Source organism: Enterobacter cloacae complex sp. HYC003_NIDB (genome assembly GCF_056673375.1).
This window is the reverse complement of sequence record NZ_CP114220.1, coordinates 2,926,971-2,982,239: the sequence shown is the minus strand read 5'-3', so window position 1 is coordinate 2,982,239 and position 55,269 is coordinate 2,926,971. Positions and strand designations below refer to the sequence as shown.

The 55,269-nt window shown below is 55.7% G+C and carries 59 protein-coding genes and 1 pseudogene (2 of these 60 running past the window's edge); 21 read left to right on the top strand and 39 right to left on the bottom strand.

Going from position 1 to position 55,269, the window contains the following annotated elements; genetic code table 11:
* The 4 genes in view from potD to potA are tightly spaced (each overlapping or abutting the next) and all read right to left on the bottom strand, a layout consistent with a single transcriptional unit that may run on beyond the window.
* Positions 1-460: the start of a spermidine/putrescine ABC transporter substrate-binding protein PotD gene (gene potD / locus O1722_RS14265; RefSeq protein WP_015570806.1), read on the bottom strand. 575 nt of this gene lie to the left of the window's left edge; only the first 460 of its 1,035 coding nucleotides appear in the window; its start codon is at positions 458-460; the stop codon falls past the left edge of the window.
* Positions 457-1,248, bottom strand: coding sequence for a spermidine/putrescine ABC transporter permease PotC (gene potC, locus O1722_RS14260; RefSeq protein ID WP_015570805.1), 792 nt, complete (start codon positions 1,246-1,248; stop codon positions 457-459). Before potC ends, potD begins: the two co-directional genes overlap by 4 nt.
* Complete coding sequence (gene potB, locus O1722_RS14255) at positions 1,245-2,102, bottom strand: spermidine/putrescine ABC transporter permease PotB (protein ID WP_017693625.1); 858 nt, start codon at positions 2,100-2,102, stop codon at positions 1,245-1,247. The genes potC and potB overlap by 4 nt, the downstream gene beginning before the upstream one ends.
* Complete coding sequence (gene potA, locus O1722_RS14250) at positions 2,086-3,234, bottom strand: spermidine/putrescine ABC transporter ATP-binding protein PotA (RefSeq protein WP_165505914.1); 1,149 nt, start codon at positions 3,232-3,234, stop codon at positions 2,086-2,088. Before potA ends, potB begins: the two co-directional genes overlap by 17 nt.
* A gap of 237 nt (positions 3,235-3,471) precedes the next feature.
* Between potA and pepT the strand changes: the two genes are divergently transcribed.
* Positions 3,472-4,695, top strand: a complete 1,224-nt coding sequence (gene pepT, locus O1722_RS14245) for a peptidase T (RefSeq protein WP_006809220.1) — start codon at positions 3,472-3,474, stop codon at positions 4,693-4,695.
* A gap of 102 nt (positions 4,696-4,797) precedes the next feature.
* Positions 4,798-5,223: pseudogene (locus tag O1722_RS14240) on the top strand (REP-associated tyrosine transposase); the annotation flags it as partial.
* A 154-nt stretch (positions 5,224-5,377) separates the two neighbouring features.
* Here the strand turns inward: O1722_RS14240 and O1722_RS14235 are convergent.
* The 3 genes from O1722_RS14235 to phoP form a co-directional block, all read right to left on the bottom strand.
* Positions 5,378-6,499: a ribosomal protein uL16 3-hydroxylase gene (locus O1722_RS14235; protein ID WP_017384706.1), complete on the bottom strand. Its 1,122-nt coding sequence runs from the start codon at positions 6,497-6,499 to the stop codon at positions 5,378-5,380.
* A 91-nt stretch (positions 6,500-6,590) separates the two neighbouring features.
* A complete protein-coding gene (phoQ, locus tag O1722_RS14230) occupies positions 6,591-8,054 on the bottom strand; it encodes a two-component system sensor histidine kinase PhoQ (protein WP_015570801.1) in 1,464 nt (487 codons plus the stop codon).
* Positions 8,055-8,726: a two-component system response regulator PhoP gene (gene phoP, locus O1722_RS14225; RefSeq protein ID WP_026094318.1), complete on the bottom strand. Its 672-nt coding sequence runs from the start codon at positions 8,724-8,726 to the stop codon at positions 8,055-8,057.
* Between the two features lie 412 nt (positions 8,727-9,138).
* On the opposite strand from phoP, the gene O1722_RS14220 reads away from it, so the two are divergent.
* Entirely contained in the window at positions 9,139-9,594 is a 456-nt protein-coding gene (locus tag O1722_RS14220) for an anti-adapter protein IraM (RefSeq protein WP_032653230.1), read from the top strand.
* Positions 9,595-9,680: 86 nt separating this feature from the next.
* Here O1722_RS14220 and purB read toward each other — a convergent pair whose 3' ends face one another.
* The 5 genes from purB to rluE are packed head-to-tail and all read right to left on the bottom strand — an operon-like array spanning position 9,681 to position 14,016.
* Complete coding sequence (gene purB / locus O1722_RS14215) at positions 9,681-11,051, bottom strand: adenylosuccinate lyase (protein ID WP_017693620.1); 1,371 nt, start codon at positions 11,049-11,051, stop codon at positions 9,681-9,683.
* Positions 11,052-11,070: 19 nt separating this feature from the next.
* Entirely contained in the window at positions 11,071-11,700 is a 630-nt protein-coding gene (gene hflD / locus O1722_RS14210) for a high frequency lysogenization protein HflD (RefSeq protein WP_006809213.1), read from the bottom strand.
* Between the two features lie 27 nt (positions 11,701-11,727).
* Positions 11,728-12,840: a tRNA 2-thiouridine(34) synthase MnmA gene (gene mnmA, locus O1722_RS14205; protein ID WP_032667904.1), complete on the bottom strand. Its 1,113-nt coding sequence runs from the start codon at positions 12,838-12,840 to the stop codon at positions 11,728-11,730.
* Positions 12,841-12,880: 40 nt separating this feature from the next.
* Positions 12,881-13,354, bottom strand: a complete 474-nt coding sequence (locus O1722_RS14200; RefSeq protein WP_032648023.1) for an NUDIX domain-containing protein — start codon at positions 13,352-13,354, stop codon at positions 12,881-12,883.
* The gene (gene rluE / locus O1722_RS14195) at positions 13,354-14,016 is read right to left on the bottom strand and encodes a 23S rRNA pseudouridine(2457) synthase RluE (RefSeq protein WP_017693618.1); all 663 of its coding nucleotides are present in this window, start codon (positions 14,014-14,016) and stop codon (positions 13,354-13,356) included. The genes O1722_RS14200 and rluE overlap by 1 nt, the downstream gene beginning before the upstream one ends.
* Before the next feature lie 117 nt (positions 14,017-14,133).
* On the opposite strand from rluE, the gene icd reads away from it, so the two are divergent.
* Entirely contained in the window at positions 14,134-15,384 is a 1,251-nt protein-coding gene (gene icd / locus O1722_RS14190; RefSeq protein WP_033487225.1) for an NADP-dependent isocitrate dehydrogenase, read from the top strand.
* Between the two features lie 75 nt (positions 15,385-15,459).
* On the top strand, positions 15,460-15,705 hold the full coding sequence (locus tag O1722_RS14185; protein WP_015570796.1) for a YmjA family protein: 246 nt from the start codon (positions 15,460-15,462) through the stop codon (positions 15,703-15,705).
* A 4-nt stretch (positions 15,706-15,709) separates the two neighbouring features.
* Here the strand turns inward: O1722_RS14185 and O1722_RS14180 are convergent, their stop codons facing one another.
* Entirely contained in the window at positions 15,710-17,209 is a 1,500-nt protein-coding gene (locus tag O1722_RS14180) for an EAL domain-containing protein (protein ID WP_033487224.1), read from the bottom strand.
* Between the two features lie 124 nt (positions 17,210-17,333).
* On the bottom strand, positions 17,334-17,426 hold the full coding sequence (gene yncL / locus O1722_RS14175; protein ID WP_071524166.1) for a stress response membrane protein YncL: 93 nt from the start codon (positions 17,424-17,426) through the stop codon (positions 17,334-17,336).
* A 369-nt stretch (positions 17,427-17,795) separates the two neighbouring features.
* On the opposite strand from yncL, the gene O1722_RS14170 reads away from it, so the two are divergent.
* Complete coding sequence (locus O1722_RS14170) at positions 17,796-18,044, top strand: GlsB/YeaQ/YmgE family stress response membrane protein (protein ID WP_003857896.1); 249 nt, start codon at positions 17,796-17,798, stop codon at positions 18,042-18,044.
* A 53-nt stretch (positions 18,045-18,097) separates the two neighbouring features.
* Here O1722_RS14170 and yoaJ read toward each other — a convergent pair whose 3' ends face one another.
* From yoaJ to O1722_RS14155, 3 genes are read right to left on the bottom strand one after another with little or no spacing between them, the layout of a single operon-like run.
* Positions 18,098-18,172 carry a protein YoaJ gene (gene yoaJ, locus O1722_RS14165; RefSeq protein ID WP_015570794.1) on the bottom strand — a complete coding sequence of 25 codons (75 nt, stop codon included), beginning with the start codon at positions 18,170-18,172 and terminating at the stop codon, positions 18,098-18,100.
* A complete protein-coding gene (locus tag O1722_RS14160; protein ID WP_015570793.1) occupies positions 18,173-18,271 on the bottom strand; it encodes a YoaK family small membrane protein in 99 nt (32 codons plus the stop codon).
* Between the two features lie 45 nt (positions 18,272-18,316).
* Positions 18,317-19,345 (bottom strand): sensor domain-containing diguanylate cyclase, encoded by a 1,029-nt coding sequence (locus O1722_RS14155; RefSeq protein ID WP_017384698.1) that lies wholly within the window; start codon positions 19,343-19,345, stop codon positions 18,317-18,319.
* A 312-nt stretch (positions 19,346-19,657) separates the two neighbouring features.
* On the opposite strand from O1722_RS14155, the gene O1722_RS14150 reads away from it, so the two are divergent.
* Positions 19,658-19,912 carry a putative hemolysin gene (locus O1722_RS14150; RefSeq protein WP_015570791.1) on the top strand — a complete coding sequence of 85 codons (255 nt, stop codon included), beginning with the start codon at positions 19,658-19,660 and terminating at the stop codon, positions 19,910-19,912.
* 80 nt (positions 19,913-19,992) lie between these two features.
* Positions 19,993-20,298, top strand: a complete 306-nt coding sequence (locus O1722_RS14145; protein ID WP_015570790.1) for a hypothetical protein — start codon at positions 19,993-19,995, stop codon at positions 20,296-20,298.
* Here O1722_RS14145 and O1722_RS14140 read toward each other — a convergent pair whose 3' ends face one another.
* Positions 20,299-20,643 carry a DUF488 domain-containing protein gene (locus O1722_RS14140; RefSeq protein WP_015570789.1) on the bottom strand — a complete coding sequence of 115 codons (345 nt, stop codon included), beginning with the start codon at positions 20,641-20,643 and terminating at the stop codon, positions 20,299-20,301.
* A 151-nt stretch (positions 20,644-20,794) separates the two neighbouring features.
* Here O1722_RS14140 and O1722_RS14135 point away from each other — a divergent pair, with 151 nt between their 5' ends.
* The gene (locus O1722_RS14135) at positions 20,795-21,502 is read left to right on the top strand and encodes a CTP synthase C-terminal region-related (seleno)protein (RefSeq protein WP_033487222.1); all 708 of its coding nucleotides are present in this window, start codon (positions 20,795-20,797) and stop codon (positions 21,500-21,502) included.
* 31 nt (positions 21,503-21,533) lie between these two features.
* On the opposite strand, the gene O1722_RS14130 is transcribed toward O1722_RS14135, so the two are convergent.
* Positions 21,534-22,721: a CynX/NimT family MFS transporter gene (locus tag O1722_RS14130; RefSeq protein WP_033487221.1), complete on the bottom strand. Its 1,188-nt coding sequence runs from the start codon at positions 22,719-22,721 to the stop codon at positions 21,534-21,536.
* Positions 22,722-22,820: 99 nt separating this feature from the next.
* Between O1722_RS14130 and O1722_RS14125 the strand changes: the two genes are divergently transcribed.
* The gene (locus O1722_RS14125) at positions 22,821-23,612 is read left to right on the top strand and encodes an AraC family transcriptional regulator (RefSeq protein ID WP_017384695.1); all 792 of its coding nucleotides are present in this window, start codon (positions 22,821-22,823) and stop codon (positions 23,610-23,612) included.
* On the opposite strand, the gene O1722_RS14120 is transcribed toward O1722_RS14125, so the two are convergent.
* The 3 genes from O1722_RS14120 to O1722_RS14110 all read right to left on the bottom strand — a co-directional run bounded on the left by O1722_RS14120 (position 23,596) and on the right by O1722_RS14110 (position 27,532).
* Positions 23,596-24,042, bottom strand: a complete 447-nt coding sequence (locus O1722_RS14120; protein ID WP_003857881.1) for a DUF441 domain-containing protein — start codon at positions 24,040-24,042, stop codon at positions 23,596-23,598. The two genes, O1722_RS14125 and O1722_RS14120, sit on opposite strands and share 17 nt — an antisense overlap.
* Before the next feature lie 106 nt (positions 24,043-24,148).
* Positions 24,149-26,185, bottom strand: coding sequence for a glycoside hydrolase family 31 protein (locus tag O1722_RS14115; protein ID WP_032670954.1), 2,037 nt, complete (start codon positions 26,183-26,185; stop codon positions 24,149-24,151).
* A 15-nt stretch (positions 26,186-26,200) separates the two neighbouring features.
* Positions 26,201-27,532 (bottom strand): glycoside-pentoside-hexuronide (GPH):cation symporter, encoded by a 1,332-nt coding sequence (locus O1722_RS14110; RefSeq protein ID WP_050515886.1) that lies wholly within the window; start codon positions 27,530-27,532, stop codon positions 26,201-26,203.
* A gap of 286 nt (positions 27,533-27,818) precedes the next feature.
* Between O1722_RS14110 and yoaI the strand changes: the two genes are divergently transcribed.
* On the top strand, positions 27,819-27,920 hold the full coding sequence (gene yoaI / locus O1722_RS14105; RefSeq protein WP_017384693.1) for a small membrane protein YoaI: 102 nt from the start codon (positions 27,819-27,821) through the stop codon (positions 27,918-27,920).
* A gap of 20 nt (positions 27,921-27,940) precedes the next feature.
* Here the strand turns inward: yoaI and O1722_RS14100 are convergent, their stop codons facing one another.
* The 3 genes from O1722_RS14100 to yeaG all read right to left on the bottom strand — a co-directional run bounded on the left by O1722_RS14100 (position 27,941) and on the right by yeaG (position 31,848).
* Positions 27,941-28,441, bottom strand: a complete 501-nt coding sequence (locus O1722_RS14100) for a YbaK/prolyl-tRNA synthetase associated domain-containing protein (protein WP_032670101.1) — start codon at positions 28,439-28,441, stop codon at positions 27,941-27,943.
* A gap of 99 nt (positions 28,442-28,540) precedes the next feature.
* On the bottom strand, positions 28,541-29,824 hold the full coding sequence (locus tag O1722_RS14095) for a YeaH/YhbH family protein (RefSeq protein ID WP_017384692.1): 1,284 nt from the start codon (positions 29,822-29,824) through the stop codon (positions 28,541-28,543).
* Positions 29,825-29,913: 89 nt separating this feature from the next.
* A complete protein-coding gene (gene yeaG, locus O1722_RS14090; RefSeq protein ID WP_006809140.1) occupies positions 29,914-31,848 on the bottom strand; it encodes a protein kinase YeaG in 1,935 nt (644 codons plus the stop codon).
* Between the two features lie 432 nt (positions 31,849-32,280).
* On the opposite strand from yeaG, the gene O1722_RS14085 reads away from it, so the two are divergent.
* A complete protein-coding gene (locus tag O1722_RS14085) occupies positions 32,281-33,027 on the top strand; it encodes a MipA/OmpV family protein (RefSeq protein WP_017384691.1) in 747 nt (248 codons plus the stop codon).
* A 66-nt stretch (positions 33,028-33,093) separates the two neighbouring features.
* Here the strand turns inward: O1722_RS14085 and O1722_RS14080 are convergent, their stop codons facing one another.
* Positions 33,094-33,978, bottom strand: a complete 885-nt coding sequence (locus tag O1722_RS14080; protein WP_032104146.1) for a D-hexose-6-phosphate mutarotase — start codon at positions 33,976-33,978, stop codon at positions 33,094-33,096.
* Positions 33,979-34,052: 74 nt separating this feature from the next.
* On the bottom strand, positions 34,053-35,048 hold the full coding sequence (gene gapA, locus O1722_RS14075) for a glyceraldehyde-3-phosphate dehydrogenase (protein ID WP_006809136.1): 996 nt from the start codon (positions 35,046-35,048) through the stop codon (positions 34,053-34,055).
* Positions 35,049-35,389: 341 nt separating this feature from the next.
* Between gapA and msrB the strand changes: the two genes are divergently transcribed.
* Both msrB and O1722_RS14065 read left to right on the top strand, forming a co-directional pair.
* Positions 35,390-35,803: a peptide-methionine (R)-S-oxide reductase MsrB gene (gene msrB, locus O1722_RS14070; RefSeq protein ID WP_003857865.1), complete on the top strand. Its 414-nt coding sequence runs from the start codon at positions 35,390-35,392 to the stop codon at positions 35,801-35,803.
* A 41-nt stretch (positions 35,804-35,844) separates the two neighbouring features.
* Positions 35,845-36,117, top strand: a complete 273-nt coding sequence (locus tag O1722_RS14065) for a YeaC family protein (protein WP_017384688.1) — start codon at positions 35,845-35,847, stop codon at positions 36,115-36,117.
* Between the two features lie 50 nt (positions 36,118-36,167).
* Here the strand turns inward: O1722_RS14065 and chiD are convergent, their stop codons facing one another.
* The 4 genes from chiD to sppA all read right to left on the bottom strand — a co-directional run bounded on the left by chiD (position 36,168) and on the right by sppA (position 41,227).
* The gene (gene chiD / locus O1722_RS14060) at positions 36,168-37,421 is read right to left on the bottom strand and encodes a chitinase ChiD (RefSeq protein WP_017384687.1); all 1,254 of its coding nucleotides are present in this window, start codon (positions 37,419-37,421) and stop codon (positions 36,168-36,170) included.
* Between the two features lie 219 nt (positions 37,422-37,640).
* Positions 37,641-38,282 carry a bifunctional nicotinamidase/pyrazinamidase gene (gene pncA, locus O1722_RS14055; RefSeq protein ID WP_017384686.1) on the bottom strand — a complete coding sequence of 214 codons (642 nt, stop codon included), beginning with the start codon at positions 38,280-38,282 and terminating at the stop codon, positions 37,641-37,643.
* Between the two features lie 9 nt (positions 38,283-38,291).
* A complete protein-coding gene (gene ansA / locus O1722_RS14050) occupies positions 38,292-39,308 on the bottom strand; it encodes an asparaginase (protein ID WP_033487292.1) in 1,017 nt (338 codons plus the stop codon).
* 62 nt (positions 39,309-39,370) lie between these two features.
* Entirely contained in the window at positions 39,371-41,227 is a 1,857-nt protein-coding gene (sppA, locus tag O1722_RS14045) for a signal peptide peptidase SppA (RefSeq protein ID WP_032653247.1), read from the bottom strand.
* A gap of 167 nt (positions 41,228-41,394) precedes the next feature.
* Between sppA and O1722_RS14040 the strand changes: the two genes are divergently transcribed.
* From O1722_RS14040 to O1722_RS14030, 3 genes are all read left to right on the top strand, one after another.
* Complete coding sequence (locus tag O1722_RS14040; protein ID WP_032670093.1) at positions 41,395-41,946, top strand: NAD(P)H nitroreductase; 552 nt, start codon at positions 41,395-41,397, stop codon at positions 41,944-41,946.
* A 116-nt stretch (positions 41,947-42,062) separates the two neighbouring features.
* Positions 42,063-43,106 carry a selenide, water dikinase SelD gene (selD, locus tag O1722_RS14035; protein WP_058686650.1) on the top strand — a complete coding sequence of 348 codons (1,044 nt, stop codon included), beginning with the start codon at positions 42,063-42,065 and terminating at the stop codon, positions 43,104-43,106.
* Between the two features lie 4 nt (positions 43,107-43,110).
* Entirely contained in the window at positions 43,111-45,033 is a 1,923-nt protein-coding gene (locus O1722_RS14030) for a DNA topoisomerase III (RefSeq protein ID WP_017384681.1), read from the top strand.
* Positions 45,034-45,146: 113 nt separating this feature from the next.
* On the opposite strand, the gene gdhA is transcribed toward O1722_RS14030, so the two are convergent.
* Entirely contained in the window at positions 45,147-46,490 is a 1,344-nt protein-coding gene (gdhA, locus tag O1722_RS14025) for an NADP-specific glutamate dehydrogenase (protein WP_015570765.1), read from the bottom strand.
* Positions 46,491-46,715: 225 nt separating this feature from the next.
* Here gdhA and O1722_RS14020 point away from each other — a divergent pair, with 225 nt between their 5' ends.
* Positions 46,716-46,988 carry a YnjH family protein gene (locus tag O1722_RS14020; protein WP_003857857.1) on the top strand — a complete coding sequence of 91 codons (273 nt, stop codon included), beginning with the start codon at positions 46,716-46,718 and terminating at the stop codon, positions 46,986-46,988.
* Here O1722_RS14020 and O1722_RS14015 read toward each other — a convergent pair.
* On the bottom strand, positions 46,948-47,364 hold the full coding sequence (locus tag O1722_RS14015; protein ID WP_017384679.1) for a pyrimidine (deoxy)nucleoside triphosphate diphosphatase: 417 nt from the start codon (positions 47,362-47,364) through the stop codon (positions 46,948-46,950). The two genes, O1722_RS14020 and O1722_RS14015, sit on opposite strands and share 41 nt — an antisense overlap.
* Positions 47,365-47,439: 75 nt before the next feature.
* On the opposite strand from O1722_RS14015, the gene O1722_RS14010 reads away from it, so the two are divergent.
* Entirely contained in the window at positions 47,440-48,012 is a 573-nt protein-coding gene (locus O1722_RS14010) for a carboxymuconolactone decarboxylase family protein (RefSeq protein WP_032670967.1), read from the top strand.
* Entirely contained in the window at positions 48,002-48,619 is a 618-nt protein-coding gene (locus O1722_RS14005; protein ID WP_033487174.1) for a CDP-alcohol phosphatidyltransferase family protein, read from the top strand. The genes O1722_RS14010 and O1722_RS14005 overlap by 11 nt, the downstream gene beginning before the upstream one ends.
* Here the strand turns inward: O1722_RS14005 and O1722_RS14000 are convergent.
* From O1722_RS14000 to xthA, 6 genes are all read right to left on the bottom strand, one after another.
* On the bottom strand, positions 48,616-49,923 hold the full coding sequence (locus O1722_RS14000) for a sulfurtransferase (RefSeq protein WP_032671511.1): 1,308 nt from the start codon (positions 49,921-49,923) through the stop codon (positions 48,616-48,618). The genes O1722_RS14005 and O1722_RS14000 overlap by 4 nt on opposite strands.
* A gap of 73 nt (positions 49,924-49,996) precedes the next feature.
* A complete protein-coding gene (locus O1722_RS13995; protein WP_032670968.1) occupies positions 49,997-50,617 on the bottom strand; it encodes an ATP-binding cassette domain-containing protein in 621 nt (206 codons plus the stop codon).
* Positions 50,617-52,146 carry an ABC transporter permease family protein gene (locus tag O1722_RS13990; protein ID WP_032670969.1) on the bottom strand — a complete coding sequence of 510 codons (1,530 nt, stop codon included), beginning with the start codon at positions 52,144-52,146 and terminating at the stop codon, positions 50,617-50,619. Before O1722_RS13990 ends, O1722_RS13995 begins: the two co-directional genes overlap by 1 nt.
* A complete protein-coding gene (locus O1722_RS13985) occupies positions 52,119-53,288 on the bottom strand; it encodes an ABC transporter substrate-binding protein (protein ID WP_072134609.1) in 1,170 nt (389 codons plus the stop codon). The genes O1722_RS13990 and O1722_RS13985 overlap by 28 nt, the downstream gene beginning before the upstream one ends.
* Before the next feature lie 6 nt (positions 53,289-53,294).
* Positions 53,295-53,978 (bottom strand): TVP38/TMEM64 family protein, encoded by a 684-nt coding sequence (locus O1722_RS13980; RefSeq protein WP_032670970.1) that lies wholly within the window; start codon positions 53,976-53,978, stop codon positions 53,295-53,297.
* 6 nt (positions 53,979-53,984) lie between these two features.
* Positions 53,985-54,791, bottom strand: coding sequence for an exodeoxyribonuclease III (gene xthA / locus O1722_RS13975; protein WP_015570756.1), 807 nt, complete (start codon positions 54,789-54,791; stop codon positions 53,985-53,987).
* Between the two features lie 433 nt (positions 54,792-55,224).
* Here xthA and astC point away from each other — a divergent pair, with 433 nt between their 5' ends.
* On the top strand, positions 55,225-55,269 hold the 5' end (the start) of the coding sequence (gene astC, locus O1722_RS13970; RefSeq protein ID WP_032670971.1) for a succinylornithine/acetylornithine transaminase. It continues 1,176 nt past the right edge of the window; 45 of the gene's 1,221 nt are visible here — the first part of the coding sequence; its start codon is at positions 55,225-55,227; the stop codon falls past the right edge of the window.

The window sequence follows — 55,269 nt, the reverse complement described above, 5'->3', positions numbered from 1 at the left end:
CCGGCTTCCACAGGTCAGCCCAGGATGAAACCGTTTTTGGATCAATGGCATCGCTGTTGACGCCAATTGCCGTCGCGCCCCAGATGTACGGAATGGAGTAGTCGTTGTTCGGGTCGAACGGCTTGTTTAGCATCTCAGGATCGAGGTTTGAAAAATTGGTTAGCTTCGTTTTGTCGATCTTCTGGATCATGCCTTCTTTGCGCATCTTGTCGACGAAATAGGTCGACGGCACCACCAGGTCATACGCGCCATCTTTATAGGTTTTGAGCTTGGCGTACATGGTTTCATTCGACTCGTAGGTCGAATAGATCACCTTGATGCCCGTCTCTTTGGTGAACTGCTCCAGCAGGCCCGGCGGCACATACTCGGTCCAGTTGTAGAAATAGAGCGTTTTGCTGTCATCAGCATGCGCGGCGCCCATTCCGAGCACCAGTGCCGCAGCGGCAAGCATTTTTTTCATTTCTGTGTCCCCTGAGATTTTGTTTTATCACGAGCAATAACCTGGCTGGCAATTACCAGAACCAGCGATAACACCAACAGAATAGTCGCCAGCGCGTTCACTTCGGGTGAAACACCGACTTTAACCATTGAGTAGATCTTCAACGGCAGAATTTCATAGCTCGGCCCGGTGACGAAGGAGGACACGACCACGTCGTCCATCGACAGGGTAAAGCTGAGCAGCCATCCTGCTGCCACGGCGGGCATCGCCAGCGGCAGAATGATTTTGCGCAGAATGGTCATCTCGCTCGCACCCAGATCTTTCGCCGCTTCCAGCATGCGTACGTCGAACCCTTTCAGACGCGCGTAGACGGTTACCACCACAAACGGCAGACAGAAGGTGATATGCGAGAACAGCAGCGACCAGAAACCGAGCTGGACGCCCAGCAGCATAAACAGCACCAGCAGTGAAATGGCCATCACGATATCCGGGGACATCATCACCACAAACAGCATGCCACTGACGAACGGCTTACCGCGAAAACGGTAGCGGTACAGCGCCACGGCGGTCAGCGAGCCAATCAGCGTCGCGAAGGTGGCAGAGAATACCGCCATCGTCAGCGAGTGCTGAGCGGCCTGTAACAGGCTGTCATTGTTCATCAGCAGGCCATACCATTTGGTGGTAAACCCTTGCCAGTTGATCCCGAAGCGTGAGCTGTTAAAGGAGTTCACGATCAAAATGATTATCGGAATATAGAGATACGCATAAATGGCGGTCATAAAACCGCCGCGAAGCAGTCGACCGATCATTCCAGCTCCACCTTCTTATTCAGCAGGCGTGATGCACGCCAATAAACCAGCAGCATCAGCCCCATCACCACCGTCAGCGTTATGCTGGTGGCCGAGCCGAACGGCCAGTCGCGGATATTCAGGAACTGGCTCTTAATCACGTTACCGATCAGCAGGTTTTTCGCCCCGCCCATCAGGTCCGATACGTAGAACAGGCCCATCGCAGGCAGCATGACCAGCAGACAGCCGGCGATAATACCCGGCATGGTCAGCGGAATAATGATGCGGACAAAGGTTTGTAACTTACTGGCGCCCAGGTCTTTCGCCGCTTCCAGCAGCGGTTTATCGAGCTTTTCAATGCTGGAGTAGAGCGGCATCACCATAAACGGCAGCAGGATATAGACCAGGCCGACAATCACCGCGCCCGGGGTGAACATGATGCGGATCGGCGTCTCGATCACCCCCAGCCACAGCAGAAACTCGTTCAGATAACCTTTGGTGCTGAGGAAGATTTTCAGCCCGTAGATGCGGATTAACGAGTTGGTCCAGAAGGGTACAATCAGTAAAAACAGCAGCAGCGGCCGTACTTTTTGCGGCAGGCGGGCCAGGAACCAGGCGAATGGATACCCCAGCACCAGACAGGCGAGGGTAGCAATCAGCGCCATATTGAGCGAGTGCAGCAGCACGTCAAAATAGAGCGGATCGAGCAGGCGCGCGTAGTTGTCCAGCGTAAAGACCATCGCGACGAAGTTCGCGTCGTCGCGGGTCAGGAAGCTGGTTACGATGATCATCAGGTTGGGTAGAAAGACAAACAACACAAGCCAACCGACGATCGTGGCAATCACCACATTCTGGAACTTACTTGTGTTCTTCATCAGCCAGTACAACCTCCCAGCTTTCTACCCAGTTGATGACCATTTTCTGATCCAGCGAGTGGTCGAAGTCCGGATCGTCCTCGTTAAAGAACTCGCTGACCATCACCATTTTACCGTTTTCCAGTTCCACAACGGATTCGAGGGTCATTCCCTTGTAGTTGCGTTCGCGAACGTAACCGATCAGACCTTCGACGTCAGCCGTGTCGTGGATCTCATCAACGCGGAGATCTTCCGGGCGCAGCAGGACGTTGAGCTTTTGCCCCTTCTCGACGGCAAAGTTGACGGTAATATTGCATTCGCGGCCTTCCACGTTCGCGCGAACGCGCTGCTCGTCCAGATGCTCGATCACCGTGGCGTTAAAGATATTGATTTCGCCAATAAAGCTAGCGACGAACAGGTTTTTCGGCTCTTCGTAAATTTCACGCGGGGTGCCATCCTGCTCAATCTTGCCGTCGCGCATCACCACGATACGGTCTGACATGGTCAGGGCTTCTTCCTGATCGTGCGTGACAAACACGAACGTGATGCCGAGCTTACGCTGAAGCGCTTTCAGCTCGTTCTGCATCTGCTTGCGCAGCTTGTAGTCCAGCGCGGAGAGGGATTCATCCAGCAGGAGCAGGCGAGGTTTGTTGACCACGGCGCGGGCAATGGCCACACGCTGCTGCTGACCACCGGAAAGTTGATGCGGCTTGCGCTGGGCGAACGCCTCCAGCTGTACCATGCGCAGGGCTTCGGTAACCCGAGGTGGGATCTCGCTGGCCGGTGTTTTTTGCATCCGCAGGCCAAACGCCACGTTCTCAAACACGGTCATGTGCGGGAACAGGGCATAGCTCTGAAAGACGGTATTGACGTGGCGATCTTCGGCTGGAACCTGGGTTATGTCCTGGTTCTCAAGATGGATATGGCCGTTATCGACGCTTTCCAGCCCGGCGATAAGGCGCAGGACGGTGGTTTTGCCGCAGCCGGAGGGGCCGAGCAGCGTGAGAAACTCACCGTCATTGATGGTCAGATTAAGGTCGGAAATGACATCTTTGCCATCGAAACTTTTACGAATTCGTTCCAGTTGCACCAGCGGTGAAAGGGAACGGGGTTGTGTATTCAATTTTCGCGCTGTCCCATATAGACGCCTCAGGCAGCAGACTGAAGCGGGGTTTGTGTGTAACCACCTTGGTGACTCGTAATGAGGGCGGACATTCTACGGCAAACCCATTGAATCGCCAATCCTTCTCACTTATTCATAAGCTACATTTATTAACGCACAACGATATAAACGTAAAAAGTTCTCGTTTGCGGGATAAAAGTGACCTGACGCAATATTTGCGTTTTGCTGCTTAATGATAATGTTGTCACAAAAAGTGAGGGTGACTGCATGGATAAACTACTTGAGCGTTTCTTACATTACGTTTCGCTGGATACCCAATCTAAGCCGGGGGTCCGACAGGTGCCAAGCACCGAAGGCCAGTGGAAGCTGCTAAATCTGCTGAAAGAGCAGCTGGAGGCCATGGGGCTGGTTGATGTCACGCTCAGCGAAAAAGGGACCGTGATGGGAACGCTGCCGGCGAATATTGACGGCGATATCCCGGCAATTGGCTTTATTTCTCATGTCGATACCTCACCTGATTTTAGCGGTAAACACGTAAACCCGCAGATTGTTGAAAACTATCGCGGCGGTGATATTGCGCTGGGCATTGGCGACGAAGTGCTGTCGCCGGTGATGTTCCCGGTACTGCATCAGCTGCTGGGGCAGACGTTAATCACCACTGACGGCAAAACCTTGCTGGGGGCCGATGACAAAGCGGGCATCGCCGAGATCATGACGGCGCTGGCGGTGCTGAAGGGCAAAAATATCCCACATGGCGATATCCGCGTGGCCTTCACGCCGGATGAAGAGGTTGGAAAAGGCGCGAAACACTTTGACGTTGAGGCGTTTAACGCGCAGTGGGCCTACACCGTCGACGGTGGCGGCGTGGGTGAACTGGAGTATGAAAACTTTAACGCGGCATCGGTGACGATCAAAATCGTTGGGAACAACGTGCACCCGGGGTCTGCGAAAGGGGTGATGGTGAATGCGCTGTCGCTGGCTGCGCGTATTCATGCGGAAGTGCCCGCCGAAGAGAGCCCGGAGATGACGGAAGGGTATGAGGGTTTTTATCATCTGACCAGCATCAAGGGGACCGTGGACAGCGCGCAGATGCACTATATTGTCCGCGATTTCGACCGCAAAGCCTTTGAAGCACGCAAACGTAAGATGATGGAGATCGCGAAAAAGGTCGGCAAGGGGCTACATCCGGATTGCTATATTGAACTCATCATCGAAGACAGCTATTACAATATGCGCGATAAGGTGATGGAGCATCCGCATATTCTTGATATCGCCCAGCAGGCGATGCGCGATTGTGACATCGAGCCGGTGATGAAACCGATCCGTGGCGGTACCGATGGTTCACAGCTGTCGTTTATGGGCCTGCCGTGCCCGAACCTGTTTACCGGTGGATATAACTACCACGGCAAGCATGAATTCGTGACGCTGGAAGGGATGGAGAAAGCGGTGCAGGTGATCGTGCGGATAGCGGAGTTAACCGCGAAGCGGTAATGTTTTATGCCGGGTGGCGGCTACGCCTTACCCGGCCTACGGGTGCAATATGTAGGCCGGGTAAGGCGTAGCCGCCACCCGGCACATGAACAGGGAGTTCAAATGTCAAACTACCGCCGCCACTACATCCCCGGTGGGACCTGGTTTTTCACCGTCAATCTGCAAAACCGCCAGAGCGATTTACTTACTCGCCACATCGACAGCCTGCGTTCCGCTACCGCCACGGTTAAGCGTGCGAAGCCCTTTACCATTAACGCCTGGGTTATCCTGCCTGAACATATGCACTGTATCTGGACCCTGCCGGAAGGAGACAGTGACTTTTCAGCGCGCTGGCGCGACATCAAAAAAACGTTTAGCCGCAACATTGAAATGCGCCACGTCTGGCAACCGCGTTTCTGGGAGCACACTATTCGCAATGAGCAGGATTATCGGCGGCATATGGATTACGTCTACATCAATCCGCTGAAGCATGGCTATGTCGGGAAAGTCGTCGACTGGCCATATTCAACGTTTCATCGGGACGTGCGGTAAGGGTTATATCCGGCAGACTGGGCGGGTGAGATTGAGGATTTTGCGGCGGGGGAGCGGAAGTAAAACAAAGCCGGGTGGCGGCTACGCCTTACCCGGCCTACATTTCGATCGTAGGCCCGGTAAGCGCAGCGTCACCGGGCATTAAAGCGGCTCAGTCCTCAAAAAACCAGTACCCGCTGTTCACCAGCGCGGCCAGCATGGCGAGGAAGGAGGGATCGTCCAGCGCGTCGCCGAAGGTATCCGCAGTCAGCACCATATGGCTGGCAATCGCTTCCAGCGCCGGGCGATGCGGAGAGTCCAGGCGCTCGCCGTTGACGAATACCTCTTCGCCAATGCGCAGTACGCGTAATCCGCCCAGACGAACCAGCTTATCGCCCTGCTGGAGCGCATCATAAATTTCATCTGCCTGATAAGGCGGCTCTGGCGGTGCGACGTCCAGTTCGTGACGCGACTGGCTGATAAACTCGCCAAACCACTGTCTGAAGTGCTCCGGTTCGTTGATCAGATCCAGCATCATCCCGCGCAGCTTATCCAGCTCCTCTGGCAGAATATCCGCCGGGTGCTCACGCGCCGGAACGTCCGGATCGCTGTAACGGTAGCTGCCCAGCTCACGCTGTAAAACATAGTCAGCAAATCCGCTGATCATCTCGCGCCCGCTTGGCGCGCGGAAACCAACCGAATAGTTCAGCGAGTTCTCCAGGGAATAACCTTCATGCGGGAAGCCCGGTGGGATATAAAGAATGTCACCTGGTTCCAGCTCTTCATCAATGATCCCTTCAAACGGATCAACCTGAAGCAGATCCGGGTGCGGGCAGTGCTGCTTCATTGGCACTTTTTCGCCCACGCGCCAGCGACGGCGACCGGTACCCTGAATGATAAACACGTCGTACTGATCCAGATGCGGACCCACGCCGCCACCGGGAACGGAGAAGGATATCATCAGATCGTCCATTCGCCAGTCTGGCAGGGCGCGGAAGGGACGCATTAAGGCTGCGGTGGGTTCGTGCCAGTTGTTGACCGCCTGCACCAGTAAAGACCAGTTGTTTTCGCCCAGGTGATCGTAGCTTTCAAAGGGACCGTGGCTGACCTGCCATTTCCCGTCCTGGTGGCTCACCAGACGGCTGTCTACCTCGTTTTCCATCGCCAGACCAGCGAGTTCGTCAGGAGAAATAGGGTCGATAAAATTGCTGATCCCGCGTTTAAGAACGACCGGGCGTTTTTGCCAGTAACGTTCAATAAATTCGGGCCAGTTAAGCGTTAATTGATAATCCATATTTTTGTATTCCGCAGGCTCTTACTGAGACGGATTATAACGGAAGCACCGCCCCCTGACTGCGAGATCCGCGTATTTTTCACATTTCGGGTCAACTATCGTTCGATACGGGATGCTGGCGGCCAAAAATGACTTCCATACGGGCACCGCCCAGCAAACTTTCACCGGTTTCAATCTTGCCCTCGTACTGATCGACGATTTCCCTGGCAACGGATAATCCGACGCCCTGGCCTGGCCGCAGCGTATCGGCGCGCTGGCCGCGATCGAACACCACTTCGCGTTTATTACGGGGAATGCCAGGACCATCATCCTCAACGATAATATGCAGTTCGTTATCCGTTACCCGCGCGGACACCTCGACAAACTCCAGACAATATTTGCAGGCGTTATCGAGCAGGTTTCCCATCACTTCCATAAAGTCATTTTTCTCACCGACAAAGCTAATTTCCGGTGAGATATCCAGACTGATGTTGACCCCTTTACGCTGGTACACCTTGTTCAGCGCAGAGGTGAGGTTATCCAGCAGCGGGGCTACCGGGTGCAGTTCACGGCTCAACAGGGCGCTTCCGGAACGCATGCTCGCGCGGTGCAGGTAATAGCCGATCTGCTGTGAAATACGGCTGATTTGTTCCAGCATCACCGGCTCGGCGTCATCCACGCTCATTTTCGAACTGCGCATGGAACGCAGGGTACTCTGCATCACGGCCAGCGGGGTTTTCAGGCTGTGCGTAAGGTCGGTGAGCGTCGTGCGATACTTGTCGTAGCGTTCACGTTCGCTTTTCAGCAGGCGGTTGAGGTTGCGCACCAGGCTGGTCAGCTCACGCGTGGTCTCCGGGTTTAGCTTCTCGCGGTGATGTTCCTCCAGCTCGCGCACCTCTTTGGCAAGGGATTCAATCGGGCGGAGGCTCCACCACGCAGCAACCCACAGGAGAGGGATCACCAGCAGCAGGTTGGCAGCCAGAACATACACAAACCAGTTCCAGACCATATACGAGCGTTTCAGCTCAACCGGTATGGTATCGATCACCACAATGGTTAACTGCGGCATGTTCAGGGTGGCGGGGTAAAGGTTGATGGCCACAGAGTGGGTCATCTCCGTGTCGTCATCTTCGGCCCGGATCTCATTAAGCTTGATCTGTAAGGCGCGATCGTCACGCAGCAGGCTGCTGGTGGAGTTGAGGTCGGCTTCTATTTCATGAAAACCGTTGGTTTTCAGCCATTCCGGACGGATGCGCTTTTTCAACCACGGGACATCGCGCTGGGCCCACAGCAATTTCCCTTTTTCATCATAGATCAGCGCCAGCGTCGGGCTCTGCTGATTCAGGTTTTCCGGCATCTCGACGGTGATTCGGTTGTTCTCCCACTTCGCCAGGGTATAAAACAGGTTACTTTCGCCGCGAAGCAGGCGGAAGGTGGTTTTATCGAAGCTCACGCTATAACCGACCAACGCCACCATCCCGTAAGAGAGCGACAGCACCAGCACGACGGCGGCGGTTGCCAGCAAAAAGCGAACCCGCAGCGAAAGGGGTAAAATGTGGCGCAATATCCCTTTCATTTAGCGTAATTCGAACAGGTAGCCCTGACCACGCACGGTGGTGATCACGTCATGCGGGTACTGCGCCTGAATTTTTTTACGCAGGCGACCCATCAGTACGTCAATGGTGTGGCTTTCGCGCAGCTCGGCATCCGGATAGAGCTGAAGCATCAGGGAATCTTTGCTCACCACTTTACCGTTGTTACGGATCAGCGTTTCCATGATGGTGTATTCGAATGCGGTCAGCTTGATCACTTCATCATTAATAGAAAATTCGCGGCGAGAGAGGTCCACCTGGAACGGCGGCAGAGAGATAACCTGTGACGCCAGCCCGCTGTTGCGGCGCAGCAGCGCCTGCATACGCGCAGCGACTTCTTCAATATGGAAGGGTTTGGTCACGTAGTCATCCGCGCCAGCGCTCAGGACTTCAACCTTGTCCTGCCAGCCTTCGCGGGCAGTCAGCACCAGCACCGGCAGGGAAACGTCATGGCTACGCCAGCGGCGGATAAGGGACAATCCGTCTTCATCCGGCAGCCCTAAATCGACAATGGCGATGTCCGGCAGGTGTTCATTGAGATAATAATCGGCCTCTTTTGCGTCTTCAGCATCATCCACCTGATGACCCATCTCCTGAAGTTGAACTTTCAGGTGATGACGTAGCAATGCGTTATCCTCAACAACCAGTACGCGCATCATCACTTCTCCCTTTATAAATGGTATGAATAGTTTAACGCTGATTATTCAGGTTGACACCAGCGCAATGAAATTAAATGATTTTTTCATGCTCCCGAACACAGGGGGGGATGACGCCAGGCACCTGATTATTAAGTATGTTGACCTGAGCCTGGTTCATATCACCCACCCAACTCACGTAAGCCTCATGCGCCCCCAGCAGGCGCGGGTAATATAAACTGACTTGTTTTCGCAAGCTTTCGCAATCCCGATAAAACAGCCATCCGTTTATGAACTGTTGAAGGCGAGTCGCTTTTTGGACAGCACGGGCACGCCAGTTTTGTAAATATTGCCCTTTTTTTTGTAAGGATGTTCTCACTATGCCTGGCTTTGTCTACGCTTATTTTATGGTGCGAAATTAGATTTGCATAAGATGTGCCAGAAAAGCAGCATTTTTACACAACAAAACAGCAATATAGCGAGTAAAGAGGACTTTATGGAATGGAAGGTTGTTGAGACTATTGCGAGCCCGGAAAGCGGAACCATCTTTTGCAAAGTTGAAACACAGTATGGCCTGAATTATATCCTGTGGTTAAAGGGAGATTATTACGTTCGTACAGGTGAAATCATCACCACTTCAAACCAGGGGATCCTGATTAACGATCGGCGGCGTAGAGTATGGATAGCGCAGGCAATGCCCTTTACATCAATAGGCTGGATGGGGTTCAAACAGAAAAACGCGTGTCCAGGCAACCGACAGGAGATGGATCGCCTGTGCACGGCTGAAACCCCGTGCCAGTTCAAACTGTGCCCGTTCGGCTTAAAACGGTATATTCCGGAAAGTTATTCCACGGCAAAAAATAACAATCAGCCTGACGGCAGGCTCTAATCCCGGCAAAACAGATAATGTGACGTGAAATGTCGGCTCGATGATGAAAAGCAGCCCCCTTTCCGGGTGGAAAGGGGGAAGGGCGATTACTTCAGCTCGTCAACCATAGCGATGGCACGGCCAATATAGTTTGCCGGGGTCATCTCTTTCAGGCGCGCTTTTTCTTCTTCTGGCAGCGCCAGACCGTCGATAAACTGTTTCATACCTTCAGCATCAACGCGTTTACCGCGGGTCAGCTCTTTGAGTTTCTCGTACGGTTTTTCGATGCCGTAACGACGCATCACGGTCTGAATCGGCTCCGCCAGCACTTCCCAGTTGTGATCCAGCTCGTCCAGCAGACGGTCGCGGTTAACTTCCAGTTTGCTCACACCTTTCAGGGTGGACTGGTAGGCGATCAGCGCGTAGCCAATACCTACGCCCAGGTTACGCAGCACCGTGGAGTCAGTCAGGTCGCGCTGCCAGCGGGATACCGGCAGCTTGCTCGCCATATGCTGCAACACGGCATTCGCCAGACCCAGGTTACCTTCGGAGTTTTCGAAGTCGATTGGGTTCACTTTGTGCGGCATGGTGGACGAACCGATTTCCCCGGCGATGGTCTTCTGCTTGAAGTGGTTCAGGGCGATGTAACCCCATACGTCACGATCGAAGTCGATCAGGATGGTGTTGAAGCGCGCAATGCAGTCAAACAGCTCGGCGATGTAGTCGTGCGGCTCAATCTGGGTGGTGTACGGGTTCCACTGGATCCCCAGAGAGGTCACAAACTCTTCGCTGAACTGGTGCCAGTCCACTTCCGGGTACGCGGCGATGTGGGCGTTGTAGTTACCCACCGCGCCGTTGATTTTGCCGAGGATCTCAACCTGCTCCAGCTGACGATACTGGCGTTCCATGCGGTACGCCACGTTCGCCATCTCTTTACCCATGGTGGATGGGGTTGCTGGCTGGCCGTGAGTACGGGACAGCAGCGGAATGTCGCGGTATTCCACGGACAGCGCTTTCACCGCATCAATGATTTTACGCCAGTAAGGGAGTACTACCTCTTTCCGCGCGGTAGAGAGCATCAGCGCGTGAGACAGGTTGTTAATATCTTCAGACGTACAGGCGAAGTGAATAAATTCAGATACCGCGTGCAGGGCAGGGACGCTTGCCACTTTCTCTTTCAGGAAGTATTCAACCGCTTTCACGTCGTGGTTGGTGGTGCGTTCGATGGTTTTAATGCGCGCGGCATCTTCTTCGCTGAACTCAGCAACGATTTTATCAAGGTAATCGTTTGCCTTTGCGTCAAAAGCAGGAACTTCCTTGATTGCTGTCTGGGCGGCCAGCTTTTGCAGCCAGCGTACTTCAACCTGAACACGGAACTTCAGCAGGCCATATTCGCTGAAGATCCCGCGCAGCGCGCTGACTTTATCGCCGTAGCGTCCATCGACAGGGGATACGGCGGTCAGTGAGGATAATTCCATAATTCGCAACTCCGGGAGGTTAACAATGAGCAAGAATTTGTTTTGCCTGAGTCGTCAGGCGATGACGAGAAAACATTAACTGTAGGCGGCCACCGCCGACCTGTTGCCACAGCACGGCGGCACGGATGCCTGCCAGCAGCGAAGCGCGTACCTTCGCCTGTACCTGTGGGCTTTGCAATACGGCAGGCGAACCGGTGACCTGAATACGCGGGCCGAGCGGGCTAATCACGTCAACGTAGATACCGGCCATCGCGCTGAGCAGGGTCTCAGACTGGAGGTCAAAGTGGTCGAGCTGGCGCTGTAGCCCGGCGATGCGGTCGCCCAGGGTATTCATTGCGCCTTTTGCCGCATTAAGCTTACGTTCCAGCACCATCAGGCTTAAGGTGTAGCGGGTCAGTTCCGCGTTCAACCCCTGACGGTTGCTGGCGTTGAGCACGCCGAGCAGAGTTTCAAGACCGAGACGAAGATTGGTTTCACTGCCGCCAAAGACGCCCAGCGTGGAGCCTGGGTTAAGATCGATAACGCTGTTGAGTGAAACGTGCAGGGCATCAGCGTCGCAATGACCCTGATGCGCCAGCTGTTGCACCAGACGGGCTGACTGGCAAATTCCCGCCAGCGCCAGGGTGATGTCATAATAGTTCTTCGCCACACGGTCTCCTTTATGTGTGCAAACGGTTTAAACAGCAGGCAGCGGCAGGCGCTGTTCAATGATCCCACCGCCGAGGCAAATTTCGCCGCGGTAGAAAACAGCAGACTGGCCAGGGGTAACGGCGGAAACCGGCTCGTCGAAACGCACGTCAATGCGATCGTCATCCAGTGCGGTTACGGTGCAAGGGATGTCCGTCTGGCGGTAGCGCGTTTTCACTGTGCAGCGCAGCGTGCCTTTCAGCGGCTCGCGATCGACCCAGTGCAGCTGTTGCGCGATCAGTCCAACGGACATCAGGCGCGGGTGGTCGTGACCCTGAGCCACAACCAGAATATTGTTTTCGACGTCTTTGTCGACCACGTACCACGGATCTTCGCTGCCCTCTTTGGTGCCGCCGATACCCAGACCTTTACGCTGGCCGAGAGTGTGGTACATCAGCCCCTGGTGCTGACCAATCTCATCACCGTCAACGGTGACGATTTTGCCCGGCTGTGCAGGCAGGTAGCGCCCCAGGAACTCGCGGAATTTACGCTCGCCGATAAAACAGATACCGGTGGAGTCTTTTTTCTTCGCGGTGATCAGATCCAGATCTTCAGCAATCTTACGCACTTCCGGCTTTTCCAGCTCGCCGACCGGGAACAGGCTCTGGGCAATCTGTTCGTGGCTCAGCGTATAGAGGAAGTAGCTCTGATCTTTGTTGCCGTCCAGGCCGCGCAGCAGCTGGCTTTTGCCATTTACATCCGCGCGACGCACGTAGTGGCCGGTCGCAATGTAGTCTGCGCCCAGGTCTTCCGCGGCGAATTCCAGGAAGGCTTTGAATTTGATCTCTTTGTTGCACAGGATATCCGGGTTTGGCGTGCGGCCCGCTTTGTACTCTTCGAGGAAGAGTTCAAAAACGTTGTCCCAGTATTCTGCGGCAAAGTTAACGGTGTGCAGTTCGATGCCGAGCTTATCGCACACGGCCTGCGCATCGGCGAGATCCGCAGCGGCAGTGCAGTATTCCTCGCCATCGTCTTCCTCCCAGTTCTTCATGAACAGGCCCTCCACCTTATAGCCCTGTTGCTGCAACAGGTAGGCGGAAACGGAGGAATCGACACCGCCGGACATGCCGACGATTACTTTTTTCTGGCTGTTATCTGACATGGAATACTCACGACATTGAACTTCAAGGCGGCGTATTCTATCACGCCCCCCCACCATTGACACCCTCTGTAAACGGCCAGTTAAACTCTGCAATGATATCCAGCGGCAGGCGCGCCGCAGACTGCCAGCAGCGGATGCTTTCCGCCACCAGCGGCGAACGCAGGTTTGGCGCGTTCAGGATCTCCTCGGCAGTCACCCACAGGCAGCGATCGATATCGTCGTCGTGCGGTTCAGTGGCGCACGTTTCGTTAAGTTCAACGGCGAATAAGAAGCGCAGGAAAGGCGTCTGGTCAGGCGCTAGCCACTGATGCATACGGATAAAATGCTGCGGTTCGGCGCGGATACCCGTCTCCTCCCACAGCTCACGGGCTGCCGCCTGGCGTAAGGTTTCATTGGCTTCAAGATGCCCGGCAGGCTGGTTCCACAGCGCTTTGCCATTGATGGTCTCTTCCACCACCAGGAATTTCCCCTGCGCATGGACCACGCAGGCGACCGTAACATGAGGTTTAAACATCAGTTCTCCTTAGGGGTAACATCCCGCCATTCCCCGTTTGCCAGCGAGTCCAGCGTGTAGCTGCCCATGGCATAGCGAATGAGTCGCAGGGTAGGGAAGCCCACATGCGCAGTCATGCGCCTGACCTGTCGGTTGCGGCCTTCATAAAGGGTTATTTTAAGCCAGCTGGTGGGAATGGATTTCCGCTCACGAATCGGCGGGTTGCGCGGCCACAACCACTCGGGTTCATTCACGCGCTCAATACCAGCCGGCAGGGTGGGACCGTCGTTCAGCGTTACGCCGTTACGCAGTTTTGCCAGCGACGCGTCGTCCGGCTCGCCTTCAACCTGCACAAAGTAAATTTTCCCGGTACGCTTGCCCGGCTGAGTGAGCCTGGCCTGGAGCACGCCGTCATTGGTGAGCACCAGCAACCCTTCGCTGTCACGATCCAGACGTCCCGCCGCGTACACTCCCTGAACGGGAATAAAGTCCTTCAGCGTGCTGCGCCCGGCCTCGTCGGTAAACTGCGGCAATACATCGTAGGGTTTATTGAACAGTATGACCCGCGTTGGCTGGGGTTCTGGCGTTCTTCTGGTGGCTTGTCGTGAGCTGAATCGCTCAACCCGGTGTTTTCTAAAAGAAGTTTTCGTCATGGTATTTTCAGGCGTTATCAATTGCCGCATTATAGCCTAATAACGAAGACCTTTCATGGCGTCGGACAATCAGGTACTATCGGAAGGCTCATTACAATTTATTAACATAAGATCAGTAACAACCAGAAGCGCTCGAAGGAGAGGTTAATGGAAAGCAAAGTAGTTGTTCCGGCGGAAGGTAAAAAGATCACCATGCAAAACGGCAAGATTAACGTTCCTCACAACCCGATTATCCCGTTCATTGAAGGCGACGGTATCGGCGTAGACGTTACCCCGGCAATGCTGAAAGTGGTTGATGCCGCTGTTGAGAAAGCCTACAAAGGCGAGCGTAAAATTTCCTGGATGGAAATTTACACCGGTGAAAAATCGACTCAAGTTTATGGCCAGGACGTCTGGCTGCCAGCCGAAACGCTGGACCTGATCCGCGACTATCGCGTTGCTATCAAAGGCCCTCTGACCACGCCAGTTGGCGGCGGCATTCGCTCCCTGAACGTGGCGCTGCGTCAGGAACTGGATCTGTATGTGTGTCTGCGTCCGGTGCGTTACTACCAGGGCACCCCAAGCCCGGTTAAGCACCCGGAACTGACCGACATGGTTATCTTCCGTGAAAACTCAGAAGACATCTACGCCGGTATCGAATGGAAAGCGGACTCTGCTGATGCAGAAAAAGTGATTAAATTCCTGCGCGAAGAGATGGGCGTGAAGAAAATTCGCTTCCCTGAGCATTGCGGCATCGGCATCAAGCCATGCTCCGAAGAAGGGACCAAGCGTCTGGTGCGTGCCGCCATCGAATACGCTATCACCAACGATCGTGACTCTGTGACCCTGGTTCACAAAGGCAACATCATGAAGTTCACCGAAGGCGCGTTCAAAGACTGGGGCTACCAGCTGGCGACCGAAGAGTTCGGCGGTGAACTGATCGACGGCGGCCCATGGCAGAAAATTAAGAACCCGAACACCGGTAAAGAGATCATCATTAAAGATGTGATTGCCGATGCGTTCCTGCAACAGATCCTGCTGCGACCTGCTGAGTATGACGTGATCGCCTGTATGAACCTGAATGGTGACTACATCTCCGATGCGCTGGCCGCGCAAGTGGGTGGTATCGGTATCGCCCCGGGCGCGAACATCGGTGACGAGTGCGCCCTGTTCGAAGCAACTCACGGTACTGCACCTAAATACGCAGGCCAGGACAAAGTCAACCCAGGCTCTATCATTCTGTCCGCAGAGATGATGCTGCGTCATATGGAATGGTTCGAAGCCGCAGACCTGATCGTTAAGGGTATGGAAGGCGCGATTAACGCGAAAACCGTCACCTATGACTTTGAACGTCTGATGGAAGGCGCTAAACTGCTGAAATGCTCAGAGTTTGGCGACGCGATTATCGCGAACATGTAATCCACTCGCTGGGTTAAATGACAACGGGAGCCTGAGGGTTCCCGTTTTTTATGCACACAAGACGGAAACAACGCTATGAACCATGATATCCCGCTCAAGTATTATGACATCGTCGACGAGTATGCGACTGAAACGGCGAAACCGGTAGAAGAGGCAGAACGTACGCCGCTGGCACACTATTTCCAGCTGCTGCTCACTCGCTTATACAACAATGAGGAAATCAGTGAAGAGGCGCAGCGGGAGATGGCTGTCCAGGCGGAGATAGACGAAGCGCGCATTGACGATATTGCGAACTTCCTGAATCAGTGGGGCAATGAATAACGCGTCATCGCGCTGAGTCTGCCAGCAGCCTGGCGAGGTCGTGCCGGGTTAGCGACTTTGAAAAGTACCAGCCTTGTACGAGGGCATCGGGGTATCTCTGCGCGATGAACTGATATTGCGTTTCGCTTTCAACCCCTTCAAAAACCAGGGTTTTGTGCAGTTTAGCGAGCGCGTCGCTGAAGATCACCAGGATATCCTGTTTATAGTGCTCGCTGATGCCGTCCACTAACGACTTATCCACCTTGATTTCGTCATATTTGAGATTTGATAGCCTGGCCAGATTAGAGTTTTGCACACCAAAATCGTCTATTGAAATTTTGACGCCTGCCGATTTAAGCTCCTCACAAAACTCTTCAAGGATGGCCGCGGTGGAAACGCCATTTTCGGATAACTCAACTTTGATTAACGATAAGGGAATCGCGTTCTCTGAGCATTCATGACGTAATACCGCCAGGAATTTGCCGTCTTCAATTTCCGTCCGGCCAACGTTCAGTGAAATCATTAACTGATGTTCAGCGGCCAGCGCGGCAATTTCCGCCAGGGATTTCTTTATCATGTTCTGATAATAAACGTTATACAGGCCAATTTTTTTAATTAACGGGATAAACAGCTCAGGAGAAACCTCTTTGTGATTGTTATCCTGCCATCTTGATAACACTTCAACCCCGACGATTTTCTTATCAGCAACCCGAATAACAGGCTGAAAATGAACGCTGATGGTATTCGCTTTTACCGCTTTGACCAGCGTTCGTTCCAGAGAACGTCGGTCTTCATAAAGTCGAAGAGAAAACAGCGTCAGGGATACCCAGATAAAGTATAAAAACAAGCACAGAAGCACCATCACTACGTGGGAGAGCGAAGCCAGTCCGGCATCATGGTGTGTGACGGTAACGCACAAATCCCAGCGTGTACTGCACTCTGTCACAGCCAGCGTAAATAACAGAGACTGTAAGCGGCTGAAGTTTTCTGATGGCGACGTAACGGTGAAAAAGGTGCGGCCGAAATCTTTAGTGGAAGAACGAAGCGAATAGTTGGCGGTAACGGGGGCAAATTTATCGTAGGCTGAACGGGAGGTGAAGATAATAAGGTGGTTATAGATTGTCGCATTGCCGACAAAGAAATCTTTCTGCGAAAACTGCGCCAGGCTGAATCCGTTCTGGGTATTATGCAGCTCAGAGGGAAGGGCGATGGGATTTGCCAGCTTGCCCCAAAACGCGGTGCAGGTGATTTTCCCCTTTTCAATAAACCCCACATCGGCGAAATAGAGACTTCGCATCTTTAATTTTCGGTAGACGTTCAGACTGGCGCTATCGCATCCCTGCGCGGAGGTATTTTTAAGCGTACTGGCGATATTTTGCGTTAACTCTTCAGAATAGCTTAAGAGCGTGTGGGAGATCTCCCTCTGCCGGTTCTTTTGCTGCTCAGCGATAATGGCGTTAACCGCATACAGCGACAGGACGACCATAAAGGTTGAGATGATAGCAACGGCAATGGCCTTCTTCATTTTCCTGTTGTCCCACCACGTCCTGAGGTGCAGGGATCTTAACACAGGTCATAAAAGCTACAAGTATGAGAGTTGAGGCTGCACGGAATCGAAAGGAAAGCCACCATGCCAGGCTCCTTTCATCTCAGAACCACTCAAACCGTGTTGAGAGCAGTAGCAGTAACGTACTGGCAGAAACAAGATTAAGGCAGATGACAAACTTGCTTGATACGTTCATGTTATCAACGTTTTTGTTGTTCAGTAGCCACAGAGAATAGCGTTTCACCTCCACTGAAGAAACGCCAGATTTTGGTGGGTTCGGGCAAAAAAAAGCCCACTCAAGAGTGGGCAAGAAATACTGGAAGCAATGTGAGCAATGTCGTACTGAATACCTGAGTGATTTGCTCAACTATTCAGTAATGAGAAAGATAATCTTTCTCAGTAAAAGATGCAACCCCACGATGAGTGTGGAACGGCATTTTTTTACTGCTCATATTTTAATCAAACGAACCGTGTGATTCTTATCACAAATTTCCTTTCTCAGATCCTGTGCTATCCTTTTCTGTGTCGTTGATTTAATGACAAAAACCATACAGAGAGGAAAGCTATGGGAATTTTATCCTGGATTATCTTTGGGCTGATTGCGGGGATCCTGGCGAAGTGGATTATGCCGGGCAAAGATGGCGGCGGTTTCATCGTCACGATCATTCTGGGGATTGTGGGTGCAGTCGTCGGTGGCTGGATCAGTACCCTGTTCGGCTTTGGCAGAGTTGATGGCTTCAACTTCGGCAGCTTTGTCGTCGCGGTGATTGGCGCGCTGGTTGTTCTGTTTATCTACAGAAAAATCAAAAGCTAAATCTGACCTGAGTTAAAAAAGGCTGCCTGACGGCGGCCTTTTTACTTTGGGCGTTACCACCAGCCCAACTGCGTACCGGCGACGGCCACGATGGCGACAATCAGCATGATGATGGTCGTTTTTCTCATTTAAGCCCCCGGCGCGGCGTAACCACCAAGGAAAAACCAGCCTAAAAACACCACCGCCGTGATAAAAATAACCACCGGAAAGAGGATCCCTATTCTCATGCCATCACCTGTTTGAGTTTGTATAAGGCCGTAGAGTGTACGATTTTAATCTAACGCGACAAAGCCTGTTTTGCTTTTTCCTTTTTTATCCTGATACATCGCGAGGTCTGCGGTGCGCAGGGCGCTATCTTCATCAGTGCGGTGAGGATCAACAATAACGACGCCAAGGCTTGCGCCGGGATAAAGAATAGTGGCATTACCTAACCCGTATTCGCCCGCAATAAGACCATTGAGGCGGGTTTTGATTGCGTTGCCCCCTTTGCTGGCGTCGCCATCATCGCTGTGACTCAGGCTGGCAACCAGAAATTCATCGCCGCCGAGCCGGCCAATAATCTCATCCTGCGTTTGCTCGTGAGTCAGCCGCTTGCCGACCTGTACAAGGAAGCGATCGCCCGCCTCATGCCCGTACTGGTCATTGATTCGCTTGAAATCATCGAGGTCAATAAAGGCCATCATGACGTTGCGGTTAAGATGGCGCGCCAGTGAGAACAGGGTGGTAAGGTTTTCAAAAATGGCGCGACGATTCGGCAGGCCGGTGAGGGCGTCGGTGTAAGAGTGGGCAATGAGCGCCGCATTTGCTTCGCGAAGCTGAAGCACAAGCGACTCCTTCTGAATGTACTGACCAATTAACCCGGCAAAGAGCCTGATCACCTGCTCGCCACGCTCGCTGAACTGTTTCTGTGCGGTGCTGGCCGCGCAAAGCGTGCCATACAGAGAACCGTCAGCCAGGTGAACCGGCACGCTCATATAGGTTGTAATGCCCAGTGCTTTGGCCGCTTCACACTCCGGCCAGCGGTCGGGCACCTCGTTACTGAACAACGTGTCGCTGTCGATGGCGCGCTTACACAGCGTTTCGTCCCAGGGCACGCTGAACCCTTCAGGGATCTGCATTTGCTTGCTGTTACGGGCATATAAAATGTGCTGCAAACGCGCATTGATATCGACTTTCGTCAGGTAGGTTGATTCCATATCCGTCACAATTTCCAGCATTTCCAGTAGCTGACGCACCAGACTGTCGAGAGATTGCTCAGTGGAGAGGGTTTCTGAAACACGGGCAAGAATGATATCTGACATGAGGCAGGATGACTCCCATGCAGAAGACCTCTGTATCTGCATGTTGTGCTGAAAATATAGACTCCAGCCATAGTAAAACATGAACAGGATTAATTTTATAGATTCTTCTGGAGGCGGATGAGGGTGAAGCTAAAAAAAAGCCCCGATGTTGAGATCGGGGCAAAACATCTTGATTACGGAATGATGTTCTCTGGTCAGTGTGAGAACAGGCATCACTATAAGGGGGAATCGTGCAGGTTTAATGGAGAAATCATGGAGAAAACGGCGATGACCCGTTACTCTGACGTTTTTACACCCTGAAGGATCATGATAATGAAATATCTTCTCCTGGCGCTGGTTTTACCGCTGGCCGCCTGCTCAACAAAGACAACCCCTCCTGATGCGCCTCAACCGCCGCACGCTATTGGTATGGCAAACCCGGCGTCAGTGTACTGTCTGGAGAAAGGGGGAGAGCAAATCCCTGTTCAAAGCCCGCAGGGCGTACGTACCGAGTGCAAATTGCCAGGCGGGGAAGTGATCGATGAATGGGATCTCTACCGCCGCGATCACCCGCAACCGACCAGATGACAACGGCAATAAAACTGCGATACACTTCTCTTTAGGATTATTCTTAGCCAGTTTCTGGCAGTACGTTTGCGAGAAGAAGTATGTTTCAGTTAAAACCGGGCAGCATGGCGATGATCGTGGGTGCGCGTACGGCGGCAGGCCGTCGAAATATCGGTAAATCCGTCGAGCTGTTTGGCCTCTGTCAGCCGGGCCAGCGTTTTGTGAACCCGGTTAACGGCGTCATGACGCAATTACCCGCCACGTCAGCGCGTGCGCTGTGGCTGGTCACCGGTGATGTTTATGCCTTTGATAATCAGCACGGTTTTGCGTTTGTTCGCCCGGAACATCTGATGCCGCTTACTCCCGACGAGATGCCACACAACGTGGATGAGCTGGCGATCGGTTAATCACAGTTTACGCAGCCAGTCCGCCAGTACCTGCGCGTGATTCTGCTCCGTATTTTTCGCCCCATAGAGTAGCGTCACGGTCTGCTGTTTGGCGAGAGCCGCCAGGCGTTTGCCTTCATCCGGATGCTGCGCCAGCTCTTTGCGATAGGCTTCACTGAACGCGGTGAAATCTATCGTTTCACTGTGAAAGGCTTTTCGCAGTTCGCTGGACGGCGTTAGCGCTTTACACCACTCATCGCAGGCGAGGTCGGTCTTTTTTATCCCTCGCGGCCAGAGTCTGTCGACCAGGATCCGGTAACCGTCTTTTGAGGTCGCCTGCTCATACACGCGTTTACATTGAATCATGGGTCCTCCTCATTTCCTTACGACGTTCTGCAAGAACACTATAGCACCCGGCTTTTATCCACCCAATTTAAGGTATTGTGATAATTGCAAAAGATCGGTAGTCTGAGGTTCCTTATGTTATCTGAAAATCCTCCGGCATAAGGAATCTCTGATGGAACTCTCCCCGGTTAAAACGACGCTGCGCATTGCGCTGGTTGGTGATTACAATCCCGATGTTATTGCGCACCAGGCGATCCCGCTGGCGATTGACGACGCCGCTGCGGTTCTGGATCTCACCGCTGATTATGACTGGCTCGCCACGCTTGAGCTGACCAGCGCCGAAGACCTGGTCGGGTATGATGCCATCTGGCTGGTACCGGCAAGCCCGTATAAAAACACCGAGGCGGCGTTTATTGCGGCCCGTTACGCGCGTGAGAACTGCATCCCCTTTCTCGGCACCTGCGGCGGGTTCCAGCATGCGCTGATTGAGTATGCGCGTAATGTACTGGGCTGGCACGATGCAGGCCATGCCGAAACCGACACCGAGGGAAGGATGGTAATTGCGCCGCTGACCTGCTCGCTGGTGGAAAAAACCGACGCGATCGAGCTGCGGAATAACACGCTGATTGCTAAAGCGTATGGCAAGCCGGAAATTCAGGAGGGGTATCACTGCAATTACGGCGTCTCACCTGAGTTTGCCGACCAGCTTGAGCGGGGCGACATGCGCGTAACGGGCTGGGACGAGCAGGGCGAGATCCGCGCGGCAGAGCTGGTAACCCATCCTTTCTTTGTCCTCACCCTGTTCCAGCATGAGCGGGCCGCGCTGCAAGGGCGCCCGGTCGTGCTGGTACAGGCCATGCTGCGGGCGGCGCAGGGATAAAAAAAGCAGACCTCCGGGTCTGCCTTGAATGTCAGCGGGGTGTGATCTCCCGGTCACGCCCGGCAAGCATACCGCATAACGCCATCACCACCGCGGCCAGCGCGCAGGCGAGCAGCGGAATGCGCCAGTCTCCAGCGGTATCGTGAATTTTCCCCATCAGCGGTGGGCCACAGGCCGCCAGAAGATAGCCAATCGACTGTGCCATGCCGGAGAGCGCCGCGGCCTGATGGGCCGAGCTGGCGCGCAGCCCGATAAACGTCAGGCCGAGGATCATGGTGGCGCCGGATCCAAAGCCAAACACCAGCGTCCAGACGACGGCCAGCCCCGGCGCGAACCAGAACCCGGCCGCGCTGACGGCGCACATCAGGGCGACTAGCCCGGCAATGCCACGCTGATCGTTAAGTCGGTGCAGGATCAGCGGAATGGCGAGACCGGGAACCGCGGTTGCCAGCTGGAGAAGCCCGTGCATGGAGCCAGCCTGCGTTTCGCTGTAGCCATGGCTAAGCAAAATCGCGGGTAACCAGCCGATAATGACGTAGTAAATCAGCGAGTTAATGCCCAGAAAAAGCGTCACCTGCCAGGCGAGCGCCGAGCGCCAGATAGCCCGATTGTGCAACGCGCCCGCTCCGGTCAGGGTGGCGGCCGGCTTCTGGCGCCATTGCGGTAACCACAGCAGCAGCGCCACCAGCGGGAAGAACATCAGCATCAACAGCGCCCCGTGCCAGCCAGCACTCCCCAGCGACAGCGGGACGATCAGCGCCGACCCTGCGGCAGCAGCGGCTCCCATCGTCAGCGAATAAGCCCCCGTCAGTTTTGCGACCTGGCCCGGAAAATCACGTTTGATTAAGCCAGGTAGCAGGACATTGCCCAGCGCAATCCCACAGCCCACGATCGCCGTACCGATAAACAGCAGCGAGGCCGACGGCAGCGAACGTACGCCAATCCCGATGCAAATCAGCAGCAGAGCGATAAAAAGGCTGCGCTCCATGCCCAGGCGCCGGGCGACGCCTGCGGCAAGGGGAGAGATAAAGGCGAAGGCCAGCAGAGGCAGCGTCGTGAGCAGGCCGGTTTGCGCCGTGCTTAAGCCATAGTCCTGTCGGATGGTATCGAGCAGGGGGGCGACACCGGTAAAGGTGACGCGCAGCGTCGTGGCAATCATCAGGATGCCTGCAATCAGCAGCGCACCCTGTTTCCCGGAAGGTTGAATAGCAGTAGTCATTATTGTCTCTTACGTTCAGGCGAGCGCATACCATACCGATTTAAGTCGTGGTTGAAATCAGGCTAAAATGACAGTTTATCGCTAATATCGGACAACTTTATGTACGGACTGGGGCTCGATGGCTACGATCCCGATAGCCAGCACGACGCGGCGGTGGCCTTTCGCATCCGCGTGGTGGCACAGGAACAATATATTCCGCTGCATCAGCACCGCAAAGGGCAGCTGATTATGGCGCTGGGTGGCGCGATCACCTGTGAAGTGGAGAACGCGATGCTGATGGTGCCGCCCCAGTATGCGGTGTGGATCCCGGGACAAACGCCGCACAGCAACAAGGCGACGCCCGGCGCGCAGCTCTGTCTGCTGTTTATTGAACCCGGTGCGCTCGAATTGCCGACGCGTACCTGTACGCTGAAAATATCGCCCCTGGTGCGGGAGCTGGTGCTGGCGCTTGCGGACAGGTCACGGGAGGAACTGCCTCTTCCCGCTACCGGAAGGCTGGTTGACGTCCTGTTTGATGAACTGCCCCTGCAACCGCAGGAGCATCTACAGCTGCCGGTATCTCCGCATCCAAAAATTCGCCTGATGAGCGAGACCATGGCAAACGAACCTGCCGCCTGGCAGACGCTGGCGCAGTGGGCCAGCCACTTTGCCATGAGCGAACGCAATCTGGCGCGGCTGGTGGTGAAAGAGACTGGCTTGAGCTTTCGCCGCTGGCGGCACCAGCTCCAGCTGATTGTCGCATTGCAGTTTTTGATCGGCGGAAAGTCGGTTCAGCAGGCGGCGCAGGCGCTGGGGTATGACTCCACCACCGCCTTCATCACCATGTTTAAGAAAGGACTGGGACAGACGCCCGCCCGCTATATCGCCAGCCTGACTACGACTTCCCGATAAACAGCGAAACCAGTCCGGCAGCAATCAGCGGGCCAACCGGCACGCCACGAAACAGCGCCACGCCTAACACGGTGCCCACCAGCAGCCCGGCCACCAGTGAAGGCTGGCTGCTCATCAGCGTCACGCCGCGCCCGCCAAGCCATGAGACAAAAACGCCCACCGCAATCGCCACCAGCGATTTCCAGTTTACAAAGGAGTGCAGCAGCGTGGAGGCCGGTAGCGTTCCGCTGGCAATCGGGGCCATCACGCCGATGGTCAAAATAATGATCCCGATGGTAAGCCCCTGTTTTTCTATCCACGGGAAGAAGGTATTCAATGGTGTGACGCGAACGATGATCAGGACCAGAATGGAAATCGCGACGGTGGTGTTGTGGCTGACAAAACCCAGAGCAGCCAGGGCCAAAAGTATGAGCAGTGTAGGGTCGAACATGACGGGATCCTTGCCAAAAATAGTAAGCCTGCTTACTTTACGCGCAAACGCGACGGCAGGCAGGCTTTACTGAAAAAATTGTCTATTTTTGGGCACTTGCCTGACGTCAGTCCACCAGCTGCTGGATAAGCGGACTTCCTTCGCGGATAAACACCGGGATGGTTTCCAGCGCCGCAGGCACCCGGATATGCTCCCCACCGGCGTAGCGCTCACCGTTGAGAGCGACCCAGCTATTGCCCGTCGGCAGCCAGACATCGCGCTCACGCTGACCGGCCTGCATAACCGGCGCCACCAGAAGATCTTCGCCAAACAGATACTGATCTTCACACGTCCAGCTCTGCTTATCCTGCGGATAGTGCCAGAACAGCGGACGCATGAGCGGGTCTCCGTGCAGATGAGCCTGCTGGTACAACGCGTCAATATACGGGCGCAGGGTTTCGCGCACGGTAAGCCAGTGCTGCATGATGGCGTAATTCTCTTCTCCGTAACTCCACAGCTCATTAGGCGAACCGCTGTTACACTGAGGAATGCCGTCACGGTAGCGCTCCGGGGGCTGGATCTGCGGTTCGCGATAGCCGTGCATGCGCAGAACCGGTGTAAACACCGCCCACTGGAACCAACGGATCAGCAATTCGTGGAACGCCGGGTCGTTAACGTTCCCTCCCTGGAAGCCACCGATATCGGTTGTCCACCATGGGATCCCCGCCAGCCCCATATTCAGTCCCGCGGCGAGTTGATTGCGAAAAGCATGGAACGAGGAGTGAACATCACCCGACCACGCCAGCACGCCGAAGCGCTGGCTGCCTGCCCAGGCGCAGCGTACCAGGTTAACAATGTCCGTTTCGCCGTTTGCCTGGAGCCCATCGTAAAAGCCCTGCGCAAAGTCACGCGGGTAGCGATTACCCACTTCCAGCACCGGACCGGCGTGGTAGCGATAGTTGTCAAAATCATAGGCGCGGTATTCCGGTTCGGCTTCGTCCAGCCAGAACAGCTTAATGCCCATGTCGTAGTAATTTTTCTTCACCGTATCCCAGACGAATTTCCGCGCCTCAGGATGGGTCGCATCAAAGAAGGTGGTATTGCCCATAAAATCGAGGTTGACCTGCACGCCACGTTCACTGCTGACCAGCCAGCCTTTGGCTTTCATCAGCGGGTAGAGAGGGCTGCGCGCCTCTACCGTTGGCCACACCGACACCATCAGCGCAATACCCATTTCGCGCAGCTCGTCGACCATCCCTTCAGGATCGGGCCAGTCTACGGGGTCGAAGCACCAGGTGCCCTGATTCGGCCAGTGGAAAAAGTCGATGACCATCACCGACAGCGGCAGATTACGGCGGCGATACTCCCGCGCAACCTCCAGCACCTCCTGCTGGGTGCGGTAGCGTAATTTGCACTGCCACAGCCCGCTGATAAACGCCGGGGCGGAGGGCGGAGTACCGGTGGCTTTCACATACTGGCGGGTGATATCCGCCACCGTGTCGGCGGCGGTGATCCAGTAGTCCATTTCTCCTGTGACGCGGGCGCGCCATTCCGTCTGATTTTTTGCAAAGCTGGCTTCACCAATCGCCGGGTTGTTCCACAGCAGGCCATAGCCAAGGCTGGACTGCATAAAGGGCACGCTGGCCTGGGAGTTGCGCTGTGCCAGTTCCAGCGTACAGCCTTTCAGATCCAGCCACGGCTGTTGATACTGACCCATGCCATAGATGCGTTCATCCGGACGCGATTCAAACCGGACGGTGAGCTGATATTTCCCCCCCATTAGCGGCTTAAATTCGCGGCCATCCAGCTTCAGGGCGCTGACATATTTATCCTGGCTCTTCTCGCTGGCACCGATACCCACCGTTGAACGCTGGCGCCACATCTCTTCCAGCAGCAGTTCGCCGCGCTGATTGTAGAAGGCCAGCTGACCTTTAAGATTCAGCGTCGCGGTAATATTGCCGTTGCGCAGCGTCAGGCTTTCCGCTTCGGCGACAATCTCAGCCTGGCAAGGGGCGGCGGGCAACAGTGCCTGTAAGGCGTCATCAAAAGCCGGGGAGCAGGTGGCCCTGACGCGCAGGCTGTTTTCACCCCACGGTTCAATACGCAGGATCTGGCGTTCAAAACGCCATTCGATACTGTTGGAATGTTGGATCAGCTCACTCATGGAAAACGCGTCCTTCTAAACAGGGTGTTTGGCAAGATGGATGGATTGCATTGTGCTGTCGTCGAGCTTGTACCAGCGCAGCGTGGCAAACGCGCAGAGTGACAAGACGCCAGGCACGACGGTGAAGAGGGCGATGATGCAGTACATGGCCGTGGTGGTCTGTTCCGGGGCGTTGGCGACATAGCCGCTTAAGCCCAGCGTCCAGCCAACAATCGCGCCGCTGATCGCCATTCCCAGCTTGAGTACGGCGAGGAAGGTGGAGAAGATCACGCCGTCCATGCGTTTCCCCTGTTTCCATTCGCCGTAATCGGCGACGTCCGCCATCATTACCCACATCAGCGTGGTGGTGGCCTGGTAAAGGGTGGAGACGATAAACGTCATGGGCACCAGAATAAGCACTGACTTAGGCGCAAAGAACAGGGCGATGCTGAGTACCCCCCCCAGTACGGAACAGTATCCAAACATCTGCACTTTGCTGACGTTCTGCGTCAGACGTTTGGCCAGCGCACTGCCTGCGGCTTTCCCGAGAATATGCGCCCCGAGCATCCACATAAAATAGCTTGCGCTACCGAGATAATAAGTGACGAAATACATCATTGCGCCAAGGCGAATAACGCCAAAACCAATGTTGGTTAATACCAGGACGGCGACAACCCGCCATTGGTCGTTTCGTAATAAATCCCGCAGTTCCGCAAGATAATTATTGTGGGTAGCGGGAGCCTTAATACGTTCACGCGTATTGGCGAAGCAGATCCAGAACATGATGACCGCGATGGTCGCCATAATGGCCATCGCCCAGCGGTAGCCCAGTAATTTATCATCGCCGCCTAAAAACTCTGCGAGCGGCATCATAAAGAATGTCGACAGCGCGCCACCCAGCGTGGCCAGGAAAAAGCGATAGGACTGGAGGGAAATTCGCGCATCGTTGTCGGGCGTGATCACCGCTCCCATGGAGCAATAGGGAATATTGATTGCGGTGTACATCAGCATCATCAGGGTATAGCTGACGGTGGCGAAAATCATTTTACCGTGCAGATCGAGCGACGCCGGCACGGCGTAGGTCAGCAGACAACTTGCGCCAAAGGGCAGCGCCAGCCACAGCATCCAGGGGCGGAATTTGCCCCAGCGCGTGCGCGTCCTGTCTGCGATATAGCCCATCGCCGGGTCTATTATGGCATCGGCGGTTCTCGCCAGAAGAAACATGGTGCCCACGAATGCGGCAGGTAGCCCCACCACGTCCGTATAGTAAAACGTCAGAAAAATAATGACGTTATCCAGCCCAATATGGCTCGCCATATCGCCTAACCCATAACTGATCTTTTCTTTACGGGTAATTATTTCGGTCATTGTATTCACCTTGCCAGTGTAAGGTTTATTTTTGAGGTGCTCCGTAAACAGGGTTAACCATGATGAAAAGGTTAACAATTGCGAGATCTGGCATCGGGGTTACGTAAATTTCTTTTCGTGATACCGGTAACAAATAAAGTATTTAAACAGTGACTTTATACGGTGGAGGATAGGTAACAGCGAATCGTTTCAGCGAAAAAATAGTCATTTCACGGACGCGTCATTGTCATTTAACTGTCATTGTGCGGGGGTAAAAAAGAGGCAAACGGGCAAAGCAGAGGGCATCATGAACGATCCTATGTTTGTCGAAACGCTGATTATCTCCTCATCGTTTTTTATTATCGCGATTATTTTGATTGCTTCCGTGCTGCTGCTGGAAAACGGCTGACCGTTAGCCAGCCGCAGTATTTATTGTTTACGGAACGTCACCAGTTCAGGACGGGCGATACGCAGATAGTCCTGGGTGTCCATAATCACCGACTTTTCCAGCAGGCCGGCGTTAAAGGCGATCTCCTCGAAGCGCTCAAACAGCAGCGGATCGGCGACCAGCGTCAGATCCGGATGAAAGCTGAAGGGGGGAATGGCGCCGAAGACGCAGCCGGTAAGCGCATCCACTTCAGCCGGACTGGCGAGAGAGGCCTTTAGCCCACCGAAATGACTGGCCAGAAGGCTCAGATCGGCCTGCCGATCGGCGGCGAGGATTGCCAGAATATGTTTCTTAACACCGTTGCCTTTTACCTTGCAGACCAGTGCTTTTGCACCCTGCCGGAGATCGGTCCCGCGAATTTCACTGACCGCTTCGCATTTCCCAACGGCCTCATGCGCCACCACGCGAAAGCGCGCCTCCTGCTCGGTTAATAAGCTGATTAGCCGCTGATGGGTCGTCGTCCCGATCACGTCATCAGACATAACGATTTCACCTGTGATTTGCCAATACGTAGCTTGCTACATTAGCACGGGACGGAGAGGGCTGAAAGAAAACAGCCAGCGGGTGCGCTGGCTGTTGGGTCATGCGTTGCTGGTGGACGACTGTTTCTGGAACAGTTCCCGGAAGACCGGGTAGATGTCATCCTGGTCACGAATGTGCTGCATCGCAAAGTTATCGAACATCGCTTGCAGATGCTCATACTCACGCCACAGCGTCTGGTGGGCGCGACGGGTAATTTCAATGTAGCTGTAGTAACGCACCACCGGCAGGATCTTCTTCGCCAGAATTTCATGACACAGCGGCGAGTCATCCGCCCAGTTATCGCCATCCGATGCCTGCGCGGCGTAGATATTCCACTGCGCCGGATCGTAGCGCTCCTTCACCACCTCGTCCATCAGCTTCAGGGCGCTCGACACGATGGTGCCGCCGGTCTCCTGCGAGTAGAAGAACTCATGTTCATCCACCTCTTTCGCCTGAGTGTGATGGCGGATGTAGACCACCTCCACGTTCTTATACGTTCTGCTCAGGAACAGATAGAGCAGAATATAAAAACGCTTAGCCATATCCTTGGTGGCCTGATCCATTGAACCTGATACGTCCATCAGGCAGAACATCACCGCCTGACTGGAAGGCTCCGGCCGTTTTTCGTAGTTCTTGTAGCGCAGGTCGAACGTGTCGATAAACGGCACCCGGTCGATCTTCGCCCTCAGTTCGGCGATCTCTTTACGCAGGCGCTCCTCTTCCAGCAGTTGTGCGGGTTCCGTGTTTTCCACCACTTTCAGGCTGGTTTCCAGCTCGCGTAGTTCGCGCCGTTTGCCTGCCGTCATCGCCGTGCGTCGCGCCAGTGAGTTTTGCAGTGAACGCACCACGCTGATGTTGGCGGGCACCCCGTTTGCGGTATAACCCGCGCGATGGGTTTTGTATTCGTTGAGCTGACGGTGCTGATTCTTTCTCAGATTCGGCAGGGCCAGATCCTCAAACAGCAGGTCGAGATATTCGTCTTTTGAAATCTGAAAGACGAACTCGTCCTGGCCTTCACCGTCCTGGCTGGCCTGCCCCTGACCGCTGCCAGAACCGCCGCCTCCGCCTTGGGGCCGCTCGATTCTGTCATTCTGGACGAAGTGGTCATTACCTGGGTGCACGCGATGGCGAAGGCCGCCACGCCCCTGATGAAACATCGGTTCGCTGATGTCATCGTTAGGGATGGAGACGGATTCGCCGCTGTCGACGTCGGTCACCGAGCGTTTGTTGATGGCCTCGGAGATCGACTGTTTAATTTGCGCTTTATAACGGCGCAAGAAGCGCTGGCGATTCACCGTGCTCTTGTTTTTGCCGTTAAGACGCCGGTCAATAAACCAGGTCATATATCCCCCGTACTGCATTTGCCAACTTGCAGCGTCCGTAAGTACCGGACATTTTGTTGGCCCGGTAAGCGCGTTACCGGGCACTTGTTTTAAGACGATTTACGCACGCGCAGATACCATTCACAGAGCAGGCGGACCTGTTTGCGGGTATAGCCTTTTTCCATCATACGGTCGACAAAATCGTCGTGCTTTTTCTGCTCGTCGGTTGAGGTTTTGGCGTTGAACGAGATGACCGGCAACAGCTCTTCCGTGTTAGAGAACATTTTCTTCTCTATAACCGTGCGCAGTTTTTCGTAGCTGGTCCAGTTCGGATTGCGGCCGTTGTTATGCGCTCTGGCGCGCAGCACGAAGTTCACAATCTCGTTTCGGAAGTCTTTCGGATTGCTGATCCCGGCTGGTTTCTCGATTTTTTCAAGTTCCGCGTTCAGGGATTCACGGTCAAACAGCTGGCCGGTATCCGGGTCGCGATACTCCTGATCCTGGATCCAGAAGTCAGCGTAGGTGACGTACCGGTCAAAGATGTTCTGGCCGTATTCGGAATAGGATTCCAGGTAGGCGGTCTGGATCTCTTTGCCGATAAACTCGGCGTATTTCGGGATCAGGTAGCCTTTCAGGAACTCCAGGTAGCGTTCAGCCTGCTCCTGTGGGAACTGTTCACGTTCAATTTGCTGTTCCAGCACGTAGAACAGATGTACCGGGTTGGCGGCCACCTCCGCGTGGTCGAAGTTAAAGACGCGGGAGAGGATCTTAAACGCGAAACGCGTCGACAAACCGTTCATCCCTTCGTCGACCCCGGCGTAATCGCGGTATTCCTGGTACGATTTCGCTTTCGGGTCGGTATCCTTCAGGCTTTCGCCGTCATACACGCGCATTTTTGAGTAGATGCTGGAGTTTTCCGGCTCTTTCAGGCGCGACAGGATCGAGAAGCGCGACAGTGTTTCCAGCGTTCCCGGTGCGCAAGGGGCATGGACCAGCTCACTGTGGTTGAGCAGTTTTTCGTAAATCTTGATCTCCTCGGAGATCCGCAGGCAATAAGGCACTTTGACGATGTACACACGGTCAAGGAACGCCTCATTGTTTTTGTTGTTACGGAAGGTCACCCATTCAGATTCGTTAGAGTGGGCAAGGATAATCCCGTTAAACGGCAGGGCGGAAATACCTTCTGTCCCGTTGTAGTTCCCTTCCTGGGTGGCGGTCAGTAGCGGATGCAGCACTTTGATCGGTGCTTTAAACATCTCGACAAATTCCATAATCCCCTGGTTGGCGCGGCACAGCGCACCGGAATAACCGTAGGCATCCGGGTCGTTTTGCGCGTGATGCTCCAGCTTACGGATATCGACTTTACCCACCAGCGCCGAGATATCCTGGTTGTTCTCGTCACCGGGTTCAGTTTTAGCGATGGCGATCTGCTCGAGGATAGACGGCCACACTTTCACGACGCGGAACTTGGTGATGTCCCCGCCAAACTCGTGCAGACGTTTTGCCGCCCACGGCGACATGATCGTACCGAGATAGCGATGCGGAATGCCAAACTCTTTTTCCAGAATTTGCGCATCCTCTTGCGGATTAAACAGGCACAGCGGATGGTCATTGACCGGGCTGCGTTCGCCGTTGGCGCTCAGCACATAGATCGGCACGCGCTGCATCAGCGCTTTCAGCCGTTCAGCCAGGGAGGATTTACCCCCACCGACAGGACCCAGCAGGTAAAGGATCTGTTTCTTCTCTTCCAGCCCCTGAGCGGCATGCTTCAGGTAGGAGACGATCTGCTCAATGGCGTCTTCCATGCCATAGAACTCTTCAAACGCCGGGTATCGGGCGACCACCCGATTCGAAAATAGACGGGAAAGCCGTGGCTCCAGGGCAGTATCAACCATGTTTGGCTCACCAATAGCCATCAATAGCCGTTCTGCCGCATTGGCATAGGCACTGCGATCTTGCCGACAAATGGTAAGAAACTCCTGCAGTGTGAACTCTTCGTCCTTGGCAGCTTCGTAGCGCTGGCGATAGTGATCGAATATATTCATGGCATGCCGTCCTTTCGTTTTTTAGCACAGGATAAGAGCCGTTCGTATGAGTAGTGGAGGCTCCCGGAAGAGAATTTTTCGCACCTCACTGCCAGAGCAGCAACCTGTGTGCCAGGTCGAAGGCTATGAACCGCAGGGTGTTCAGCAAAACCTCTTCTTAAATTAAAGCGTAGATGGCAATTGCAAAACTTGCATACGGATAAAATCTACTTTCAATGACATATCAATAACTCATCCAAAAATTTCCACTGCGGTTATAAGCGAAAAGCGGGTTTTTCATTTATCGGTCACATAAATGAAAGCGGGATGTCATCTGAAAAATGAAAAATAACGGGTTAATCAAACGGATTAGCGCGCAAAAAATTTTGGGATGTACGGGAATGGCGGTTACACTTCACCCGCTGATTATTTGACTACAGGAAAGAATGGATTGTGACCAAACTCAAACTTCTGGCATTGGGCATCCTTGCCGCTACCGCAGCGAGCACCGTACAGGCTGAGAGCCAGTGGACTGTTGGCGCGGGTGCTGGCGTGATTAACAGCCCGTACAAGCAGTATGACCGCGACGTTTATCCTGTCCCCGTTGTCACCTATGAAGGCGATAACTTCTGGTTCCGTGGGTTGGGCGGTGGCTACTATCTGTGGAACGATACGGCCGATAAGCTCTCCATCATGGCCTATTACGATCCAACGCACTTTAAACCAGGCGACAGCGACAGCAATGCGCTTCGTCAGCTGGACAAACGCAGAAGCTCACTGATGGCGGGGCTTTCTTACGTCCATAATACCGAGTATGGCTTCCTGCGCACTGCGCTGGCGGGCGATACCCTGGACAACAGCAACGGCTTCATCTGGGATCTGGCGTGGCTTTATCGCTATACCAACGGCGCAGTGACGCTGACGCCGGGTATCGGTGTGCAGTACAGCAGCGAGAATTACAACGACTACTACTATGGCGTGTCTAAAGCGGAGTCTCGCCGCAGTGGTCTGAAGAGCTACAGCGCGGATGATGGCTGGGATCCGTACCTGGAACTCACCGCCTCGTATAACTTCCTAGGTGACTGGAATGTGTACGGTACTGGCCGTTACATTCGTCTGAGCGATGAAGTGAAAGACAGCCCGATGGTCGACAAGTCCTGGTCTGGCATCTTCTCCGTGGGTGTGACCTACAAGTTCTGACCAGAACGTGATGCATTAAAACGGGGCGCTAGCGCCCCGTTTGTTTTTTATGATGCCTGAACAATATTAGCGCTTCACAATCTTGATCGTCTGGCCTAAGCGGGACGGTTTTTCTTCGCTGGTTTTCTGCGGCGCGGTCACGCACGCGGTTTCCACGCACACGAAGGTCTTGTAACCGTCATCCGGGATATCCGCCATGCTGACGGAAAGGGCAGGGCCCGGGTTCCAGCCCACCACATTGCTGTGGTGGTGATGAACCACATCAATACCGCGGTTCAGCGCGCTGTCGTGGATGACGCTACAGGCTTCCGGGTGCAGATACACGCGGTCGGTACGATCCGGGAAAGTCTGCACGCCGTCGTCCAGCTTGCCTTCTTTCGCGTTATCCACTTTGTCGATAAAGGTATCGCCAAGTCCGCTCACCTTAACGGCCTGAATGTCGCCTACGTTGAAATAGGTGTGCAGGGCGGACGTTGTTTCGAATTCGCCGTGCGCTTCCAGTTCAATTTCGCAGGTTTTACCCAGCTTGAAGCGGGCATACAGGGTGAACTCGTGTGGCCACAGGGCACGCGTTTCATCATTCGCCTGGAGTTCAAAGGTCAACACCGCACCGTTTTCATCTTCGTTGTGGGCTTTCAGCGTCCACTGCTGGTTACGGGCGAAACCGTGTGAGGGTAAACCCTGCTGCGCTGACGGGCCAAACCATGGCCAGCAGATCGGTACGCCGCCGCGGATCGCCGCCCCTTTTTTGAACGAGGTGGCCTCGCTCAGCCACAGGCCTTCTTCTTCACCTTCTGGTTTCCAGGAGAGCAGGTGGGCACCATTGAGCGCTACGGAGGCTTTAACGCGTGGATGATCAACGACGATGATATCAGCACCGTCGATCTGACGGCGGGAGAGCACAGGGGTAAGTTGTTCGACTACCGGAAGTGCAAAAATTTTATTAATCATTAAGCAATCCTCTGTCTAAAAACAATAAAAAAGGCGACCGAAGTCGCCTTTTAGGATCAAGCACTCATCTCAACTTATTTGGAGATGTGAGCGATCAGGTCCAGTACTTTGTTAGAGTAGCCAGTTTCGTTGTCGTACCAGGAAACCAGTTTCACGAAGTTGTCGTTCAGTGCGATACCTGCTTTAGCATCGAACACGGAAGTGCACACTTCGCCGTTGAAATCGGTAGATACAACGTCGTCTTCGGTGTAACCCAGAACGCCTTTCATTGGGCCTTCGGAAGCAGCTTTGATTGCTTTCTTAATTTCTTCATAAGAAGCAGCTTTTTCCAGACGAACGGTCAGGTCAACAACGGATACGTTAGGAGTTGGAACGCGGAACGCCATACCAGTCAGTTTGCCATTCAGTTCTGGCAGTACTTTACCTACTGCTTTAGCAGCACCGGTAGAAGATGGGATGATGTTCTGAGCCGCGCCACGGCCGCCGCGCCAGTCTTTGTGAGACGGGCCATCAACGGTTTTCTGAGTAGCGGTGGTTGCGTGAACGGTAGTCATCAGACCTTCGATGATGCCGAAGTTGTCGTTGATAACTTTAGCCAGCGGTGCCAGGCAGTTGGTGGTGCAGGATGCGTTGGAAACGATGTCCTGGCCAGCGTAAGTTTCGAAGTTTGCACCGCGAACGAACATTGGGGTGTTGTCTTTGGAAGGACCAGTCAGAACAACTTTCTTCGCACCCGCAGTGATGTGTTTACGTGCAGTTTCGTCGGTCAGGAAGATACCGGTAGCTTCAGCTACAACGTCAACACCGATTTCGTTCCATTTCAGGTTAGCTGGGTCTTTCTCAGCAGTAACGCGGATGGTTTTGCCATTAACAACCAGGTGGCCGTCTTTCACTTCAACGGTGCCGTCGAAACGACCGTGAGTTGAGTCGTACTTCAGCATGTACGCCATGTATTCAGCGTCCAGGAGATCGTTGATACCAACGATTTCGATGTCAGAACGTTTCTGAGCAGCACGGAAAACAATACGGCCGATACGGCCAAAACCGTTGATACCTACTTTGATAGTCATATATTCCACCAGCTATTTGTTAGTGAATAAAAGGTTGCCTGTAAAATTACAAAAACCTTACGCAGCGTCAAGCGGAATCGTGTCAATCATTGCGACAAATCAATCCTGTGACTAACGTTTGTGCGACTGACTCGCCTCACTTTCCCTTTGAGCTAGCAACCACATGGGGGCTGCGCCCGGAATTTTAAAGGCCTCGCAGGATTAAAATGTGAAATTGATCACAATTGCCTGACCGCCTTTTCGCGACACATAAGTTTAGAACAAAAGTGCACGCGCGGGTGTTAATGTTTTGTTAGAATCTGGGTTAAAAGATGTCTGTTTCAACAGCGAGATGTAAGCATATGTCGAACCAACGTAACCCCGACGATTTGAAAAAAAACCTTACAGAGATGCAGTTTTACGTGACGCAAAATCACGGCACAGAACCGCCGTTTTCCGGGCGTTTGCTGCACAATAAACGGGAAGGCGTCTACCACTGCCTGGTGTGTGATGCACCGCTGTTTAACTCCCAGACAAAGTACGATTCTGGCTGCGGCTGGCCGAGCTTTTACGAGCCTGTCAGCGATGATGCGATCCGCTACCTGACGGACACCTCGCACGGCATGGTGCGCACCGAAATTCGCTGCGGGAATTGTGACGCCCATCTCGGGCATGTCTTCCCGGATGGCCCGCAGCCGACGGGGGAGCGTTTCTGCGTAAATTCGGCTTCCATGAGCTTTACCGATGATGAAAACGGCGACCAGACCAAGGGTTGAAAAAACGATTCAGCAAATTATTCCTTTGAAAGGGAGAGATCATGAATATTGATGACATGATTGCAGGTATGACCCCGGAGGTTTATCAGCGTCTGGTAACGGCCGTTGAGCTGGGAAAATGGCCGGACGGTGTGGCGCTCACACCTGAGCAAAAAGAGAACAGTTTGCAGCTGGTGATGCTGTGGCAGGCGCGTCACAATACCGACGCCCAGCACATGACCATCGACACTAACGGTCAGATGGTGATGAAAAGCAAGCGCGAGCTGAAAGAAGAGTTCGGCATCGCGCCGAAGCCGATTGCGACCTTCAAATAAAGCTCCCATGTAGGCCGGGTAAGCGCTAGCGCCACCCGGCACACTACATCTTAGTGCGGGATCCCAAGCGACTCCGCCAGCTGTTTCGCGAGCTGGTTTTCGTCGTCAGCCCCATACTCCCAGAACATGGCGCCAGCCAGACCTTTCTCCTTAATGTAATCCGCTTTGATCGCCACGGAGCGTGGGTTCTCATAGGAAATCGCAAACAGCGCCTTCCCGTCGGCGGATTTCACCGACAGCCACGGCACCTTCGCCTGTTCGTCCCAGTGCTCGGTAAAGCGTTTCTGCGGATCGTTCAGCAGCTTGCGGACGATATCGTTGTATTTCACATAGGTATCTTTGGTCAGATCATAGCCAAGCGATTTGAACAGGCCCAGTTCCTGCGGCCCGAAGTAGGGCTGCGTCACCGGATTGTTCTGCGCGTCCGATTTGCTCCAGTCGATACCCGGTTCAACGGCGCGCTTCGGCACGCGCCCATAGAAACCAATTCCGAGGTTCATCTGCTGCGGCTTCAGCCCGGCGGCCAGATAGTTATTCACCACAAAATCGACGCTGTACTTGTCTGCGGCAGCCACCGTTGGCCAGGCGCTGGAGTCATACAGATTCGCGTTAAAATACTGAGTACCGTACGCCATGTCGTAGGTCATCAGGTTGATGTAATCGAGCAGGGGGGCAATGGCTTTCACATCCACCCAGCTTTTCGGACTTTCCGCATTCGCGCCCACCGCAATCGTGACCAGCTTTTTCTTACCAAACGCGTCACGCATCTCTTTTAACAGCGCGGTGAAATTATCCCGGTCGGCAGGGGTGCTTTCGACAAGTCCCCACGCGCCGTTGACCGGATATTCCCAGTCCAGGTCGATCCCGTCCAGGCCGTATTTACTGACGATCTCCTGCGCGGAGCGAATAAATACCGCGCGACTCTCTTTGGTTGCCGCTGCGCCAGAAAAACCACGCGCCCCCCAGCCGCCAACGGAAAGCAGGACTTTCAGGTTCGGGTTTTGTTTACGAAGCTGAGGAAGTAACGCCAGATCGGATGCCACCTTAGGTGATAACCAGATTTGATGCAGTTTTGCCGGATCTTTCAGCGCGGCGTTGGTTTCGTCTTTCTCGTTGTTATAGACCAGACCAAACGAGTAGTTGAGGTGGGTGATCTGGCGGACGTCGAGTTTATTAATATCGCCACCCGGTCCGGCGGTAACATCGCCACCCCCATTGAAGTAACCCACGGACATCAGGGGCGCGGCGGAAGCCAGTGACGCGCAAAGCAAGGGTAATGCTGCCAGCAAGGGCAAACGTTTCATATAATTTCCTCTTTGACTGAACAAAAATAACCACGCCACAGAAAAGGCGTGGCGAAAAAACAGCCTGAAGAGAATAGCATCGCCGTTTCGCTTGTGATGCGAGGGAGTTCACTTTATGGGGATTGGGGAAGAAATGCCGGGTGGCGCTGACGCTTACCCGGTCTACAAAACTAGAGAAAGTAGGCCGGGTAAGGCTAAGCCGTCACCCAGCTAAAAAGCTTACGCCTGCGTCTCCATCCAGTCAGCCAGCGTATACAGCGTTGCGCCTTCTGCGGCCATATCCATAAACGCCTGAGCGCTGTCATGCGGCTGAATATTTACCCCGCGACAGCCGTCGGTGATGACATTCACGGTATAGCCCAACTGGAGCGCATCCAGCACGGTGAACTTCACGCAGTAATCCGTCGCCAGGCCCAGCACAATCAGCTCGGTGATCTCATGGTGGCGCAACCACGCATCCAGCGCCGTCTTCTGACGATGACCGTTATCAAAGAACGCGCTGTAGCTGTCGATGGTTGGGTTTTCACCTTTGTGGAACACCGCGTCGATGGCCTTCTGGTTCAGCAGCGGATGCAGCTCAGCGCCCTCCGTCTGCTGCACGCAGTGATCGGGCCAGAAGGTTTGCGCCAGCCCGTCCAGTTCGCCCTGGCTGTAAGGCTCAACGTTGTGCTGGCTGGCAAAGCTGCCGTGGTTTGCCGGATGCCAGTCCTGACTCGCCACCACCGCTTCACCACGAGCTTTACACCACTCAATCAGCGAATTCGCGACGTCTACGGTGCTGTCGCCTTCCGCGACGGCCAGCGCACCGCCCGCACAGAAATCATTTTGCAAATCGACCAGTAACAGGGCGCGTTGCTTCATGGGACCTCCTTATTCGTCCGGCGTCAGTTCACCGCGCAGGTTTTGCATCATGGCGTGGCGAATGGAATCAATATCCAGATCCTGACTTAGTAAATAGTGAAGTTTAGTCAGCGTTGCCTCAACGGTCATATCGAAACCACTGATCACCCCAGCGTGCGCCAGGGCATTACCGGTGGCGTAGCCGCCCATATTGACTTTGCCGGACATACACTGGGTGAGGTTGACCACCACAATCCCGCGATCGCTCGCCTCCTGAAGCTCTTTCAGGAATTCACCGTTCTGCGGGGCGTTACCCACACCATAGGAGCGCAGGATCAGCGCCTTCACCGGCTGGCGCAGGAAGTTGCGCACCACGTCGGCGGAAATCCCCGGATAAATCGTCACTACGCCGATCGGCTGCGGGGTGATCGGGTGAACGATCAGTTCGCCTGCGGTATTTGGTGCGGGCGGCGTGCCCAGACGACGGATATGGATCCCCGCTTCCAGCAGCGGTTGCAGGTTAGGTGAGGCAAAAGCGTCAAAGCCATCGGCGTGCGCTTTAGTGGTACGGTTCCCGCGGTACAGCCGGTTGTTGAAGAACAGCGTTACCTCGTTGATCGGGTAATTAGCGGCCACGTACAGGGAGTTAAGCAGGTTGATCTGCCCGTCTGAACGCAGTTCCGCCAGCGGGATCTGCGAGCCGGTCACGATGACGGGCTTGCTCAGGTTCTCCAGCATGAAGGAGAGCGCCGAGGCGGTGAACGCCATGGTGTCGGTGCCGTGCAGGATCACGAAGCCGTCGTACTGGTCGTAATGGGCTTTAATATCGTCCGCAATATGCTGCCAGTCTTCCGGCGTCATGTCGGAGGAGTCCATCAGCGGCTCATATTCATGGATGGTAAAGTCCGGCATTTCCGGACGGTGGAATTCAGGCATCAGCGCCAGCTGGCGCTGTAAGTGGCCGGAAACCGGGATATAGCCATTTTCTGAGCGCTGCATACCGATGGTACCGCCGGTATAGGCGACATAAATTGATTTCTTCTGCATGGTAATGAGTTCTTGTTCTTCAAAAGAAAAAATCCCCTCTTCACGGGAAGAGGGGACGGTTTTTAACGCACGTTCGCACAGGTCAGGCAAAACGCGTAGCGGCTTTGTGGATCATTAAAGGCTGCAAGCTTGTCGCTCTCCGCTTTCATGGCTTTCGCCGCGGTCGCCACCGGCGCCGGCAGATAAGCCTGAAGCGCGTCCGGCAGCATGGCACGAACGGAGCCGGACATGCTGTCCATGACCATATCGAAGAACGTTGGTTCGTCCTGATAATAGTCCACGTGCCACTGCTTGAGCTTCGCCAGCTCCGCCGCTTTCTTCACGGCGTCGTCGAAGTCACCCAGGCTGTCTACCAGGCCGTTGCTCTTCGCGTCCTGGCCGGTCCAGACGTGGCCCTGAGCGATCTGGTCAATCTGATCGGGCGTCTTTTTACGGGAGTCCGCAACAAGCGTGATGAAACGTTTATAGCCACTCTCAATGCTGAGCTGCATCATCTCAGACACTTCAGGCGGCAGGGATTTGGTAACGGACACGTCCGCCAGCGGCGAGGTGGAGACGCCGTCGGTGTGGACGCCGAGATAATCCAGGCTGTTCTCTACGGTGTTGATCACGCCGAAGATGCCAATCGAGCCGGTCAGCGTGCTTGGGTTAGCCACAATGTAGTTGGCTGGCGTCGAGATCCAGTACCCCCCGGAAGCCGCCATGCCGCCCATCGAGACCACTACCGGCTTGCCCGCGGCGCGCGCGGCGGCCAGTTCAGCACGGATCACTTCAGAGGCGCTGACGCTGCCGCCAGGGCTGTTCACCCGCAGGACAATCGCCTTCACTTTCGGATCCAGGCGCGCATCGCGGATCTGCGACGCGGTGGTGTCCCCGCCGACGTTCCCCGGCGTTTCTTCGCCGTCCATAATGGCCCCGTTAGCAAACACCACGGCGATGCTGTCACCGCTGTCGTCCGGCTTTTTCGCGGCGTAGTCATACATGCTGATGGCGCTGTAGTTTTTATCCTCTTTACTCCAGCCGAACTGTTTGGTCAGCGCTTTTTCAATTTCAGCGCTGGAACCCAGCTGATCGACCAGTTTGTTATCAAGCGCGTATTTCGCTGTATCGCCGTCCACCTTGCGCAGGCCGTCCAGCACGCCGCGCGCGCCCGGGAAGACCTGCTCAGCGGTAATCTGACGGTTAGCGGCAATGGTGCCGAGGTAGTTCTGCCACAGCTCGCCAATCCAGCGGCTGTCCGCTTCACGGGCGGCAGGGGACATATCATCGCGGATAAACGGCTCCACGGCGGATTTATAGGTCCCGACGCGGAAGACGTGGGTGGTGACCTTCAGCTTGTCGAGCAGCGATTTGTAGTACAGACCGTTAGTGGCGAAGCCATGCAGATCGACCGTGCCCTGTGGCGAAAGCCAGATCTTATTGGCAAAGCTCGCCAGATAATATTGTCCCTGGGTGTAGCTGTCGCCAATGGCAATAACCGGTTTACCGCTGTCGCGGAATTCGCGCAGCGCCTTACCGATGTACTGCATTGACGGCTGATCGGCGCCGGCAAAATCTTTCAGGTCCAGCACGATACCGGTAATGTTACGATCGTCTTTAGCCTGACGGATGGTGTCGACGATATCAAACAGGGAGTTTTCCTGAAGACGGTCTGACGTTGCGCCGAACAGCTGGCGACCAATCACGCCCAGACGGTTGCTGGTCGATGGCTTATCAACAATCACCCCGGTGATATCGAGTAACAGCGCGCCGCGCGTCGAATGCTGCGACTGGTTTGCGTTGCTGATATGCATCCAGATACCTGCGCATACCAGGACCAGGAAGATGAAGAAGATGTTCATCACCAGGTTGCGGACGAAGTTGAGCAGTCGCCACGTCCATTTAAAGAAACCGGCAAAGATTCGCCAAAGGGTTCGCATGTATTCTCCCTAACCAGAAAAGGACTGTTTCCGTCGCCACGGGACGGTAATGTGCGGTTATCGTAATGACCCAACCGCCACTTGTCAGCAGGAATCGCCTGCCACGCTGTAACAAATTCTGCTGCCGTGTTAATTTTGTGAGTAAATTTCATGAAAGGAGTTAACCAATGGACGCACTTGAACTGCTTGTTAACCGTCGTAGCGCTTCCCGCCTGGCCGAACCGGCACCCGTCGGCGAGCAGCTGGAAAACATTCTGCGTGCCGGAATGCGTGCGCCGGACCATGGCACATTGCAGCCGTGGCACTTCTTTATTATTGAAGGCGAAGGGCGCGACCGCTTCAGCCAGCTGCTGGAGCAGGGGGCTGTTGCCGCAGGCCAGGATGAGAAGGGGATTGATAAAGCCCGCAACGCGCCGTTCCGTGCGCCGATGATCATCGCGGTAGTCGCAAAATGTCAGGCCGATCATAAAGTGCCGGTCTGGGAGCAGGAGATGTCTGCCGGTTGCGCGGTAATGGCAATGCAGATGGCCGCCGTCGCGCAGGGCTTTAACGGCATCTGGCGTACCGGGCCGCTGACCGGGAGCGCCGCCGTGCGGGAAGGTTTCTCCTGCGGCGAACAGGATAAAATTGTCGGCTTCCTCTATCTCGGCACCCCGCAGCTTAAAGCTTCCAGCACCATTAGCGTGCCGGACACTACGCCTTTCGTCAGCCGTTTTTAATCACCCGCGCTAAACTGTCTGGATTCTGAGCATCCGCCGCAGAATTCAGACAGTCATACTTACCTCTTTATGGAATGAGCGCTACCATAGCGCGATTGAGATGACAGGAGACGTCCATGAGCGAGCAAACCATTCGTTTAACGCAATACAGCCACGGAGCCGGTTGCGGTTGTAAAATTTCCCCGAAAGTGCTGGAGACCATCCTGCACAGTGAGCAGGCGAAGTTTGTCGACCCGAACCTGCTTGTCGGTAACGAAACGCGTGACGATGCAGCGGTTTATGACCTGGGTAACGGCACCAGCATTATCAGCACTACTGACTTCTTTATGCCGATTGTCGACAACCCGTTCGACTTCGGGCGCATTGCGGCCACCAACGCCATCAGCGATATCTTTGCGATGGGCGGTAAACCGATTATGGCGATCGCCATTCTGGGCTGGCCGATTAACACCCTCCCGCCGGAGATTGCCCGCGACGTGATCGAAGGCGGACGCTTTGCCTGCCAGCAGGCGGGTATTGCCCTGGCCGGTGGTCACTCTATCGATGCGCCGGAGCCGATCTTCGGCCTGGCCGTCACCGGCGTGGTGCCGACCGAGCGCGTGAAGCGCAACAGCACGGCGCAACCGGGCTGCAAATTGTTCCTCACCAAGCCGCTGGGCATTGGCGTACTGACCACTGCCGAGAAGAAATCCCTGCTGAAGCCCGAGCATATCGGTCTGGCAACGGAAGTGATGTGCCAGATGAACCTCGCCGGTGCGGCATTCGCCAATATCGACGGCGTGAAGGCCATGACCGACGTGACCGGTTTTGGTCTGCTGGGGCACCTCTCTGAAGTCTGTCAGGGCGCGGGCGTGCAGGCGCAGGTCTGGTATCAGGATGTGCCTAAGCTGCCGGGCGTGGAAGAGTACATTGCTCAGGGCGCAGTGCCGGGCGGGACGCAGCGCAACTTCGCCAGCTACGGCCATTTAATGGGCGAAATGCCGGAAGCGTGGCGTAACCTGCTGTGCGATCCGCAAACCTCCGGCGGCCTGCTGCTGGCGGTGACGCCGGAAGCTGAAGCTGAAGTTCAGGCGACGGTTGCCGAGTTTGGCATCACCCTGACGGCCATTGGTGAGCTGGTGACCGCCCGCGGTGGTCGCCCGATGATTGAGATCCGTTAATTCGATGCGGTTGTTTATTGCCGAAAAGCCGAGTCTGGCGCGTGCCATCGCCGATGTGCTGCCCAGGCCGCATCGCAAAGGTGACGGCTTTATCGAATGCGGTAACGGGCAGGTGGTCACCTGGTGTATCGGTCACCTGCTTGAACAGGCGCAGCCGGATGTCTACGACAGCCGCTACGCCCGCTGGAATCTCAACGATCTACCGATTGTGCCGGAAAAGTGGCGTCTCCAACCGCGTCCTTCCGTCACCAAACAGCTCAACGTCATTAAGCGCTTCCTGCATGAGGCGACGGAAGTGGTCCACGCGGGTGACCCGGACAGGGAAGGGCAACTGCTGGTCGATGAAGTGCTGGACTACCTGGAGCTGGCGCCGGAAAAGCGCCAGCAGGTGCAGCGCTGCCTGATCAACGACCTCAACCCTCAGGCGGTAGAGCGGGCCATTTCACGCCTGCGCGCCAACAGCGAATTTATTCCCCTGTGTGTCTCCGCGCTGGCGCGTGCCCGTGCGGACTGGCTGTACGGGATCAACATGACCCGTGCCTACACCATTCTCGGGCGCAACGCGGGTTATCAGGGCGTACTCTCCGTCGGTCGTGTCCAGACACCGGTGCTGGGGCTGGTGGTGCGTCGCGACGAAGAGATCGAAAATTTCGTCGCCAAAGACTTCTTCGAAGTCAAAGCGCATATCGTCACGCCGAAAGACGAACGCTTTACCGCCGTCTGGCAGCCAAGTGATGCCTGTGAGTCATATCAGGACGAAGAGGGACGGCTGCTGCATCGCCCGCTGGCGGAGCACGTGGTCAACCGCATTACCGGCCAGCCCGCAATCGTCACCAGCTATAACGACAAACGGGAAACGGAGCCCGCACCGCTGCCGTTCTCCCTTTCGGCGTTGCAGATTGAGGCGGCTAAGCGCTTTGGTCTTAGCGCGCAGAACGTGCTCGATATCTGCCAGAAGCTCTACGAAACCCACAAGCTGATCACCTATCCGCGTTCGGACAGCCGCTATCTGCCGGAAGAACACTTCGCCGGACGCCACTCGGTGATGAATGCCATTGGCGTCCATGCGCCGGATCTGTTGCCGCAACCGGCGGTAAACCCGGATACCCATAACCGCTGCTGGGACGATAAAAAAGTCGATGCTCACCACGCGATAATCCCGACGGCGCGCACCAGCAACGTCAACCTGACCGACAACGAAGCAAAGGTCTATAACCTGATCGCGCGTCAGTATCTGATGCAGTTCTGCCCGGACGCGGTGTTCCGCAAGTGCGTTATTGAACTGGAGATTGCCAAAGGCAAATTTATCGCCAAAGCGCGTTTCCTTGCAGAAGCGGGCTGGCGCACGCTGCTCGGCAACAAAGAGCGTGACGAAGAGAACGACGGCACGCCGCTGCCGGTCGTGGCCAAAGGCGACGAACTGCTGTGCGAGAAGGGCGAAGTGGTTGAACGACAAACCCAGCCGCCGCGCCATTTCACCGACGCGACGCTGCTGTCGGCCATGACCGGCATCGCCCGCTTTGTGCAGGATAAAGATCTGAAGAAGATCCTGCGCGCCACCGACGGTCTGGGCACGGAAGCGACCCGCGCGGGGATCATCGAACTGCTCTTTAAGCGCGGCTTCCTGGAGAAAAAGGGACGTTACATCCATTCAACAGAACCGGGCCGGGCGCTAATTCATTCGCTGCCGGAGCTGGCCGCCAGGCCGGACATGACCGCGCACTGGGAGTCGGTGCTGACGCAGATCAGCGAAAAGCAGTGCCGTTATCAGGACTTTATGCAGCCGCTGGTAGGGACGCTTTATCAGCTGATTGACCAGGCGCGCAGTACGCCAGTGAAGCGATTCCGGGGAATGGTCGCCCCGGGCGGCGGGGCGAAGAAACCGTTCAAAAAGAAGAAAAGCGCAGCCAAAAATACAACCGCTTAAACCGTAGGCCGGGTAAGGCGAAGCCGCCACCCGGCGAAAGCCCCTCTGCGGCCTGAAAAAAGCCCGGTGGCGCTAACGCTTACCGGGCCTACAAGGGCGAGAATGCAGCGAAACTAAATCACACCCTGTCCGATCATCGCATCGGCCACCTTCACGAACCCGGCGATATTCGCCCCGCGCACGTAGTTAGTTTGCGAGGCCTCGCCGCCGTACTCCACGCAGGCGTGATGAATATCGAGCATGATGTGGTGCAGACGGGCATCCACTTTCTCTGCCTTCCAGCCCATTCTCGCGGCGTTTTGCGCCATTTCCAGACCGGATGTTGCCACGCCGCCAGCGTTCGCCGCCTTGCCTGGCGCAAACAGCACGCCCGCGTCCAGGAACAGGTCGGTCGCTTCAATAGTGGTGGGCATATTTGCCCCTTCCGCTACCGCTTTCACGCCATTGCTAATCAGCGTCCGGGCGGCATCCACGTCCAGTTCGTTTTGCGTCGCGCACGGCAGGGCGATATCCACCGGCACGCCCCACGGCTGTTTACCTTCCAGATAGGTCAGGCCAAATTCACGGGCATAATCCGCTACCCGACCGTCACGGCTGGCTTTGATTTCGCACAGACGCGCCAGTTTTTCTGCCGTAAAGCCAGCTTCATCCACCACGGTACCGCTGGAGTCGGAGGCGGTCACCACGCGCGCGCCAAACGCCATCGCTTTCTCGATAGCGTACTGCGCCACGTTGCCGGAGCCGGAGACCGCCACGCGCATCCCCTCGAAGCTCAGCCCGTGACGCTTAAGCATCGCTTCGGTGAAATAGACCAGACCATAACCCGTCGCTTCCGGGCGAATCAGGCTACCGCCAAACGACAGACCTTTGCCGGTAAAGACGCAGGCGCTGTTGTTGGAGAGCTTTTTCATCATTCCGGCCATAAAGCCCACTTCACGCCCCCCCACGCCGATATCCCCGGCAGGAACGTCGGTGTCCGGCCCAAGGTGGCGATAGAGCTCAGTGACCAGCGCCTGGCAGAAACGCATCACTTCGCCTTCGCTCTTGCCTTTCGGATCGAAATCACTCCCGCCTTTACCGCCGCCCATCGGCAGGGTAGTGAGCGCATTTTTAAAGGTCTGCTCGAAGCCGAGGAATTTCAGAATCGACAGGTTCACCGAGGGGTGGAAGCGCATCCCGCCCTTAAACGGCCCAATGGCGGAGTTAAACTGCACGCGCCACGCGCGGTTGACCTGCACCTGATTGCGGTCGTCCACCCACGCCACGCGGAACTGGATGACGCGCTCCGGCTCTACCAGACGTTCAAGCAGCGCCATCTGACGGTAACGCGGATTTTCCTCAAGGAAGGGCCACAGGGTGGTCATGACTTCACGAACGGCCTGGGCAAACTCGCTTTGGTGCGGGTCGCGCTGCTGAACATGGGCAAGAAAGCTTTCCAGAGAGCGTGTCTGATCCATAGATATAAGAACCTCTTATAATAATTTATGCGTGTGGCGTAGATGTTTTGTGTCGTTTTTTTGACTATACCACCCGCACCGCTTTGAGAGGCAAGCAGAAATTTATGCCGCAAGGGAAATTAATGACAGGGTGCGCGTCATAACCAAAAGCGATGACGAGATAAATTAAAGATCCCGTCCGGATCGACCGTTATAGATATAAACGATGCAAAGGAAATAAAGTCTATGAACCGTTACGCAATGGCCGCGTTATGTTTGATGGTGTCCGCCGGGGCACAGGCTGACCGCATTCGCCCGGATGTCGAGGTCAACGTGCCGCCAGAGGTTTTTAGCGCTGGCGGCCAGCGTGCGCAGCCGTGTAATCAGTGCTGTATCTATCAGGATCAAAACTATTCCGAAGGCGCAGTAGTCAGGGCAGATGGCGTGCTGTTGCAGTGCCAGCGTGATGAACGCACCCTCAGTACAAATCCGCTGGTCTGGCGTCGCGTAAAAGAATAAACGCTTCCAGCAGCGGTATATCCGCCGGGGCTAAAGCATACGTGAACGCGTCTTCTGGCGTGCACCATACCAGCGCCGAGTGATAATGCGCCTTCAGCTGACCGCTAAATTCAGGCACATGCCAGGCGTGGAGGTGAATCAGCCGCTGCGACACCTCCCGCTGGTGGCTTGCCACATACCGCGCGGGCACGGCTTCAATGCCGAGTTCTTCGCGCAGTTCGCGGATCAGCGCTTCCGGCTGGGTCTCACCGGCTTCAACCTTCCCGCCCGCAAATTCCCACATTCCTGGCTGATCGGCATGTTCGGGACGCTGCGCCAGCAAAATCTTGCCCTCTTTTTCGAGGATGGCCGCAACCACATCGAGTGTTTTCAGCATGTTCGTCAATAATTAATAGCGAAAAACGACATATTATCGTGCCCTTCCAAAGAGTCCAGTCATCAGGAGAATCAGGTGAAAGAGACATCCGCCTGGGTTGCGCCCATGGAAACCCTTCCCGTCAGCCTCAGCCCCATCGCCGCCATGCAGAAAAAACACTTCGGCGCGGTGCTGAACCCCACGCGCTGGTGGGGGCGTATGCCGCGTCTTTTCTGGCTGGTGGCGCTATTTGTCGGCTATCTGGAGCGGCGCAAGGCGCGTTTGACCCCGGTTCTGCGATCGCTACTAATGACGCGGATCTCGCAGATCTGCCACTGCGCATTTTGTATTGATGCCAACAGCCTGCGTCTGGCCGAGCGGAGCGGGGCGCTGGATAAAGTGCAGGCCGTCAGCGACTGGCAAAATTCCACCCTGTTCAGCGAAGAGGAGCGCGCGGCGCTGGCCTATGCGGAAGCGGTCACCGCCACGCCACCTCAGGTGGATGAAAATATCAAAAGTCTGCTGAAGCGCCACTTTACGGAAGAGACCATCACCGAAATGACGGCTCTGATTGCCTTTCAGAATCTTTCCGCCCGCTTTAACGCCGCGCTGGATATTCCGGCTCAGGGGCTGTGCGCCACGTTTAAAGGTAAACCGCATGCTGGATAAACATCTGCACCCCCGGCTGAAACCCGGGTTAAATCAGCTGGCCGCCGCGCTGGATAGACCGTTTATCACGCCTGATGGCTTAACGCTCGCCGGGTTTGCGATTGGCGTGCTGGCGTTACCGTTTCTGGCGCTGGGCTGGTATCCGGCGGCGCTGATCGCCATTGTGCTGAACCGGCTGCTGGATGGTCTGGACGGCGCGCTGGCGCGTCGCCGTGGCCTGACGGACGCGGGAGGATTTCTTGATATCGCCCTCGACTTCCTGTTCTACGCCCTGGTGCCGTTTGGCTTTGCGCTGGCCGCTCCGGCTGATAACGCGATCGCCGCCGCCTGGCTACTGTTCGCTTTTATGGGGACGGGCAGCAGTTTTCTGGCCTTTGCCGCGCTGGCGGGGAAGCATGATATCGACAACCCCGGCTATGCGCACAAGTCGCTTTATTACATTGGAGGATTAACGGAAGGAACGGAGACCATCGCGCTGTTTGTGCTGTGCTGCCTGTTTCCGGCGCATTTCGCGCTGTTTGCCTGGACGTTTGGCGCATTGTGCTGGCTGACCACCACAACGCGCATCTGGAGCGGTTATATCACGCTGAAATCACTTCCCCGCTAGCGTGCGCTTTCCGGTCCGCGCTCCCCGGTGGAGACCGGGTTCTGCGGATGGCTGCTCCATTCGTACCAGCCGCCGTCGTAGACGGCAACATTCTGCCAGCCCATGGCGCGGGCGTACATAAAGGCTTCAGACGCGCGCCAGCCGGTACCACAGTAAAACGCAACGTGCTGCTCCGGCAGGATATTCCACGTTTTCCACATGGCGGCAATATCATCGGCGCTGCGCATGGTGCCATCCGGATTGTGGAAATCTTCCATGTGGGTCGCGTCGCTGCCCGCATGGCCCCAGCGCGCACCGGCAATCTCACCTTTTGGCTTGATATAGCTGTAGCCGCTGGTTTCACCGATAAACTCTGGCCAGGAACGAATGCTCACCAGCGAGGCGTCCTGACGGTGCAGCATTCCCCGGGCCTGCTCCATATCCACCATCAGCCGGGGCTGGCCCGGGATCGGCGCGCCAAAATCAGGGGCTGGCTTGACCTTTGCAGGCGTTCCGCGCTCAACGGGCAGGCTGGCGTCGGACCACGCCTTCCAGCCGCCATCCAGAATTCGCACATCCTTCACGCCCGCGTAGAGCATGATCTGCGCCACGCGCGCGGCGGCATACACGTCGCGACCGTACAGAATGACGGTGGTACCGTGACGGATCCCGTGCTTCGCCAGCATCGCTTTCAGCTTTTCGTCAGAAACCTTATTCCACAGCGGTTCGCTTTCCACTTCATTGGTGTCGATATAGCCCGCACCGGGAATGTGGCTCAGGAGATAAAGCTTCGGCGCACCCCAGCCAGCCTCGATCACCTTCCACTCTCCGGCTGGTGCGGCGGTAACGGGTTTGCCCTGCTGCAACTGGCGGATCCACTGCGGATAAACCAGCTGTTCGAAATGCGCCAGACGTTGCAGACGGTCGGATTGTTGCAGGGCATCGCTCAGGGTGGAGACGTGGGTAAAGCCCGCTTTCTCCAGCCGCGCTTTGACGGTCTGGTTGTCATCATCGTTGCCATAGAGCGCAACCGGCATGTCTGGCGTAAGCCGATGTTGTTTTGCCCAGCCGCTGAGCTGTTCATCGCTCATTGCCCCAAGCCAGCTGGCAGAGAGATTAAGCGCGGCGGGTTCATGCCCGGACGTTCCGCTCAGGGTCTGCGGCCAGCCGTTAAAGAACGCACTGACGCGCGTATCAATTACCGCGCCGTTTTGCGCCTGGAGCTGGTCCAGCGTGAGGGAGTGGGGCATATCAGCCGCCGTGGAGGAGAGTGAGGCGAGGCCGCAGAGCAGGGCCAGCGCGGTCAGTTGAGAAACACGTTTCATCGAAAAACCTGACGTCATTAAAAGAGGGTGGCATTGTCGTCTCTCCTGAAGCCAAAAACATTGCGTTAGCACATTATTGCCAGCGAGAAATCTCAATCACCTCGCCGCCGGGCGGAATATCGTCCTCATCATGCGTGACCAGCACCACCGGGATCCTGCGCTGGCGAGTAACCTCGAATACCCACGCCCGGAATGAGGCGCGCAGCGTTTTATCCAGTCGACTGAACGGCTCGTCGAGCAGCAATGCCTGCGGCTGGGCGAGAAGGGCGCGCAACAGGCTGACCCGGGCGCGCTCGCCGCCGGACAGGGTCGCCGGATCGCTGGCGTAGTGGTTTGCCAGCCCGGCAGTGTCCAGGGCCTGTTCTACCGCGTTGCGGCGGGCGCGCCCGACGATGTGCGCCGGCAGCGCCAGCATCAGGTTTTGCCCCACGCTGAAGGCGTCAAACAGCAGGGCATCCTGAAACAGAATGCCGATCCCGCGCGTTTCCACGGGGAGCATATCGCAGCGGCGATCGTTCAGCCATAGCTCGCCGTGCGCCTTAAAATCAGCGGATAACGCCCCCACCATCCAGGCGAAAAGGGTCGATTTCCCGCTCCCGGAGGGCCCCATCAGCGTGACAATCTCCTCCGCCGGGACGCGGAAGTTGACCTCACGGAAGAGTGGCGCAATGGTGAGATTTTTCACGTTCAGCATTAACGTAATCCTTGTCTGTGACGGCCCACGAGCCGGGAGAGCAGCGCGGCAAGGGCAAATACGCTGCTGGTCAACAGCAACAGACCCAGCGCCCGGCTGGCGAGGATCGGAATGCTGCCGCCGCTGCTGAGGGCGACCGCCTCCGTCGTCAGGGTGGTGAAACGTCCCGCTCCCAGCCAGAGGGTCGGCATGTACTGGGCCATGCTCACGGAAAAGCCGGTGGCAAAGGCCAGCAGGGCCGGACGAATCATCAGGGGGCATTTCACCAACCAGAAAATTTTCGCCTGTCGCCAGCCCAGCGTTCTGGCGGTGAGGATAAGCCGGGGATCGAGCCTGCGCCAGGCCGGTTGCAGCACCAGGAGCATCCACGGGAGAACCCAGAGCATATGGCTCCAGAGCACCGCAGCGTACTGGCCGTCGATGCCCAGCCACAGCGCCACGGCATATTGCCCGGACACGAGGGGCAGCGCCGGGAGGGCGAGCGGCAGCCAGACCCACACCGCGCCGCGCTGGGGTCCCCACTCAAGCCAGAGCATGAGGATGGCCAGCGCTGTCAGGCTGGACAGCAGTCCCAGTGAAAGGCTGTCGCTGACGGGGCCGATGTCGTCCCGGCGTGCCAGCATCAGCAGAACCAGCGCACAGAGGACGCCGCACAGCGGCAGTAACCCGCCCAGCGTCCGTGCGGGCAGCGCAGTATGCGAAGCGTGACGAATTCCGGAGGGGTCACGCTGGGCGCGCCGCCATGCCGTCCAGAAGCCGTATCCCACCGCGGCAAGCGCCGCCAGCAGCAGGAGCAACACCAGACACAGCAGCGTTCCCTTTGTTTGCTGTTGTGCATCGCCCTGGGCGAGCCACTGCCAGGCCAGTACCGCCAGCGTAGGCGGGTTGCCTGGCCCGAGCACGATCGCCACATCCACCACGGAAAGCGACCAGGCCAGCACCGCCAGCATGACTGCGCCCAGCGCGGGGGCGATTGCCGGGAGGACGAGCCAGTTGAGCGCCTGCATTCGTCCGTAGCCGAAGGTATGCAGGACGATTTTCTGCTGTGCGAGACGCTTTTCAGGCAGCGCGGCGTAGATTGCCCACAGAACGAACGCGCTCTCTTTGACCGCAAGCGTCAGGCCAAGCCCGATACCGTAGCGGTCAAGCTGCGGCGAACAGACCGTACAGATCCGGTAAAACTGCCCCCCTTCCGCAAACAGCAGCAGCGCGCTGGTGGCGAAGGCGACGTGCGGCACGGCTAACAGCCACGGCAGACGGGTGCTCAGGCGCTGCCAGCCTTCACCCGGCCAGAGAAGCGCAAGCAGGGTCAGGGCGATAAACAGTGAGCCCAGCGTCGCGATAAGCGTGGAAACCAGCGTGGCGGCCAGCGCCTGCGGCAGCTGCGGGTCGGCAAACAGCGTCGCCCAGTTGCCGGGAGAAAACGCCGGGGCCAGCAGCATGCCGCTGGCGGGAAGCAGTGGCAGATAGATGACCGCCATTGCCGCCCAGACCAGCCCGCTTAGCGGGTTCCGTAGCGGCGAAGCCATTCCTGCTCCAGGGCGTTAACCCAGGCGGCGTGCGGTTCGGGAAGTACATCAGGCGTGCCTGAGGGGGTAAAGGCGCGAAGCTGTTTTGCCGCTTTCGCAGGCAGTTTTTCGCCATCCAGCACGCTCGGGTCACCCCAGACGGCAGGATTAGCTTTGCGGATCTGCGCCTGCGGTGACAGCAGGAAATTCGCCACCACCTTCGCGCCTGCGCTCGCGCTGGCGTTTGCCGGGATAGCGACAAAATGGACGTTGCCGATCATGCCTTTGAGAAAGCCGAAACTGTAGCTGTCGGCAGGCAGTTCACCGCTCGCCACCTTTTGCATCGCATGGGCGGGGTTAAAGGTGAGCGACAGGTTCAGGCTGCCGCTGGCCAGCAGCGTATCCATGCGCGCAGGCGACGGAGGAAAATCGTTCCCTTCGCGCCACAGCAGGGGGTGCAGCGTATCAAGGTAATCCCACAGCGGCGCGGTGACCTGCGCAAAGGTACTGTCTGGCGCGTTTTTTAGCGCCTCCGGATGGGCGGTCAGCGCCAGCAGTAGCTGCTCAAGAAACGCCGTGCCGGTAAAATCCGGCGGTCGCGGATAGCTCACCTTGCCAGGGTGCTGTCGGGCGTATACCAGCAGCGCGTGGGGATCTGCCGGTGGTGTCGGCGTACTCGCTTTACGGGCGATAAAGGTTAATTGCGCGCCGCCCCACGGGGATTCTGCCCCATCGGTCGGGATGGCAAAATCTTCCGTTACCGGTTTACGGGTATCGACGTAGCGCCAGTTGGGCAGGGTTTGCGCCCAGCCGGTGAGCAGCAGGTTTGCCGCTTTCAGGTTGCGGAAGTTTTCCCCGTTTACCCAGAGCAGATCCACCGACCCGTTACTGCTGCGTCCTGCGGCATGTTCCGTCTGGATCCGCTTCACCGCGTCGGCGGCATCGGCCAGATGAACGATCTTCAGGTTGATGGCGTAGTGCGTTTTCATCTCGCCGCTTACCCAGTCGAGGTAGCGGTTAACGGCCTCGTCACCGCCCCAGGCGTTAAACCAGACGGTCTGCCCGGTGGCCTGTTGCTGAATGGATTGCCAGCTCTCTGCGGCGAAGGCAGAGGTTGCCAGCAGCAGACTCGTCAGAAACGCGCAAAAACGCACCCGGCGCATAATGCCTCACTTTTTAATCGAAGGGATGTAACGGGAAAACAGCCAGCGAGTGACCAGCGGTAATAACCCTAATAGTGTAAAGGCGAACAGCAGTCCCGGCGACAGAATATCGCGCAGCGAGGTGAGTTTCCCCAGCTCGCGTCCGGCGTTCAGATAAATGACGGTGGCAGGTAGCATTGCAAGCTGGCTGACCCACCAGTAGTGACGCACCCTGAGACGGGTTAGCCCCATCAGCAAATTGACCAGAAAGAACGGGAACAACGGCATCAGGCGCAGGGCAAAAAGGTAGCGCGCGCCGTCGCGATCCATTCCCGCATCTATCGTGCTCATCTGTGCGGCAAAGCGCCGTTGCACCCAGTCGCGCAGCAGATAACGGCTGACGAGCATGGCAAGCGTGGCGCCGAGCGTCGAGGCAAATGACACCAACAGCGTCGCCTCCCACAGGCTGAAAAGCGCCCCGCCGAGCAGCGTCAGAAGCGCGGCTCCGGGGATCGACAGCGCGGAGAGCAGAACGTAAACCGCAAAATAGATCAGCGCGCTCTGAAGAGGCGCCTGCTCCACACGATCGAGCAACGTTTGCTGGTGCATTTTTAGCGTGTCGAGGGAGAGCATGCCTGGAGGAAGCAAAACAACGGTCAAAACAAATGCGCCCAAAAGGGCGCACAGGAGACTGATTTTTTTAATATTCACTGAAGTTTACAGCTTGAACGTTGCCCATACCGGCGCATGGTCGGACGGCTTTTCCATACTACGGATGTCATAGTCGATACCGGTTTCGATGCAGCGTTCGGCCAGGGGGGCGCTCGCCAGCAGCAGATCAATACGCAGGCCCCGGTTGTCATCGAAGCCTTTAGAGCGATAGTCAAACCACGAGAAGCGATCCTGCGTCGCCGGGTTAGCCGTGCGGAAAGTATCCACCAGCCCCCAACCCAGCAGGCGCTCCATCCACTCGCGCTCCTCCGGCAGGAAAGAGCATTTGCCGGTGCGCAGCCAGCGCTTACGGTTCTCTTCGCCAATACCGATATCCAGATCCGTCGGGCTGATATTCATGTCGCCCATGATCAGCACCGGGTTTTCTTTTTTGAGTTCGGTTGTCAGGTAGTTTTGCAGATCCTGATAAAACTTCGCTTTGGCCGGGAATTTGGTTTCATGATCGCGGCTTTCACCCTGCGGGAAATAGCCGTTGATGACGGTCACATTGCCGAGCGCGGAAGGAATTTCCGCCATGATGATGCGGCGTTGCGCCTCTTCATCGTCACCCGGGAAGCCACGACGCACCGACACCGGCGTATCTTTGGTCAGCAGCGCAACGCCGTAGTGGCCTTTCTGACCGTGGTAAAAAACGTTATAGCCCAGCTTCGCTACCTCTTCGAGCGGGAACATATCGTCGTGAACTTTTGTCTCCTGCAAGCCGATCACATCTGGCTGATGTTGCTCAACAATCGCTTCAAGCTGGTGAGGGCGGGCACGCAGGCCGTTGATATTAAAAGAGACAAATTTCATAGTCGCTGCCAATGCAAGGTGAATAGTGCAAGGATGGTAGCAGAATTTACGTCGTCTGTTATCCGCTTCGCCCAATTACTGCGACAGATAATGCCGACGGTGCAATATTTGCACCATTTCGGCGCGTTTTGCCCTCGAACAGGGCATAAAGGACCGATAAATTTCGCGAGCGATCACAATTCCAGAATTATATTTGGACTCTGCATACTCTTTCTTGTTTTCATGCGGTAAAGCGCCGCTTGTCGTAATAATATTCACTATTTATGCATTAAAAGTGAATAACTCCATATTGTAACTCATTGATATTCTGTTACCCCAACCCGTTTATGCATTTTTATCGCTGGCTGGCACGAACGCTGCAATCTACATTCACAGTGCAAACACTCAATTATTTAACATTTAAACAACCTTTTATTTACCGGATGAGGTCGCTATGTCTCTGTCAGTTACGCGTGAAAATTTCGATGAATGGATGATG

What these genes read in the sequence shown, in the direction of transcription:
- yncL (WP_071524166.1), bottom strand. Translation starts at nt 17,426, where the DNA reads ATGAACGTATCAAGCAAGTTTGTCATCTGCCTTAATCTTGTTTCTGCC.
- phoP (WP_026094318.1), bottom strand. Translation starts at nt 8,726, where the DNA reads ATGCGCGTACTGGTTGTTGAGGATAACGCATTGCTACGTCATCACCTG.
- O1722_RS14155 (WP_017384698.1), bottom strand. Translation starts at nt 19,345, where the DNA reads ATGTCAGATATCATTCTTGCCCGTGTTTCAGAAACCCTCTCCACTGAG.
- O1722_RS14220 (WP_032653230.1), top strand. Translation starts at nt 9,139, where the DNA reads ATGTGCCAGAAAAGCAGCATTTTTACACAACAAAACAGCAATATAGCG.
- gapA (WP_006809136.1), bottom strand. Translation starts at nt 35,048, where the DNA reads ATGACTATCAAAGTAGGTATCAACGGTTTTGGCCGTATCGGCCGTATT.
- O1722_RS14030 (WP_017384681.1), top strand. Translation starts at nt 43,111, where the DNA reads ATGCGGTTGTTTATTGCCGAAAAGCCGAGTCTGGCGCGTGCCATCGCC.
- O1722_RS13990 (WP_032670969.1), bottom strand. Translation starts at nt 52,146, where the DNA reads ATGGCTTCGCCGCTACGGAACCCGCTAAGCGGGCTGGTCTGGGCGGCA.
- purB (WP_017693620.1), bottom strand. Translation starts at nt 11,051, where the DNA reads ATGGAATTATCCTCACTGACCGCCGTATCCCCTGTCGATGGACGCTAC.
- O1722_RS14140 (WP_015570789.1), bottom strand. Translation starts at nt 20,643, where the DNA reads ATGATTCAATGTAAACGCGTGTATGAGCAGGCGACCTCAAAAGACGGT.
- O1722_RS14000 (WP_032671511.1), bottom strand. Translation starts at nt 49,923, where the DNA reads ATGAAACGTGTTTCTCAACTGACCGCGCTGGCCCTGCTCTGCGGCCTC.
- potB (WP_017693625.1), bottom strand. Translation starts at nt 2,102, where the DNA reads ATGAAGAACACAAGTAAGTTCCAGAATGTGGTGATTGCCACGATCGTC.
- phoQ (WP_015570801.1), bottom strand. Translation starts at nt 8,054, where the DNA reads ATGAAAGGGATATTGCGCCACATTTTACCCCTTTCGCTGCGGGTTCGC.
- O1722_RS14065 (WP_017384688.1), top strand. Translation starts at nt 35,845, where the DNA reads ATGAATATTGATGACATGATTGCAGGTATGACCCCGGAGGTTTATCAG.
- ansA (WP_033487292.1), bottom strand. Translation starts at nt 39,308, where the DNA reads ATGCAGAAGAAATCAATTTATGTCGCCTATACCGGCGGTACCATCGGT.
- sppA (WP_032653247.1), bottom strand. Translation starts at nt 41,227, where the DNA reads ATGCGAACCCTTTGGCGAATCTTTGCCGGTTTCTTTAAATGGACGTGG.
- O1722_RS14150 (WP_015570791.1), top strand. Translation starts at nt 19,658, where the DNA reads ATGAAATATCTTCTCCTGGCGCTGGTTTTACCGCTGGCCGCCTGCTCA.
- potC (WP_015570805.1), bottom strand. Translation starts at nt 1,248, where the DNA reads ATGATCGGTCGACTGCTTCGCGGCGGTTTTATGACCGCCATTTATGCG.
- O1722_RS14200 (WP_032648023.1), bottom strand. Translation starts at nt 13,354, where the DNA reads ATGTTTAAACCTCATGTTACGGTCGCCTGCGTGGTCCATGCGCAGGGG.
- selD (WP_058686650.1), top strand. Translation starts at nt 42,063, where the DNA reads ATGAGCGAGCAAACCATTCGTTTAACGCAATACAGCCACGGAGCCGGT.
- O1722_RS14015 (WP_017384679.1), bottom strand. Translation starts at nt 47,364, where the DNA reads ATGCTGAAAACACTCGATGTGGTTGCGGCCATCCTCGAAAAAGAGGGC.
- O1722_RS14095 (WP_017384692.1), bottom strand. Translation starts at nt 29,824, where the DNA reads ATGACCTGGTTTATTGACCGGCGTCTTAACGGCAAAAACAAGAGCACG.
- O1722_RS14125 (WP_017384695.1), top strand. Translation starts at nt 22,821, where the DNA reads ATGTACGGACTGGGGCTCGATGGCTACGATCCCGATAGCCAGCACGAC.
- gdhA (WP_015570765.1), bottom strand. Translation starts at nt 46,490, where the DNA reads ATGGATCAGACACGCTCTCTGGAAAGCTTTCTTGCCCATGTTCAGCAG.
- mnmA (WP_032667904.1), bottom strand. Translation starts at nt 12,840, where the DNA reads ATGTCAGATAACAGCCAGAAAAAAGTAATCGTCGGCATGTCCGGCGGT.
- O1722_RS14170 (WP_003857896.1), top strand. Translation starts at nt 17,796, where the DNA reads ATGGGAATTTTATCCTGGATTATCTTTGGGCTGATTGCGGGGATCCTG.
- icd (WP_033487225.1), top strand. Translation starts at nt 14,134, where the DNA reads ATGGAAAGCAAAGTAGTTGTTCCGGCGGAAGGTAAAAAGATCACCATG.
- yeaG (WP_006809140.1), bottom strand. Translation starts at nt 31,848, where the DNA reads ATGAATATATTCGATCACTATCGCCAGCGCTACGAAGCTGCCAAGGAC.
- O1722_RS14100 (WP_032670101.1), bottom strand. Translation starts at nt 28,441, where the DNA reads ATGTCTGATGACGTGATCGGGACGACGACCCATCAGCGGCTAATCAGC.
- rluE (WP_017693618.1), bottom strand. Translation starts at nt 14,016, where the DNA reads ATGCGGCAATTGATAACGCCTGAAAATACCATGACGAAAACTTCTTTT.
- msrB (WP_003857865.1), top strand. Translation starts at nt 35,390, where the DNA reads ATGTCGAACCAACGTAACCCCGACGATTTGAAAAAAAACCTTACAGAG.
- O1722_RS14235 (WP_017384706.1), bottom strand. Translation starts at nt 6,499, where the DNA reads ATGGATTATCAATTAACGCTTAACTGGCCCGAATTTATTGAACGTTAC.
- O1722_RS14040 (WP_032670093.1), top strand. Translation starts at nt 41,395, where the DNA reads ATGGACGCACTTGAACTGCTTGTTAACCGTCGTAGCGCTTCCCGCCTG.
- O1722_RS14110 (WP_050515886.1), bottom strand. Translation starts at nt 27,532, where the DNA reads ATGACCGAAATAATTACCCGTAAAGAAAAGATCAGTTATGGGTTAGGC.
- O1722_RS14185 (WP_015570796.1), top strand. Translation starts at nt 15,460, where the DNA reads ATGAACCATGATATCCCGCTCAAGTATTATGACATCGTCGACGAGTAT.
- O1722_RS13985 (WP_072134609.1), bottom strand. Translation starts at nt 53,288, where the DNA reads ATGCGCCGGGTGCGTTTTTGCGCGTTTCTGACGAGTCTGCTGCTGGCA.
- O1722_RS14080 (WP_032104146.1), bottom strand. Translation starts at nt 33,978, where the DNA reads ATGATTAATAAAATTTTTGCACTTCCGGTAGTCGAACAACTTACCCCT.
- O1722_RS14130 (WP_033487221.1), bottom strand. Translation starts at nt 22,721, where the DNA reads ATGACTACTGCTATTCAACCTTCCGGGAAACAGGGTGCGCTGCTGATT.
- chiD (WP_017384687.1), bottom strand. Translation starts at nt 37,421, where the DNA reads ATGAAACGTTTGCCCTTGCTGGCAGCATTACCCTTGCTTTGCGCGTCA.
- O1722_RS14180 (WP_033487224.1), bottom strand. Translation starts at nt 17,209, where the DNA reads ATGAAGAAGGCCATTGCCGTTGCTATCATCTCAACCTTTATGGTCGTC.
- pncA (WP_017384686.1), bottom strand. Translation starts at nt 38,282, where the DNA reads ATGAAGCAACGCGCCCTGTTACTGGTCGATTTGCAAAATGATTTCTGT.
- pepT (WP_006809220.1), top strand. Translation starts at nt 3,472, where the DNA reads ATGGATAAACTACTTGAGCGTTTCTTACATTACGTTTCGCTGGATACC.
- O1722_RS14120 (WP_003857881.1), bottom strand. Translation starts at nt 24,042, where the DNA reads ATGTTCGACCCTACACTGCTCATACTTTTGGCCCTGGCTGCTCTGGGT.
- O1722_RS14020 (WP_003857857.1), top strand. Translation starts at nt 46,716, where the DNA reads ATGAACCGTTACGCAATGGCCGCGTTATGTTTGATGGTGTCCGCCGGG.
- yoaI (WP_017384693.1), top strand. Translation starts at nt 27,819, where the DNA reads ATGAACGATCCTATGTTTGTCGAAACGCTGATTATCTCCTCATCGTTT.
- O1722_RS14160 (WP_015570793.1), bottom strand. Translation starts at nt 18,271, where the DNA reads ATGAGAATAGGGATCCTCTTTCCGGTGGTTATTTTTATCACGGCGGTG.
- O1722_RS14005 (WP_033487174.1), top strand. Translation starts at nt 48,002, where the DNA reads ATGCTGGATAAACATCTGCACCCCCGGCTGAAACCCGGGTTAAATCAG.
- O1722_RS14145 (WP_015570790.1), top strand. Translation starts at nt 19,993, where the DNA reads ATGTTTCAGTTAAAACCGGGCAGCATGGCGATGATCGTGGGTGCGCGT.
- xthA (WP_015570756.1), bottom strand. Translation starts at nt 54,791, where the DNA reads ATGAAATTTGTCTCTTTTAATATCAACGGCCTGCGTGCCCGCCCTCAC.
- O1722_RS14135 (WP_033487222.1), top strand. Translation starts at nt 20,795, where the DNA reads ATGGAACTCTCCCCGGTTAAAACGACGCTGCGCATTGCGCTGGTTGGT.
- O1722_RS13995 (WP_032670968.1), bottom strand. Translation starts at nt 50,617, where the DNA reads ATGCTGAACGTGAAAAATCTCACCATTGCGCCACTCTTCCGTGAGGTC.
- O1722_RS14115 (WP_032670954.1), bottom strand. Translation starts at nt 26,185, where the DNA reads ATGAGTGAGCTGATCCAACATTCCAACAGTATCGAATGGCGTTTTGAA.